The organism is Mesorhizobium sp. P3_A2 (assembly GCF_056403115.1).
Genome location: NZ_JBFUGC010000002.1, coordinates 278662 through 333377, shown reverse-complemented (window position 1 = coordinate 333377; position 54716 = coordinate 278662). Strand labels below are relative to the sequence as shown.

Annotated in this window: 59 protein-coding genes, 1 tRNA gene and 1 pseudogene (1 of these 61 running past the window's edge); 30 read left to right on the top strand and 31 right to left on the bottom strand. The window is 63.3% G+C overall.

Going from position 1 to position 54716, the window contains the following annotated elements; all coding sequences use genetic code 11:
- Positions 1–122: the 5' portion of a molecular chaperone DnaK gene (dnaK, locus tag AC1DXM_RS06145; RefSeq protein ID WP_477232243.1), read on the bottom strand. The gene continues 1795 nt to the left of window position 1, outside the view; 122 of the gene's 1917 nt are visible here — the first part of the coding sequence; the start codon lies at positions 120–122; the stop codon falls past the left edge of the window.
- A 301-nt stretch (positions 123–423) separates the two neighbouring features.
- Here dnaK and AC1DXM_RS06140 point away from each other — a divergent pair, with 301 nt between their 5' ends.
- Together AC1DXM_RS06140 and AC1DXM_RS06135 are read left to right on the top strand one after the other, a co-directional pair.
- Positions 424–1413: a Bug family tripartite tricarboxylate transporter substrate binding protein gene (locus AC1DXM_RS06140; protein ID WP_477232242.1), complete on the top strand. Its 990-nt coding sequence runs from the start codon at positions 424–426 to the stop codon at positions 1411–1413.
- Between the two features lie 7 nt (positions 1414–1420).
- Entirely contained in the window at positions 1421–3391 is a 1971-nt protein-coding gene (locus tag AC1DXM_RS06135) for a tripartite tricarboxylate transporter permease (RefSeq protein ID WP_477232241.1), read from the top strand.
- Positions 3392–3524: 133 nt separating this feature from the next.
- Here the strand turns inward: AC1DXM_RS06135 and AC1DXM_RS06130 are convergent, their stop codons facing one another.
- From AC1DXM_RS06130 to AC1DXM_RS06100, 7 genes are all read right to left on the bottom strand, one after another.
- Entirely contained in the window at positions 3525–4997 is a 1473-nt protein-coding gene (locus tag AC1DXM_RS06130) for a class I adenylate-forming enzyme family protein (RefSeq protein WP_477232240.1), read from the bottom strand.
- Positions 4998–6050: a thioesterase domain-containing protein gene (locus AC1DXM_RS06125; protein WP_477232239.1), complete on the bottom strand. Its 1053-nt coding sequence runs from the start codon at positions 6048–6050 to the stop codon at positions 4998–5000. It lies immediately after the preceding gene.
- A 100-nt stretch (positions 6051–6150) separates the two neighbouring features.
- Positions 6151–6966: an inositol monophosphatase family protein gene (locus tag AC1DXM_RS06120; RefSeq protein WP_477232238.1), complete on the bottom strand. Its 816-nt coding sequence runs from the start codon at positions 6964–6966 to the stop codon at positions 6151–6153.
- Positions 6967–7039: 73 nt separating this feature from the next.
- Positions 7040–8038, bottom strand: coding sequence for an LLM class flavin-dependent oxidoreductase (locus AC1DXM_RS06115; protein WP_477232237.1), 999 nt, complete (start codon positions 8036–8038; stop codon positions 7040–7042).
- A gap of 5 nt (positions 8039–8043) precedes the next feature.
- Positions 8044–8871 carry an arylamine N-acetyltransferase family protein gene (locus AC1DXM_RS06110; protein ID WP_477232236.1) on the bottom strand — a complete coding sequence of 276 codons (828 nt, stop codon included), beginning with the start codon at positions 8869–8871 and terminating at the stop codon, positions 8044–8046.
- An 80-nt stretch (positions 8872–8951) separates the two neighbouring features.
- A complete protein-coding gene (locus AC1DXM_RS06105; RefSeq protein WP_477232235.1) occupies positions 8952–10124 on the bottom strand; it encodes an AI-2E family transporter in 1173 nt (390 codons plus the stop codon).
- Positions 10125–10411: 287 nt separating this feature from the next.
- Positions 10412–11473, bottom strand: a complete 1062-nt coding sequence (locus AC1DXM_RS06100; RefSeq protein WP_477232234.1) for an LLM class flavin-dependent oxidoreductase — start codon at positions 11471–11473, stop codon at positions 10412–10414.
- 322 nt (positions 11474–11795) lie between these two features.
- Between AC1DXM_RS06100 and AC1DXM_RS06095 the strand changes: the two genes are divergently transcribed.
- Positions 11796–12224: a DUF6481 family protein gene (locus tag AC1DXM_RS06095; protein WP_112559037.1), complete on the top strand. Its 429-nt coding sequence runs from the start codon at positions 11796–11798 to the stop codon at positions 12222–12224.
- 87 nt (positions 12225–12311) lie between these two features.
- Here the strand turns inward: AC1DXM_RS06095 and sugE are convergent, their stop codons facing one another.
- Both sugE and AC1DXM_RS06085 read right to left on the bottom strand, forming a co-directional pair.
- Positions 12312–12626 carry a quaternary ammonium compound efflux SMR transporter SugE gene (gene sugE / locus AC1DXM_RS06090; RefSeq protein WP_477232233.1) on the bottom strand — a complete coding sequence of 105 codons (315 nt, stop codon included), beginning with the start codon at positions 12624–12626 and terminating at the stop codon, positions 12312–12314.
- A gap of 192 nt (positions 12627–12818) precedes the next feature.
- Complete coding sequence (locus AC1DXM_RS06085; protein WP_112559036.1) at positions 12819–12944, bottom strand: hypothetical protein; 126 nt, start codon at positions 12942–12944, stop codon at positions 12819–12821.
- 215 nt (positions 12945–13159) lie between these two features.
- Here AC1DXM_RS06085 and AC1DXM_RS06080 point away from each other — a divergent pair, with 215 nt between their 5' ends.
- The 4 genes from AC1DXM_RS06080 (at position 13160) to AC1DXM_RS06065 (ending at position 16411) form a co-directional block, all read left to right on the top strand.
- Positions 13160–13969 (top strand): transglutaminase-like domain-containing protein, encoded by an 810-nt coding sequence (locus AC1DXM_RS06080; RefSeq protein ID WP_477232232.1) that lies wholly within the window; start codon positions 13160–13162, stop codon positions 13967–13969.
- 116 nt (positions 13970–14085) lie between these two features.
- A complete protein-coding gene (locus tag AC1DXM_RS06075; RefSeq protein ID WP_477232231.1) occupies positions 14086–15051 on the top strand; it encodes a cation diffusion facilitator family transporter in 966 nt (321 codons plus the stop codon).
- Between the two features lie 62 nt (positions 15052–15113).
- The gene (locus AC1DXM_RS06070; RefSeq protein WP_477232230.1) at positions 15114–15518 is read left to right on the top strand and encodes a GFA family protein; all 405 of its coding nucleotides are present in this window, start codon (positions 15114–15116) and stop codon (positions 15516–15518) included.
- A gap of 80 nt (positions 15519–15598) precedes the next feature.
- Positions 15599–16411: a class I SAM-dependent methyltransferase gene (locus AC1DXM_RS06065; protein WP_477232229.1), complete on the top strand. Its 813-nt coding sequence runs from the start codon at positions 15599–15601 to the stop codon at positions 16409–16411.
- On the opposite strand, the gene AC1DXM_RS06060 is transcribed toward AC1DXM_RS06065, so the two are convergent.
- The gene (locus AC1DXM_RS06060) at positions 16408–17661 is read right to left on the bottom strand and encodes a DNA recombination protein RmuC (protein ID WP_477232228.1); all 1254 of its coding nucleotides are present in this window, start codon (positions 17659–17661) and stop codon (positions 16408–16410) included. The two genes, AC1DXM_RS06065 and AC1DXM_RS06060, sit on opposite strands and share 4 nt — an antisense overlap.
- 103 nt (positions 17662–17764) lie before the next feature.
- Between AC1DXM_RS06060 and def the strand changes: the two genes are divergently transcribed.
- The 4 genes from def (at position 17765) to truA (ending at position 20639) form a co-directional block, all read left to right on the top strand.
- Positions 17765–18295, top strand: a complete 531-nt coding sequence (gene def / locus AC1DXM_RS06055) for a peptide deformylase (RefSeq protein WP_477232227.1) — start codon at positions 17765–17767, stop codon at positions 18293–18295.
- Positions 18296–18299: 4 nt separating this feature from the next.
- On the top strand, positions 18300–19250 hold the full coding sequence (fmt, locus tag AC1DXM_RS06050; RefSeq protein ID WP_477232226.1) for a methionyl-tRNA formyltransferase: 951 nt from the start codon (positions 18300–18302) through the stop codon (positions 19248–19250).
- Positions 19247–19753, top strand: a complete 507-nt coding sequence (locus tag AC1DXM_RS06045; protein ID WP_477232225.1) for a GNAT family N-acetyltransferase — start codon at positions 19247–19249, stop codon at positions 19751–19753. The genes fmt and AC1DXM_RS06045 overlap by 4 nt, the downstream gene beginning before the upstream one ends.
- Positions 19754–19883: 130 nt before the next feature.
- The gene (gene truA / locus AC1DXM_RS06040) at positions 19884–20639 is read left to right on the top strand and encodes a tRNA pseudouridine(38-40) synthase TruA (protein ID WP_477232224.1); all 756 of its coding nucleotides are present in this window, start codon (positions 19884–19886) and stop codon (positions 20637–20639) included.
- Here the strand turns inward: truA and AC1DXM_RS06035 are convergent.
- Both AC1DXM_RS06035 and dapE read right to left on the bottom strand, forming a co-directional pair.
- Positions 20636–21241 carry a transporter gene (locus tag AC1DXM_RS06035; RefSeq protein ID WP_477232223.1) on the bottom strand — a complete coding sequence of 202 codons (606 nt, stop codon included), beginning with the start codon at positions 21239–21241 and terminating at the stop codon, positions 20636–20638. The two genes, truA and AC1DXM_RS06035, sit on opposite strands and share 4 nt — an antisense overlap.
- Before the next feature lie 2 nt (positions 21242–21243).
- Complete coding sequence (gene dapE, locus AC1DXM_RS06030; protein WP_477232222.1) at positions 21244–22437, bottom strand: succinyl-diaminopimelate desuccinylase; 1194 nt, start codon at positions 22435–22437, stop codon at positions 21244–21246.
- 115 nt (positions 22438–22552) lie between these two features.
- On the opposite strand from dapE, the gene AC1DXM_RS06025 reads away from it, so the two are divergent.
- Complete coding sequence (locus tag AC1DXM_RS06025; protein ID WP_477232221.1) at positions 22553–23566, top strand: 2-dehydropantoate 2-reductase; 1014 nt, start codon at positions 22553–22555, stop codon at positions 23564–23566.
- A 72-nt stretch (positions 23567–23638) separates the two neighbouring features.
- On the opposite strand, the gene AC1DXM_RS06020 is transcribed toward AC1DXM_RS06025, so the two are convergent.
- The 4 genes from AC1DXM_RS06020 to dapD form a co-directional block, all read right to left on the bottom strand.
- The gene (locus tag AC1DXM_RS06020) at positions 23639–24409 is read right to left on the bottom strand and encodes a hypothetical protein (protein WP_477232220.1); all 771 of its coding nucleotides are present in this window, start codon (positions 24407–24409) and stop codon (positions 23639–23641) included.
- A gap of 21 nt (positions 24410–24430) precedes the next feature.
- Positions 24431–24802 (bottom strand): DUF805 domain-containing protein, encoded by a 372-nt coding sequence (locus AC1DXM_RS06015; protein WP_477232219.1) that lies wholly within the window; start codon positions 24800–24802, stop codon positions 24431–24433.
- A complete protein-coding gene (locus AC1DXM_RS06010; RefSeq protein ID WP_477232218.1) occupies positions 24795–25148 on the bottom strand; it encodes a DUF805 domain-containing protein in 354 nt (117 codons plus the stop codon). The genes AC1DXM_RS06015 and AC1DXM_RS06010 overlap by 8 nt, the downstream gene beginning before the upstream one ends.
- A gap of 72 nt (positions 25149–25220) precedes the next feature.
- Positions 25221–26075 (bottom strand): 2,3,4,5-tetrahydropyridine-2,6-dicarboxylate N-succinyltransferase, encoded by an 855-nt coding sequence (gene dapD / locus AC1DXM_RS06005; protein WP_477232217.1) that lies wholly within the window; start codon positions 26073–26075, stop codon positions 25221–25223.
- 223 nt (positions 26076–26298) lie between these two features.
- On the opposite strand from dapD, the gene AC1DXM_RS06000 reads away from it, so the two are divergent.
- The gene (locus tag AC1DXM_RS06000; RefSeq protein WP_477232216.1) at positions 26299–27144 is read left to right on the top strand and encodes an LOG family protein; all 846 of its coding nucleotides are present in this window, start codon (positions 26299–26301) and stop codon (positions 27142–27144) included.
- Between the two features lie 91 nt (positions 27145–27235).
- Here the strand turns inward: AC1DXM_RS06000 and AC1DXM_RS05995 are convergent, their stop codons facing one another.
- Complete coding sequence (locus tag AC1DXM_RS05995) at positions 27236–27955, bottom strand: pyrimidine 5'-nucleotidase (RefSeq protein WP_112559019.1); 720 nt, start codon at positions 27953–27955, stop codon at positions 27236–27238.
- A 175-nt stretch (positions 27956–28130) separates the two neighbouring features.
- Between AC1DXM_RS05995 and AC1DXM_RS05990 the strand changes: the two genes are divergently transcribed.
- From AC1DXM_RS05990 to AC1DXM_RS05980, 3 genes are all read left to right on the top strand, one after another.
- On the top strand, positions 28131–28892 hold the full coding sequence (locus AC1DXM_RS05990; protein WP_112559018.1) for a GGDEF domain-containing protein: 762 nt from the start codon (positions 28131–28133) through the stop codon (positions 28890–28892).
- A 177-nt stretch (positions 28893–29069) separates the two neighbouring features.
- Positions 29070–29240, top strand: coding sequence for a hypothetical protein (locus AC1DXM_RS05985; RefSeq protein WP_477232215.1), 171 nt, complete (start codon positions 29070–29072; stop codon positions 29238–29240).
- Positions 29237–30676, top strand: coding sequence for a GMC oxidoreductase (locus AC1DXM_RS05980; protein ID WP_477232214.1), 1440 nt, complete (start codon positions 29237–29239; stop codon positions 30674–30676). The genes AC1DXM_RS05985 and AC1DXM_RS05980 overlap by 4 nt, the downstream gene beginning before the upstream one ends.
- 148 nt (positions 30677–30824) lie before the next feature.
- Here AC1DXM_RS05980 and AC1DXM_RS05975 read toward each other — a convergent pair whose 3' ends face one another.
- The gene (locus AC1DXM_RS05975; protein ID WP_181059834.1) at positions 30825–30992 is read right to left on the bottom strand and encodes a hypothetical protein; all 168 of its coding nucleotides are present in this window, start codon (positions 30990–30992) and stop codon (positions 30825–30827) included.
- 94 nt (positions 30993–31086) lie between these two features.
- Between AC1DXM_RS05975 and AC1DXM_RS05970 the strand changes: the two genes are divergently transcribed.
- A complete protein-coding gene (locus AC1DXM_RS05970) occupies positions 31087–31581 on the top strand; it encodes a MarR family winged helix-turn-helix transcriptional regulator (RefSeq protein WP_477232213.1) in 495 nt (164 codons plus the stop codon).
- 48 nt (positions 31582–31629) lie between these two features.
- Here AC1DXM_RS05970 and AC1DXM_RS05965 read toward each other — a convergent pair whose 3' ends face one another.
- Entirely contained in the window at positions 31630–32262 is a 633-nt protein-coding gene (locus AC1DXM_RS05965; protein WP_477232212.1) for a TetR/AcrR family transcriptional regulator, read from the bottom strand.
- A gap of 104 nt (positions 32263–32366) precedes the next feature.
- Here AC1DXM_RS05965 and AC1DXM_RS05960 point away from each other — a divergent pair, with 104 nt between their 5' ends.
- Complete coding sequence (locus AC1DXM_RS05960; protein WP_477232211.1) at positions 32367–32771, top strand: VOC family protein; 405 nt, start codon at positions 32367–32369, stop codon at positions 32769–32771.
- 106 nt (positions 32772–32877) lie between these two features.
- Here AC1DXM_RS05960 and phhA read toward each other — a convergent pair whose 3' ends face one another.
- A complete protein-coding gene (gene phhA, locus AC1DXM_RS05955) occupies positions 32878–33714 on the bottom strand; it encodes a phenylalanine 4-monooxygenase (RefSeq protein ID WP_192256982.1) in 837 nt (278 codons plus the stop codon).
- Positions 33715–33854: 140 nt separating this feature from the next.
- Between phhA and AC1DXM_RS05950 the strand changes: the two genes are divergently transcribed.
- From AC1DXM_RS05950 to AC1DXM_RS05940, 3 genes are all read left to right on the top strand, one after another.
- Positions 33855–34331, top strand: a complete 477-nt coding sequence (locus AC1DXM_RS05950) for an Lrp/AsnC family transcriptional regulator (protein WP_477232210.1) — start codon at positions 33855–33857, stop codon at positions 34329–34331.
- A 112-nt stretch (positions 34332–34443) separates the two neighbouring features.
- On the top strand, positions 34444–35991 hold the full coding sequence (bchE, locus tag AC1DXM_RS05945; protein ID WP_477232209.1) for a magnesium-protoporphyrin IX monomethyl ester anaerobic oxidative cyclase: 1548 nt from the start codon (positions 34444–34446) through the stop codon (positions 35989–35991).
- A gap of 149 nt (positions 35992–36140) precedes the next feature.
- The gene (locus AC1DXM_RS05940; RefSeq protein ID WP_477232208.1) at positions 36141–36539 is read left to right on the top strand and encodes a RidA family protein; all 399 of its coding nucleotides are present in this window, start codon (positions 36141–36143) and stop codon (positions 36537–36539) included.
- 25 nt (positions 36540–36564) lie between these two features.
- Here AC1DXM_RS05940 and argB read toward each other — a convergent pair whose 3' ends face one another.
- Together argB and AC1DXM_RS05930 are read right to left on the bottom strand one after the other, a co-directional pair.
- Positions 36565–37458: an acetylglutamate kinase gene (gene argB, locus AC1DXM_RS05935; protein WP_477232207.1), complete on the bottom strand. Its 894-nt coding sequence runs from the start codon at positions 37456–37458 to the stop codon at positions 36565–36567.
- A 109-nt stretch (positions 37459–37567) separates the two neighbouring features.
- On the bottom strand, positions 37568–39064 hold the full coding sequence (locus AC1DXM_RS05930) for an amidase (protein ID WP_477232206.1): 1497 nt from the start codon (positions 39062–39064) through the stop codon (positions 37568–37570).
- 147 nt (positions 39065–39211) lie between these two features.
- Here AC1DXM_RS05930 and AC1DXM_RS05925 point away from each other — a divergent pair, with 147 nt between their 5' ends.
- The 5 genes from AC1DXM_RS05925 to AC1DXM_RS05905 all read left to right on the top strand — a co-directional run bounded on the left by AC1DXM_RS05925 (position 39212) and on the right by AC1DXM_RS05905 (position 43662).
- Positions 39212–39751, top strand: a complete 540-nt coding sequence (locus tag AC1DXM_RS05925; protein ID WP_112559010.1) for a sigma-70 family RNA polymerase sigma factor — start codon at positions 39212–39214, stop codon at positions 39749–39751.
- Positions 39748–40473: an anti-sigma factor gene (locus tag AC1DXM_RS05920; RefSeq protein WP_477232205.1), complete on the top strand. Its 726-nt coding sequence runs from the start codon at positions 39748–39750 to the stop codon at positions 40471–40473. Before AC1DXM_RS05925 ends, AC1DXM_RS05920 begins: the two co-directional genes overlap by 4 nt.
- A 225-nt stretch (positions 40474–40698) precedes the next feature.
- A complete protein-coding gene (locus tag AC1DXM_RS05915) occupies positions 40699–41256 on the top strand; it encodes a fasciclin domain-containing protein (protein WP_477232204.1) in 558 nt (185 codons plus the stop codon).
- Positions 41257–41470: 214 nt separating this feature from the next.
- Entirely contained in the window at positions 41471–41971 is a 501-nt protein-coding gene (gene msrB, locus AC1DXM_RS05910; RefSeq protein WP_477232203.1) for a peptide-methionine (R)-S-oxide reductase MsrB, read from the top strand.
- A 155-nt stretch (positions 41972–42126) separates the two neighbouring features.
- On the top strand, positions 42127–43662 hold the full coding sequence (locus tag AC1DXM_RS05905; RefSeq protein ID WP_477232202.1) for an FAD-dependent monooxygenase: 1536 nt from the start codon (positions 42127–42129) through the stop codon (positions 43660–43662).
- A 99-nt stretch (positions 43663–43761) separates the two neighbouring features.
- Here AC1DXM_RS05905 and AC1DXM_RS05900 read toward each other — a convergent pair whose 3' ends face one another.
- Positions 43762–45363, bottom strand: coding sequence for a DHA2 family efflux MFS transporter permease subunit (locus AC1DXM_RS05900; protein ID WP_477232201.1), 1602 nt, complete (start codon positions 45361–45363; stop codon positions 43762–43764).
- Between the two features lie 22 nt (positions 45364–45385).
- The gene (locus AC1DXM_RS05895) at positions 45386–46570 is read right to left on the bottom strand and encodes an HlyD family secretion protein (RefSeq protein WP_477232200.1); all 1185 of its coding nucleotides are present in this window, start codon (positions 46568–46570) and stop codon (positions 45386–45388) included.
- A 146-nt stretch (positions 46571–46716) separates the two neighbouring features.
- Here AC1DXM_RS05895 and AC1DXM_RS05890 point away from each other — a divergent pair, with 146 nt between their 5' ends.
- Positions 46717–47460 carry a TetR/AcrR family transcriptional regulator gene (locus AC1DXM_RS05890; protein ID WP_192256962.1) on the top strand — a complete coding sequence of 248 codons (744 nt, stop codon included), beginning with the start codon at positions 46717–46719 and terminating at the stop codon, positions 47458–47460.
- 9 nt (positions 47461–47469) lie between these two features.
- Here the strand turns inward: AC1DXM_RS05890 and yihA are convergent, their stop codons facing one another.
- Both yihA and AC1DXM_RS05880 read right to left on the bottom strand, forming a co-directional pair.
- Positions 47470–48129 (bottom strand): ribosome biogenesis GTP-binding protein YihA/YsxC, encoded by a 660-nt coding sequence (yihA, locus tag AC1DXM_RS05885; RefSeq protein WP_203277501.1) that lies wholly within the window; start codon positions 48127–48129, stop codon positions 47470–47472.
- Positions 48126–48764, bottom strand: coding sequence for a CatB-related O-acetyltransferase (locus AC1DXM_RS05880; RefSeq protein WP_477232199.1), 639 nt, complete (start codon positions 48762–48764; stop codon positions 48126–48128). The genes yihA and AC1DXM_RS05880 overlap by 4 nt, the downstream gene beginning before the upstream one ends.
- A gap of 237 nt (positions 48765–49001) precedes the next feature.
- Here AC1DXM_RS05880 and AC1DXM_RS05875 point away from each other — a divergent pair.
- Positions 49002–49190 (top strand): annotated as a pseudogene (locus tag AC1DXM_RS05875) (EmrB/QacA family drug resistance transporter); the annotation flags it as partial.
- Between the two features lie 133 nt (positions 49191–49323).
- Here the strand turns inward: AC1DXM_RS05875 and AC1DXM_RS05870 are convergent.
- The 4 genes from AC1DXM_RS05870 to rpmH form a co-directional block, all read right to left on the bottom strand.
- The gene (locus AC1DXM_RS05870) at positions 49324–49890 is read right to left on the bottom strand and encodes a fasciclin domain-containing protein (RefSeq protein WP_477232198.1); all 567 of its coding nucleotides are present in this window, start codon (positions 49888–49890) and stop codon (positions 49324–49326) included.
- 380 nt (positions 49891–50270) lie between these two features.
- Positions 50271–52085 (bottom strand): membrane protein insertase YidC, encoded by a 1815-nt coding sequence (yidC, locus tag AC1DXM_RS05865; protein ID WP_477232197.1) that lies wholly within the window; start codon positions 52083–52085, stop codon positions 50271–50273.
- Positions 52086–52099: 14 nt separating this feature from the next.
- Entirely contained in the window at positions 52100–52453 is a 354-nt protein-coding gene (gene rnpA, locus AC1DXM_RS05860; protein ID WP_112559842.1) for a ribonuclease P protein component, read from the bottom strand.
- A 16-nt stretch (positions 52454–52469) separates the two neighbouring features.
- Entirely contained in the window at positions 52470–52604 is a 135-nt protein-coding gene (gene rpmH, locus AC1DXM_RS05855) for a 50S ribosomal protein L34 (RefSeq protein WP_008833937.1), read from the bottom strand.
- A gap of 298 nt (positions 52605–52902) precedes the next feature.
- Between rpmH and AC1DXM_RS05850 the strand changes: the two genes are divergently transcribed.
- Together AC1DXM_RS05850 and AC1DXM_RS05845 are read left to right on the top strand one after the other, a co-directional pair.
- Positions 52903–54420: an ATP-binding protein gene (locus AC1DXM_RS05850; protein ID WP_477232196.1), complete on the top strand. Its 1518-nt coding sequence runs from the start codon at positions 52903–52905 to the stop codon at positions 54418–54420.
- A gap of 194 nt (positions 54421–54614) precedes the next feature.
- A tRNA-Arg gene (locus AC1DXM_RS05845) sits at positions 54615–54691 on the top strand.
- Positions 54692–54716 lie beyond the last annotated feature (25 nt).

The window sequence follows — 54716 nt, the reverse complement described above, 5'->3', positions numbered from 1 at the left end:
GCGACGATGGAAGGCGTCGTGCGCGCGCCTTCCGCATTCTCGATCACCTTGGGTTCCTTGCCATCCATGATGGCGATGCAGGAGTTGGTTGTGCCGAGATCGATACCGATTACTTTTGCCATTTTTCTAGTCTCTCCTCTAAGCAGGCTCTCAGGACCCGTAAGGCGTTCCGACGAAAGCCCCTGTTCACAAGAAATTCCGCCCCGGCTACCGGCATTCCGGCGCTGGGCGGCTTGGCGCGTATATAAGAACAGGCGGCATCGGGCGCAAGCATTCTGCGCAAGGCGTCCACGATGCGTCTCCTTGCGCCAAATCGACCCTCCGTCGGGCGGAGGCGGTCGAGCGGGCAGCATTATGGACGAAAAGGCCGCTTCTCATCGTTTTTGCCGCAGCTATAGTGCCGTATCATTTGGGGATTGGATAATGCGTTGGATTTTTGCGCGATTGCTCGCCCTTTTTGCCGTTGCCAGCCTTTCATGGGTCACTTGCCCGCCGGCCCAGGCAGTGGAATTCCAGACAATCACCATCAAGGTCGGTTATGGCGCGGGTGGCGGCTATGACCAGACTTCGAGGCTGATTGCCCGCCATCTCGGCCGGTTTCTGCCCGGGCAGCCCAACATCATTGTGCAGAATGTGCCGGGCGGCGGCAGCCTCAAGCTCACCAAGATGCTCGTGGGCAGCGAACCGGCCGACGGCAGCGTCATCGCCTCGATCAGCGAGGCGATGTTCTACGCCCCGATCCTTGATCCCGAAAACGCGAATTTCGACCCGCTTGCCTTGCAGTGGATCGGTTCGCTGGTCGATGATCCAGCCTATTGCCTGACCAGCAAGCAATCCGGCATCGACACGATGGAAAAGTTCCTGCAGTCGGATTTCCTGATCGGAGCGACAGGCAAGAACAGCACGACCTACATCTTCGCCGCACTGGCCAAGAATGGCATGAAGGCCAGATACAAGATCGTCACCGGTTTCGACGGCACCGCCGATATCGAACTCGCCATGCAACGCGGCGAGATCGCCGGCATGTGCGGGGTATCGAGCTCCCTGCTCAGGGGCGATCGCGCCGCGATCAACATTATCGGCACGTTCGGGCAGGGCGGTTCCGGCGCGACGCCGAGCATTTCGGCAACCATCGCCGACCCGACGGCACGTCAAGCGGCCGATCTCATCGAATCGGCGCTGCACATCCACCATCCGCTCGTCGCCCCGCCCGGCGTGCCGAAAGAGACCGTCGACGCGCTGCGCAAGGCCTATTCCGCGATGGTCGTGGACGCCGATTTTCTCGCCGATGCCACGAAGCTTGGCGATCTCACCCTCAACCCGACATCCGGCGAAGCGATCAGCCAGCTGGTCGCGCAACAGCTGAAAGCCTCGCCTGCGGTCTTCGCAGCTGCCCGGGAACTCGTGAAATAGGCCTAATGTGGATCTGATCCTTACCGCCATTGCGGAGATGGCGCAGCCATTTCGCATGCTCATGCTGGTCACCGGCGTGTTGGCTGGCCTTGTCGTCGGTGTCGTGCCGGGCATTGGCGGCCTGTTCGCCATGGCCCTGCTGATTCCGATGACCTACAATATGGACCCCTTTGCCGCCTTCGCGCTGCTGCTCGGCATGGGTTCGGTCACCACCACGTCGGACACCATTCCGGCCATCCTGTTCGGCGTTCCGGGCTCGGTCGGTGCCGCGGCGACCGTGCTTGACGGCCATGCCATGGCCAAGAAGGGCGAAGCGGCACGTGCCTTCGGCGCCTCCTATTCGGCCTCGATGATCGGCGGCGTGTTCGGCGCGCTGGTGCTGGCGGCGGCAATTCCCGTCATGCGGCCGCTGGTGCTCTACCTCAAGACGCCGGATTTCTTCGCCATCTGCGCCTTCGGCCTCTCCATCGTCGCCATCCTCGCCGGCAGCCAGCCATTAAAGGGTCTGGCGGCCGCAATGCTCGGCATGCTCGCCTCCTTCATCGGCATCGACAGCATTGCCGGCGTCGAACGCTGGAGTTTCGGCCAGATCTACCTCTGGGACGGCTTGCCGATCTCGCTGGTCTTCCTCGGCCTGTTCGGCCTGCCCGAACTGGCCTCGCTGCTCATACGCGGCTCGATCCAGGGCAACACCGAGCGGCCGACCTATGCCGGCATGTGGCAAGGCATCAGGGATACGCTGCGTGAATGGCCGCTGGTGCTGCGTTGCAGCGCCATCGGCTCGCTGCTCGGCGCCGTGCCCGGCATCGGCATCGCCGTGCTTGACTGGATCGCCTATGGCCATGCCGCGCGGCGGCCGGGTCCCGGGCCGAAATTCGGCCAGGGCAATGTGCGCGGCGTCATCGCGCCGGAAAGCGCCAACAACGCCAAGGAGGGCGGCTCGCTCATCCCGACCATCGCCTTTGGCGTGCCGGGATCGGCTTCGATGAGCATCCTGCTCGGCGCCTTTGTCATCCACGGCCTTGTCCCCGGCCCCGACATGCTGGGCAAGAACGCCGCGATCACCGTTTCGATGGTGCTGTCGATCGCCGTCGCCAACATCGTCGGCGCCGTCACCTGCCTGCTTCTGACCAGGCAGCTTGCCCGCATCGCGCAAGTGTCGGCAGCGATCCTGGTGCCGCTGGTGGTCACCTTCATCGTCGTCGGCGCCTACCAGACCAATATGAGCGCCTTCGACTTCCTGCTGGTGATGCTGGTCGGCGCGGTCGGCATGGCAATGAAGGAGCTCAACTGGCCGCGCTCGGCCTTTTCGCTCGGCTTCGTGCTCGGCCCCAGCCTCGAAAACTATTTCTTCCTCGCCTACCAGATTTCCGGCTGGGCCTGGCTGAAACAGCCGCTGGTGCTCATCCTGCTCGGCCTCGCCATTGCCGGCGTGGTCAGGCAGACCGTGTCCTGGATCAAGGCCCGCGGCAATGCCGACGCCTTGCCGCCGGCGTTGCCCGATATCGCCGCCAGCGGTGCGCTGACGCTGCTTGGCGTCGCGGCTCTGGTCACGGCATTGCTCGATTTCCCTTTCGAGGCCGCCATCTTCCCGGCCATCACGGCCGGCCTTCTGGCGCTGTTTTCGTTGTTGACGACTATCCAGACCGTGCTGCGCTGGCGAAAGCCGGTGCCTGCCAGCGGCGCAGATGTAACGCCGGCCGGCGAATGGCAGCCTTCCGACGGTCCGGCGATGAAGGGCAATCTCACCGTGCTTGGCCTCTGCCTGGCGCTCGCCTTTCTGGTCCTGTTGGCAGGCCACCTCACCGCCACATTCGTCTTTGTTGCCGCCGGTATCTGTATGCTCGGATCGCGGTCACTGAATATGGCGCTGGCTGTCGCCGCGGGCACGACGCTTTGCATCTATGCGGTGTTCGATCTGCTGGCGTCGCAGCCCTGGCCGGCGCCCTGGCTGACCGGTCTTTTCAAAGCCTTCTAAGGAACAACCGCCGCTCATGCAGGTGGCAAGCGGCGAGCCTTATTTCGTACGGGCGCTTCCCATAGCTCAAGGCGGATCCGGCGGTCTTTGAAGCTGCCAGAAACCTGTTGAAGTAACCTGTTGAGGTAAAAGCCTACGGTTTGGCGGCAGCCGGCGACAGCGTTTCGACAAGGCGGCGGCGCAGCAGCTTGCCATTGTCGCTGTAAGGCAGCGAACTCACCAGCCTGACCTCGCGCGGCCGCCGGTCGGGCGAGATGTTGGCGCGCAGGAAGGCCTCGAACTCGGCCACGCTTGCCTGGTCGGCGACGATGAAGGCGGCGATCTCCTGGCCCATCGTCGCGTCGGGAAAGCCGGCGACCGCGACATCCCTGACCTTGGGGTGGGCGCGGATCAGCTTTTCCAGTTCCTGCGGCGCGACATTGACGCCGCCGCGCACGATCATGTCGGCCTCTCGGTCGACAATGGTCAGGAAACCGTCATCGTCGACAAAGCCGATGTCGCCGGGAATGCCCCAGCCGGCACCCATCACCTTGGGGTCGACGAACGGCTTGTTGCCTGCCGACACCACCGCCGAAACCATGGTCGGCGTCCAGGCCTTGATCAGTCCGCTCTCGCCCTTGCCGAGCACACGCCCGTCCGCATCGAGAATTTCGACACGCACATCGGCAAACGGACGCCCGGCGGTGCTGGGCTTGGCCAGCACATCGGCGCCCGACAGGGTGGTGATGCCGCCGGTCAGGCTCGACGCATAATTGATGCGATATCCCGGCGAAAGATTGCGGTAGGCGGCCAGCTTGTCTTCGACGGTTGCCGGTCCGCCGATGCTGAAAAGCACCGCCAGGTCCGGCAGCAGCCGGGTCGAGCGTTCGCCCACTTCGCGCACCAGCCGCGTAATCACCGGCGGCGGCAATGCCGAGCCGCTGGCCTGGAACGACAGCAGTCCCTCGATCAACTCGGACGGCGTGAATAGCGGCGGAAAGAAATTGATCGTCCCGCCATGGCGCAGATAGCTGAACACTTGATGGCGCGTCGCCGAATAGGACATCACCATCGGAGTCAAAAGGCGCATGACCGTCCCGTTCAGCCCGCGCCGGTGCGACGTCACGCGTCCGGCAAGCGCCTCATGCGACTGCAGATAGCCTTTTGGGTCGCCGGTGGTGCCGGACGAGAACATCAGGAACGCCGGATTGCTGTCGTCGCCGCCGTCTCCAGCAAAGGGCGCAGGGGAGCTGTGCTTCCAGTCGTCCTGGAAAAGCACGCCCGGATAGACATCGTCGCCTGGCGGGCTGCGGCTTTCGAGGATCAGCGTCAGGATGAAGTCACGCGCAAACTGCGCCCGTTGGCTGCGCGGCGCGCGAAAGTCGGCGATCGAAACCGTGGCGCCGAGCTTCCAGCAGGCCAGGATCGACAGCACGACGTCGATGTTGCCAACCATCGCCAAGCCGACGCGATCGCCGGAGCGAACACCCAGTGCACTGAAATTGGCGGCGAGATGGTCGATCTGGGTCAGCGCTTGCGCATAGGTGATCTGGTCGCGGCCGCTGACCATCGCCACGCGGTCGCCATGGCCGGCGAAGGCAGCCAGTACGTCGCGGCCAAAACCCATCTAGCGGACCGGCATTCCGGCCGGCGCGCGCCTGGCGTCGAGGAAGGCGATGATCACAGCGTCGATCGCGTCCATGTTGGCGGCCCGGAACTTGTCATGGGTGCCCGGCATGACGACCGTTTCCACCCGCGTGTTCTCGCTCGCCCAGTCTTTGTACTGCTCGACCGTGGTGGCGCTCCATTCCGAGCTGGCGACGACGAGTATGTCGCAAGGGTAGGAAGACGGTGAAAAACCCGCGGCAGCGCGCACCAGCATGCTCTTGAAGGCCTTCTGCCTGGTGTGACGCCCAAGCCTGGACTGCCCAAGCCCGACCGCTGCCAGCGTGTCGCGCAGCAGCCGCCAGTAGACGACCTTGCGGGTGATTTGGCGCCGCCTTTGCGCGGTCATGCGGTTGTCGGCCATCGGCTTCAGCCAGGCCGAACCGAGCGGCGGCGGGTCGATCAGCAGCAAAGCCGGCCGCTCGCCGGTCGCCTCGAAGGTCAGCCGCCCGACCTCGATCGCCAGCAGCCCGCCAAGGCAGATGCCGCCGATAACGCGCGGGTGCTGGCCGGTGGCCGAGCTCAACCCGTCGAAATAATTGGCGCTGATCTCCTCGACGCTGTCATACGGCGTCTCGCCGGGCTCGAGGCCCATGCCGCGCACGGCGATGACGGAATAGCGCTGCTTCAGCGCCTTGCCGAAACGGTTGGCGAACAGCGCCGAGCCGGAAATGCCATGGATCATGGCGATCGGCTCCTGGCCGTGGCTGCCGGAAACCTGCACCGCCAGCCGCCGCGCCGGGTGCTCGGGCAATTGCAACGCGATCAGCCTGCCGAATTCGCGCGGTGTCGGTGCTTCGAGCAGCACCGAGGTCTGCAGCTTCACGCCGAACCGGCTCTGCACCGCAAGCACAAGAGTTTCGGCAGCCAGCGAATCGCCGCCGAGATCGAAGAAATTGTCGTCGAGGCCGACCGAGGCCAGCTGCAATTCCTGCGCAAAGATGCCGGCGATCGCCTGCGCCGGCCCGCTGCCCAACGCGGCTCGGTCTGGCCGGATGGTGTTATGCATGTTCATCGGCAAGCCCTTGAACCGATGGAATTGCCGTTGCCGGCAATAGTGCATCCCCTGAATGCCTGTCCGCTTTTAACCCACAGCCCATGTGTTGAACAGTGGCCTATCGCCGCGCAATACCGGCAGGCGCCGCTCCGAAAGCCTGCGCGCACAGCGCCTGCAGCTTCGGGAACACATGCTTGCCGCCGGCGATCACCTGCGTTCCGTGGCGGAGCACCGTCTTCGGGTCCGGCTTCAGCACCATGCCGCCGGCCTCTTCCATCAGAAGCATGCCGGCCAGGCAGTCCCAGGCGTTCATGTGTTCCTCGACATAGCCGAGCAGCCGGCCGGATGCCGCATAGGCCAGCATCAGCGCGCCCGATGCATTGCGGAAGAAGACGCCGCCTTCTGCCATGATCAGGCCGACGAGCACCGCGACATGCCTGGTTTCGGCGCGGTTCGACAGCCCGGTGCCGACCGATCCTTCCCCGAGGCCGGCGGTGCTGGCCTTGATCGACCGGCCGTTGACGAAGGCACCGCCGCCGCGGCGGCCGTGAAAAGTCTCGCCGGTCGACGGCTCGTGGATGACGCCGACGACCGCCTCGCCGTCTTTGGCGCAGGCGATGACCACACACCAGGCCGGAATACCGCGCACGAAGTTGGCGGTGCCATCGATCGGGTCGATGACCCAGACATGGCCCGTCGATCCCTCAACCGCGGCATGTTCCTCGCCGACAATGCCATCCTGCGGATAGGCGGCGGCGATCGCCGCGCGGATGAACAGTTCGACCTCGCGGTCGCCATCGGAAACCAGGTCCTGGTGGCCCTTGCTCTCGATGGTCAGGTTTTCGAGGTCGCGGAAGTATTTCAGGCCGAGTTCGCCGGCGCGTCGCGCCAGATCGATGGCGAAATGCATGCGCTGGTCGAGATCATTGGTCACGGCAAGGCTCTTGGCTGAGGAAGGCGTCTGCCCTTAGCAGACGAGCCTCTCCTGCAAAAGCTTCACGGGCGGCTCACGCGGCTTGCGACAGCGATTTGTGCGCCTCGGCCAGGATTTCGAACGAACGCACGCGCGCCGCATGGTCGAAAATCTGCGCCGTCACCATCAGCTCGTCGGCGCCGGTGCGGCGCACGAAGGCGTCGATGCCTTGCCGGACGGTTTCGGGCGATCCGACGACGGCACAGGACAGCGCCTGGCCGAGCATGGTTTTGGCCATCGGCTCCAGCGTCTGGTCATAACCCTCGACCGGCGGCGGCAGGCGGCCCGGCCGTCCGGCGCGCAGGTTGACGAAGGCTTGCTCCAGCGAGGTGAACAGCAGTTTTGCCTCGGCATCGGTCGGCGCGGCGAAAACGTTGAGGCCGAGCATGACATAGGGCTTGTCCAGCTGTTCAGACGGCTGGAAGCGCGAGCGGTAGATGTCCAGCGCATGGTCGAGCTCGGCCGGCGCGAAATGCGAAGCAAAGGCATAGGGCAGGCCAAGCAAGGCGGCGAGCTGCGCGCCATAGAGGCTTGAGCCGAGAATCCAGACCGGCACCTTCTGGCCTTCGCCGGGCACAGCATGGATACGCTGACCTTCCTCGGCCGGCTGGAAATACCCCATCAACTCGACGACATCCTGGGGGAAATTGTCTGACGCCTCGAGGTTGCGGCGCAGCGCACGCGCCGTGCCCATATCGGTGCCGGGCGCGCGGCCGAGGCCGAGATCGATGCGGCCGGGGTGCAGTGCCGCCAGCGTGCCGAACTGCTCGGCGATCACCAGCGGCGCATGGTTGGGCAGCATAATGCCACCGGCGCCGACGCGGATCGTCTTGGTGCCGCCGGCGACATGGGCGATGACGACCGCGGTCGCCGCACTGGCGATGCCCGGCATGTTGTGGTGCTCGGCCAGCCAGTAGCGCTTGTAGCCGAGCCGCTCGGCATGGCGGGCAAGGTCGAGCGAATTGGCCAGCGACTGCGAGGCGTTGCTGCCTTCGACGATCGGCGACAGGTCGAGCACGGAAAGAGCGGTCATGGGCCTCAAGCCTTTACGATGTTCAGCTGCCGGACCTTGGTTTCAAAGGCGGCGCGGTCGGGGATGATGATGTCGAGTTGGCTTTCCAGAATGTCGGCGAATTCCGCCGCGGTCGCGATCTCGCGTTGCTCGCTGCGGCCGCCGACATGATGCGTCGACAGCCTGGCGTTGCGCAGCGCATAGCGCCGGTCGGGCAAGGCGCGCGCCGCAACGACCGAGGACAGGAAATGCGAGGTCGGATGGGTCGAGACGAAGTAATTGGCGACCGCATAATCGACCTCATGGGCCGGTTGCATGTCGAAGCGGTAGAGTGTCTGCCAGTCGCCGCCGACATTGGCTTGTACCCGAAAATGATCGGACGTCTCGATGATGCGGAATGTTTCGTGCGGGGTCTGTTGTTCGAGGCCCGGCTCGAACAACAGCGGCGCGGTCATCGTCAGGCCGCCAAAGCCGACATCGGCAATGTAGGTCCTGCTGTCGAGCTCGATCCGCAACAGCATGTGGCTGCGCGCGGTGATGGCGTCCTCCGGCAGCCCCCTCAGAACCCGCGCCGCGAGGCCGCTGACCTCGACGCCCAGCGCCTTCAGCGCATGCATGAGGATCAAATTGTGTTCGAAGCAGTAGCCGCCGCGGCGGCGCGCGAAAATCTTGTCCTGCAGCGAAGCGAGATCGAGCTTCACCGCGATGCCCAGCAACGGATCCATGTTCTCGAAGGGGATCGCTTGCGGGTGCTGACGGTGCAGCGCCTTCAGCGTGTCGAGCGACGCATCGGTCGAACCGCGATAACTGATCCGGGCGAAATAGGCGTCGAGGTCGAAGGAGGCGTCGGTCATGGCAGGGTCCGGCTTGACCGGCTCGATATAGGCACTCGATCGGAAGACGACAAACAAGAGACGACAAGCAGTACCGGCCTCTATGCCTTGGCCTCGCCATTCTCCTCGGCCGCTTCGTCCTCCACCACGACCGCCGTCTGCTGTGCGGCGAGGAAGTTGCCGACATGGCCGAGGCCTTCGAAATGGTCGCAGAACACTTTGATGACGACCAGCAGCGGCACGGCCATCAGCGCGCCGACGAAGCCCCACAGCCAGGACCAGAAGGCGATGGCGATGAAGATCGCCACGGCGTTGATCTCGAGGCGCCGGCCGACCACCATCGGCGTCACGAACTGGCCCTCGATGATGTCGCACAATAAGACAAAGGCCGGCGCTAAAAGCGCGTAGGAGATTGTGTCGAAGCTGATCAGCGCCATCACCGAGACAAGCACGATGGTCAACAGTGCGCCGACATAGGGTAGGAAGTTGAGCAGAGCGGCGGCGACGCCCCAGACCAGCGGATTGGGCATGCCGAGCGCCCACAGGCCAAGGCCGATGACGGCGCCGAGACCGGCATTTATGATCGTGACCGTGAGCAGATAGTGCGAGATCTCGCGCTCGACGTCATAGACGACGCGCAAGGCCCGCTTCTTTTCGCTGAGGCTGGCGAAGGACTGGATGATCTTCTCGTAGAACATCGTGCCCGATGCCAGCAGGAACAGTGACAGCACGAAGATGATGGTGAAGCTTGTGCCTGCTGCCAGGACATTGCTGGCGGCCGCCGACAGGATGCCGGACTGCGCCACCGCCACTTTCTGGATGCCCGGCTCCTGCGAGGTCTCGGTCATCTGTTCGATCTGATGCGAGATCTGCATGATCCTCTCGAGCGGGCGCCGCAATTGCGCCAGCCGCTCGGTCAGTTGCTGGCCGATCGACGAGGTGTTGTTGAGCAGGTCGATGACCGGACCGCTGAGCAGGTAGCCTGCGATGGCAACGAGGCACACCGACAGCACGACAAGCAACGTCGCCGACACCACTTCGGGAATGCCGCGCTTGCGCAGGAAGCGCACGATCGGCGTCAGGGTCAGCGTGAGCAGGAAGGCGAGGATGACCGGCATGAAGAAGGCGCGGGCGAAATAGAGCGCGTAGATAGCCATCAGGATGAAAATGCCGATGAGCAGCGAACGCATCAGATGCGTGTCCGCGCGCGCGACGACTCGCGGGTCGTCCGATATGGCTGTGCCGGCGCCCGGAGCAGCGGGTTCGGTTTTCATGGGTACCCCTCACCGCCAGTAACGCGCCATCAGACGCGTGCATCAGACGCGTGGCTGACTGCTGTCCTCAAACGCAGAGTGCCGGGCAAGGTTCCATGAGCCGGCTTTGGGGATCGGAGCCAGCCAACACGTCTGGTGCAACGGCCCGGCGCCACGGTCGGCACGCCACAGACCGTTGCCTCCAAGGAATTGTGCATCGAGTGCATGTTCCGGCCGACGAAGCGACGAGGCCCATCATGCCGAGATGATGGCGGCCGCCGGCTAATGGCAGGCCGCCAGCCTGTCGGTCAGGCCGCCGGCACCGCGAGAGCCGGCGCCGACTTCGCCGTTTCCTTGCGCACGATCGGCGCCACCTTGGTGCCGTAGAGTTCGATCGCCTTCATGATCTTGGCGTGCGGCATGGTGCCGATCGCCATCTGCAGCAGGAAGCGATCGTTGTTGAAGATCTTGTGCTGGGCGACGATCTTTTCCGCCACAGCTTCAGGATTGCCGACGAACAGCGCGCCGTTTGGGCCACGCGACTGATCGAAATGCGCCCGCGACGTGGGACCCCAGCCGCGCTCGCGGCCGATGCGGTTCATCACTTCGGCCTGCGGGCCGTAGAAATCGTCGGCCGCCTGCTCGGTGGTCCCGGCGATGAAGCCGTGCACATTGATGCTGGTGGCAAGCCCCGTGGGGTCGGTGCCGGCACGCTTCGCAGCCTCGCGGTAGATGTCGAACAGCGGCGCAAGGCGCGCCGGCTCGCCGCCGATGATGGCCAGCGCCAGCGGCAGGCCGAGCACGCCGGCGCGGGCGGCCGATTGCGGCGTTCCGCCAATGGCGATCCAGATCGGCAATTTGTCCTGCAACGGCCGCGGATAGACGCCGCGGTCGTTGATTGCCGCACGCAGATTGCCGGACCAGGTGACTTTCACGCTGTCGCGTATCGCCAGCAGCAAATCGAGCTTTTCGGCGAACAGTTCGTCATAGTCTTCGAGATTGTAGCCGAACAGCGGGAAGGATTCGATGAACGAACCGCGCCCGGCCATGATCTCGGCCCGGCCGCCCGACAGAAGGTCGAGCGTCGCAAACTGTTGGAAGACGCGCACCGGATCGTCGGAGGACAGAACGGTGACCGCGCTGGTCAGCTTGATACGCTTGGTGCGTTCGGCGGCGGCGGCCAGCGCCACCACCGGTGCTGAAGCGGCATAGTCGGGGCGGTGATGTTCGCCGAGACCAAAGACATCGAGGCCGACCTGGTCGGCCAGCTCGATCTCTTCGATCAGGTTGCGCAGCCGCTCGTGCGGGCCGATCGCGCCGGGGCCGGGCTCGGGGCTGACGTCGGCAAAAGTGTAGAGACCGAGTTCCATGATCTGTCATCCAATGGTTGGGTTTTGCGGCTAGAGCATGTCGCTCAAAAGTGATCCCGGTTTCGAGAGAACGACATGCACAGAAACAAAAGACCGAAAGCGCGACGCGCTTTAGGTAGCGACCGAGCCGCCTTGCCGCCAGAGGGGAGGATGGTGAACAGTGCATGTCGGTTTCAGCCAGCTTCTGTCGGCTTTGGTCGGCAAAAGCGCGTCTCCTGGCTGCAACAGCGTAGAATTTCATGGCTGGCATTCCGTTTTGGCGCTTGAACTATCGGTTTTCGCGCGTATGTAAGCGTCGCGAATTGACTTCAGGGAAGTGGACTTGGCTATCTACAGGGAAAAAGACATTTTCGAGCGGCGCAATGCCGCGAACGAGGCAAAGAAGGCGCTTCTGGAGCGCTTCAAGTCAAAGCCGGCGGCAGATGATCCTGCGGTGCTGGCAAGACAGGCCGAACGCAAGGCGATCCTCGAGGCGCGTGAAAAGCGCGAGGCCGAAAAGGCCAGGCTGAAGCAGGAAAAGCTGGCACGCGAGGCGGTCGAGAAGGCCGAGCGCGAGGCAGCAGCCGAAGCGGCGCGTATTGCCGCCGAAGAGGCAGCTCAGGCTGAAGCGAAGATCAAGGAAGCCGAAGAAAACGAGCGCATCGCCCGTTTGCTGGCCGACGAAGCCGAACGCAAGGCCAAGCGCGACGCACGCTATGCGGCGCGCAAGCAGCGCACCGGCCGGACGCCTCCGGGCTTCTCCGCCCGCTAACGCTTCGATCGAAACGATCGGACATCAGGGTCGCCTTCCAGCGGCCCTGAACGTATTTGTGCGCCGATTTCCTCGTTTGCTTTGGCTCTAGGCGGCGAGCTTCAGCCCCATAATGCCGCAGACGATGAGCGCAATGCAGCCGAGCCGGATCGCGGTTGCCGGCTCGCCCAGCAGCCAGATGCCGAGCAGCGCCGTGCCGACCGTGCCGATGCCGGTCCACACCGCATAGGCCGTACCGACAGGCAGCGTCTTCAGCGCCAGGCCGAGCAGCCCCAGGCTGACGATCATCGAGGCGACGGTGAGCACCGTCGGCAGCGGCTTCGAGAAGCCGTCGGTGTATTTGAGGCCGATCGCCCAGCCGATCTCGAACAGGCCGGCGACAAACAGAAAAATCCACGACATCGGGATACACTCCATTCCATGAGGATGGCGGGTCGTCCCGGCCGGTTTTTCGGGGAAGGCGCGAGGTCGTCCTCGCGGCTTCGGTATAGGCGGCTTCGCCTGCCCGATCAACAAAACACCGGCGGCATTGCTCATGCCGCCGGTGTAAAAATCTGCGCCGAAACGGATTGCCCGGATTTCGGTCCGAGCGACTTACTTGTCCTTGAGCCTGATCGCCTTGACGGGAGGCGCCTTGAGCGCCGGAGCCGCGGCGGGCTTCTTGGCGTCCTTCTTCGGCTTGCGGGCTTCCTTGCCCGCCTTCATCGCACCTTTAGCCATGATTCGGTCCTCCAATTGCTGGGACGCCAAGTGAAACAAGAGAAACGCCGGACTGCAAGGGGGCTGGCGCCTGTCGCTGGCGCCAGCGGGCCGCTTTCAACCGCTTTCTAATTTGCTCGTAAACCATGCCGGTCCGTGCCATGGTTGTCTTCGCACTGCAGCATCAGGCCGCGCTTCCTGCCGGGCGATGATCAGGCAGGTCGGTCAGGACACAGATGCGAATCCACATCGGCTGCGAGATGAGCTTCGACTTTCCGCAGGAAACGCCGCTGATCGCGATGCTCAACGTCCATTACTCCCGCGCATCCGATCTTGAGCGTCCGGATTTCCTGACCTCCAATCCGGCCGTGCCGATCCAGAGCTACCGCGACAGTTTCGGCAATTGGTGCAACCGCTTCATCGCGCCACCCGGACGCTTCACCTTCGGCACCGATTCAGTCATCCGCGATCCCGGCACCTTCGAGATGGGCGACCTGATGGCCTGGCAGCACGAGGTGCGCGACTTGCCCTCGGACACACTGCTGTTCCTGTTGCCGAGCCGCTTCTGCGAAAGTGATCTTTTGGCCAATGACGCATGGCGGCTGTTTGGCAACACACCGCTCGGCGTCCCACGCGTCCAGGCGGTCTGCGACTTCGTCCACAACCACATCGTCTTCAGCTACGGCAATGCGCGGCCGACGCGCACCGCGGCCGAAGCCTATCGCGAGCAAAGCGGCGTCTGCCGCGACTTTGCCCATCTCGCTGTCGCCTTCTGCCGCGCGCTCAACATCCCGACCCGCTACTGCACCGGCTACATCAGCGACATCGGCATGCCGAAGCCTTGGGCGAGCATGGATTTCGCCGCCTGGATGGAGGTCTATCTCGGCGGCCGCTGGCATGTCTTCGATCCGCGCAACAATTCCCCGCGCATCGGCCGTATCCTGATCGCCTCCGGCCGCGACGCCGCCGACGTGCCGCTGACCCACATTTTCGGGCCGGGCACGCTGGCCGGTTTCAAGGTCTGGACCGACGAGATCGTCGAATAGCGGCGTCTTTTTCTCCAGCCAGCCTTCAAGGGCCTGAACGACCGGGCGTCTGGCGCGTTGTGATGCCCGTGGAGCTTCGGTCGCAGGGCGTTACATTGGGTGCCTTGGAGGGCAGCATGGCAGCGCATGGCGGGTCGAAGACGGTCATCTACGCGGCGCTTGCCGGGAATCTTGCCATTGCGCTGACCAAATTCGTCGCCGCCTTCTTCACCGGCAGCTCGGCCATGCTGTCGGAAGGTGTCCACTCGCTGGTCGATACCGGCAATGGCGGCCTGCTGCTCTACGGCATGCACCGCGCTGCCCGGCCGCCGGACCGCACACATCCGCTGGGCCATGGCCGCGAGCTGTATTTCTGGAGCTTCATTGTCGCTCTGCTCGTCTTTGCGCTCGGCGCCGGGGTGTCGTTTTACGAGGGGGTCATCCACATCATGGCGCCCGAGCCGATCGCCAATCCCAAAATCAACTACATCGTGCTTGGCCTCTCGATGCTGTTCGAGGGCAGCTCCTGGTATGTGGCGCTGAAGGAGTTCCGCCAGCAAAAGGGCAAGCAGGGCTGGCTGCAGGCCGTACAATCGAGCAAGGATCCGAGTGTTTACACGATCCTGTTCGAGGACAGCGCCGCGCTCCTTGGCCTGGTCGTCGCCTTCGCCGGCATCCTGGCGGCGGAGGTCCTCGACATGCCCGAACTCGACGGCGCCGCCTCGATCGGCATCGCGGTGATCCTCGGCGCCACCGCCATCTTCCTGGCGCGGGAAAGCAAGGGCCTGCTCATCGGCGAGACGGCCTCGCCGGAAGTACAGGCCAAGGTGCTGGCGATCGCCCAGCAGGATCCGGCGGTGCAACGGGCCAACGGCGTTCTCACCGTCCACCTCGGGCCACAACAGATCGTCGCCGGGCTCAGCATCGAATTCGAGGATCATCTGACGGCGCCCGAGATCGAAGCCTGCGTCGAGCGCCTGGAGGCGCTCTTGAAGAAAGAGATGCCGGAGATCACCAGGCTGTTCGTCAAGCCGCAGACGACGGGAACCTGGGAACGCCGACGCAAGGTTATCGAGGCTGCGTCCGATCCGCCTCTGGCCTAGCGCGGCGCCGTTGCCTTCCCGCATCGCTCGGCTAAGATTGACCGACTTTTGGAGGAGTGACGATGAAAATCGACGGTGGGTGCCATTGCGGCGCCATAACTTATGAAGCAGAGGTCGACCCGGAAAAGACCTCCATCTGTCATTGCACCGATTGCCAGCAACTGACCGGCACCGCCTTTCGTGTCACCGTTCCCGCACCTGAGGATCACTACAGGATCACCAAGGGCACGCCAAAGGTCTATATCAAGACAGGATCGAGCGGCGCCAAGCGCGCCCAGGCCTTTTGCGGCGACTGCGGTTCGCATCTTTACGCGACGTCGGTTGGCGACGGCCCGAAGATCTATGGGATCAGGACCGGGACCGCGCGGCAACGCGAGGATCTGGTTCCGACCCAGCAGAAATGGCACCGATCGGCCCTGCACTGGCTTCCGGAATTCGAGGGCGTAAGCATCGTCGAGGCGCAGTAGCACCTGTTCGCGGTTAAACGCGGCCCAAACCAGACGATTGTGTGCTAGGCTCGCCATCAAACGGATGGTGGGTGGTAGCGATGCTGGAAACGGACAAGATCTTTGCCGGCTCGATTCCGGAAAACTACGACCGCTACATGGTGCCGTTGATTTTCGAGCCGTTCGCCGCGGATATGGCACGACGGGCAGCGGCCTTGTCGCCCGGCGCTGTCCTGGAAGTCGCCGCAGGGACCGGGGTCGTCACCCGCGCATTGGCGCCAAAACTGTCTCCTGGCGCCAGCTACATGGTGACCGATCTCAACCAGCCGATGCTCGACTTTGCGGCTTCGCGGCAAGCTCCCGACAGTCGCATCCAATGGCGCCAGGCGGATGCACTGGCGCTGCCGTTTGAAGATGCGGCCTTCGATCTCGTTTGTTGCCAGTTCGGTGCGATGTTCTTTCCCGACCGCACCGCCGGCTATCGCGAAGCAAAGCGGGTCCTGAAGCCCGGAGGCCATTTCCTCTTCAACGTGTGGGATCGCATCGAGGAGAATATGTTCGCCAATGATGTGACGAATGCTCTTGCGGAGATCTTTCCGGCCGATCCGCCACGCTTTCTCGCCCGCACGCCGCACGGCTACCATGACACGGCTCTGATCCGCAGCGAGGTGGAAGGCGCAGGTTTCTCCCGTGTCGCGATCGAGACGAGGGCCGAACAAAGCCGTGCATCCTCGCCGCGGCTTCCGGCGGTTGCCTATTGCCAGGGAACGCTGCTTCGCACCGAGATCGAGGCCTGGGATGCGGGAAAACTGGAAGCGGCAACCGATCATGTCGCAGCCGCAATTGCGGCCAGACACGGCAGCGGCGAGGTCGCGGCCAAAATTCAGGCACACGTAATCGTCGCTACGGTCTAATCGTCGCCCTCGACGACCCGGAGCCTGAGTTGGCCCGTCTTTGAATCCGCCACCCGCACCCCGGGTTCGGCCTTGGCGGGTCCGCCGCCGCGCACTTCGGCTTCGCTTTCGCCAAACTCCAGCGCCTCGATCTTCTGGCCGCGCCTAGTCACCTTCGATGTCGACACCAGGATCTCGTCAATATCCTTGGCCGACTGGCCAAAATGCGTCTGCAGCCGGCGCACGCGTTCGTCGACGCGCGCTACGTCTTCCATCAGCCGGATGACCTCGCCCTGGATCAAATGCGCCTGCTCGCGCATGCGGGCGTCCTTGAGGATTGCCTGGATGACCTGGATCGACAGCATCAGCAGTGACGGCGAGACGATGATGACACGCGCACGGTGCGCCTTCTGGATGACCGCGTCGAAATTCTCGTGGATTTCGGCGAACACCGATTCCGACGGCACGAACATGAAGGCGGTGTCCTGCGTCTCGCCTTGGATCAAATATTTTTCCGAGATGTCGCGGACATGGATCTCGATGTCGCGGCGGAAGGCCTGGGCCGCGACCTTCTGCAAGTCGGCGCCATCGGCGGCGCGGATGGCGTTCCAGGCTTCGAGCGGAAACTTGGCGTCGATGGCCAGTGACGGCGCGCCGTTCGGCATCCTCACCAGGCAGTCGGGCCGACTGCCGTTTGACAGCGTCGCCTGGAATTCATAGGCACCCATCGGCAGGCCGTCGGCGACGATCGCCTCCATGCGCGACTGGCCGAAGGCGCCGCGCGTCTGCTTGTTGGACAGGATCGCCTGCAACTGCACGACCTGGCCGGCAAGTGATTGGATGTTGCCTTGCGCGGTATCGATGACCGCCAGCCGTTCCTGCAATTTCGCCAGGCTCTCATGCGTCGATTTGGTCTGCTCCGTCATGGTCTGGCCGAGGCGGCCGGTCATGGCGTCGAGGCGCTGGCCGATCGACTGGTTGAGTTCGGCCTGCCTGGCGCCGAACACCTCGGCGATGGCGCCCATGCGGCCTTGCATCTCGGCCTGGCTTTGCAAAATGCCGGCCATCCGCGCCTCGGCGTCGCGGGCGTGGTCGGCGGCTTCCGCGGCGGCGATGGTGCGCGCCCTGGCCGACCGCCACAGGGCAACCACCAGCGCCAGGAACAGGCCGAGAAACACGATCGCGCCGAAGGCCAGCGCATGGCCGAGCGTGATCGTCGTGGCGCCAAGCTGGGCCACAGGTTCGGAAAGGATGGAGTTCAGGTCGTTCATGTCGCCAGCATAGCCGATTCGCCGGTCTGGCACAGATCAAAACGTGAACGGGCGCAAACCGCCCCGGTTGACGCTTTTCGCATGACGTCTTAGGTGAGACGCCATGTCGATCAAGCCGCTCATTATCCTTCCCGATCCCATCCTGCGCCAGGTTTCCAAACCGCTCGAACGCGTCGACGCGTCCGTGCGCAAACTGGCCGACGACATGCTGGAGACCATGTATGACGCTCCGGGCATCGGGCTCGCCGCAATCCAGATCGGCGAGCCGCTGCGCATGCTGGTCATCGACCTCGCCAAGGAAGACGAGACGCCGGCGCCGCATGTCTTCATCAATCCCGAAGTGCTCGAAAGCGCCGACGCGCGGTCGGTCTACGAGGAAGGCTGCCTGTCGATCCCGGACTATTATGCCGAGGTCGAACGGCCGGCTTCGGTGCGGGTGAAATATCTCGACCGCGACGGCAAACTGCAGGAGATCGAGGCCGAAGGCCTGATGGCGACCTGCCTGCAGCACGAGATCGACCACCTCAACGGCGTGCTGTTCATCGACCACATCTCGAAGCTTAAACGCGACATGGTGGTCAAGAAGTTCAAGAAGCTCGCCAAGGACAAGGCGCCGGGCAAGCTGGTGGGATAAGAAGATGTCGCTCCGCGTCATCTTCATGGGCACGCCGGAGTTTTCGGTGCCGGTGCTGCGCGCGATCGCCGAGGCGGGACACGAGATAGCAGCCGTTTACACCCAGCCGCCGCGCGCCGCAGGCCGCCGTGGGCTGGAACTGACGCCGTCGCCGGTGCAGCGCGAGGCCGAGCGGCTTGATGTCGCGGTACGCACACCGATTTCACTGAAGAGCGAGGGTGAGCAGGCCGCTTTCCGCGCCTTGCAGGCCGATGTCGCCGTCGTCGTCGCCTATGGCCTGTTGTTGCCGAAGGCTATTCTGGAGGCCCCGCGGCTCGGCTGTATCAACGGCCATGCCTCGCTTTTGCCGCGATGGCGTGGTGCTGCTCCCATCCAGCGTGCCATCATGGCCGGCGATACTGAGACCGGCATGATGGTGATGCATATGGAAGAGGGCCTGGACACCGGCCCGGTGGCACTGGTTGAAAAATGCGCCATCGGACCCGATATGACGGCCGGCGACCTGCACGATCGCTTGATGAACATTGGCGCCACCCTGATGGTGGAAGCGCTGTCCCGATTGGAGACAAATACGCTGGCATCCACCTTGCAGGCGACTGACGGGGTGACCTACGCCAGGAAAATCGACAAATCGGAGACTCGTATTGACTGGACGCGGCCGGCTGGCGAGGTCCACAATCATATTCGCGGCCTGTCGCCATTCCCTGGCGCGTGGTGCGAGGCCGATATTGGTGGCCGCACAGAACGGCTGAAACTGCTTCGCTCGACGCTTTCGGAAGGCACGCTTTCTGAAGGCATGGGCGAGTCGGGAGGAATTCTCGATGACCGCCTGACGGTCGCCTGCGGAACAGGCGCAATCAGGCTGGTCGAAGTTCAACGGGCGGGCGGAAGGCCCGCTGCCGCGCAGGAGTTTCTGCGCGGGGCCAAGATCGAAAAAGGAATGAAATTCTCATGAGCATGATGTCGATACGCGCGGCAACGCCGCGGGATCGCGAGGCTATTCGCCTCGTCGAGGAACACGCATTCGGCCAGCAGGCGGAGGCCGGTCTGGTCGACGCGCTGGTCACCGGCGGCGACGCCGTTGTCGAGCTTGTGGCGGAAGAAGACGGCCAGGTGGTCGGCCACATTCTGTTTTCCAGGCTGTATGTGCAGAATGGCGGCAAGAGCTTCCCGGCGGTGGCGCTGGCGCCCTTGGCGGTCGAGCCGTCTTTCCATGGTTCGGGCATTGGCGGCGCGCTGATCCGCGAGGCGCATATCCGCCTCAAGGACGCCGGCGAGGTGCTCGCCGTTGTGCTGGGCGATCCGGCCTATTACGGCCGCTTCGGCTACAACCATGCGCGCGCCGAAAAGTTCGAGAGCGAATACCAGGGTGAGGCGCTGCAGGCGCTGGCCTGGGGCGACGCCCCCGGAAAAGGCAAACTGGTTTACGCCCAGGCCTTTACCGCACTCGCTGCCTGAGCATGATGCCGAAAAGTGTGAAGCGGTTTTCAGACGACATCATGCTCTATCTCTTTGATTTAGAGCCGGATTCAGATTTCAGGTCGATTCAACCTGAAATCTTCCGGCTCTAGGCGAGTGCAGATCGCCCATGCCGCGTTTTCGTCTCGATATCGAATATGACGGCAGCCTCTTCGCCGGCTGGCAACACCAGGCGGATCAGCCTTCGGTGCAGCAGGCGATAGAGCAGGCGATCGAGAAATTCAGCGGCGAGGCGGTGCGGTTGCGCGCCGCCGGCCGTACCGACGCCGGCGTGCATGCGACCGCCCAGGTGGCGCATGTCGACCTCGCCAAGGCGTGGCCAAACGACAAGGTGCGCGACGCCATCAACGCGCATCTGCAGGCAGCGGGTGCGCACGTCGCCATCCTGCAGGCGACGCTTGTCCCCGACGATTTCGATGCCCGTTTCTCGGCCACCGGGCGGCACTATCTCTACCGCATCCTCAACCGGCGCGCGCCGGCTGCGATGGAAAAGGGCAAGGTCTGGTGGGTGCCGAAGCGGCTCGATGCCGACGCCATGCACGAAGCGGCGAAAGTCCTGCTCGGCCGACATGACTTTACCACTTTCCGCTCGACGCAATGCCAGGCCAACAGTCCGGTGCGGACGTTGGAGCGGCTCGATGTGAGCCGCCAGGGCGACCTGATCGAGGTCAGGGCCTCGGCGCGCTCGTTCCTGCACAACCAGGTGCGCTCCATGGTCGGGTCGCTGAAACGCGTCGGCGACGGCGGCTGGACGGCTGCTGACCTCAAGGCCGCGCTCGACGCGCAGGACCGCGCCGCCTGCGGTCAGGTGGCCCCGCCCGACGGGCTTTTTCTCATCGGCGTCGACTATCCGGAAAAATCCTAAGCCGGGGCGGCCGTCGGTACGGTAATGCCGAGCAGCGCCACAAGGCAGAACAAGACGGCCAGAGACACCACCAGCATGCCTGTGAACACGGCGGTGCCGACAGCCGCGCCCTTGCCGATCGCGGCGTTGGTCATCCGCCAGGTGAGGACCAGCGACAGCACCACCAGAACCAGCCACACCAATTCGGCAAATGGGTTGCCGGACGGCAGGAAGAGCCTGATCAACGCCGAGGGCAGCAGCATCCAGGCGGTGATTGCCGACGCCCAATTGCTGGCGACGACGTAGTGGACGAAGCGGTCGCCGATGCCGGCACGCGACGCGACCAGGGCAAGCGCGACCAGCGGCAGCAGCCACGAGCCGAGGTCGACGGTTGCCAGGCGGATCAACATGCCAAGCCGACCGGCGAACGCATTGGGGTCGCCGATCTCGTTGGCCGTGCCGACCCAGCCGACGATCATCGCCGGCGCGGCGACGACGATGGCAAAGAAGGAATTCCAGAAGCCGTCCGCCGACAGGTCGAGCAGCCGCAAACCGTCGGCCTTGCCGAGCATCAGCCGCCAGGCGCCGGTAAGCGATGAATAGGTCTCGTCAACCGAAAGCATGATCAGCCTTGCTCGAACCAGTCTTCTATGAAGCGCTGGTAGATCTGGGTCAGCGTTTCGAGGTCGGCCAATGCGACGCGTTCATCGACCATATGCATGGTCTTGCCGACCAGCCCGAACTCGACCACCGGGCAATAATCCTTGATGAAACGGGCGTCCGAAGTGCCGCCGGAGGTGGAGAGCGCCGGCTCCTTGCCGACCGCCGCCTTGATCGAGCCACGCAGCGTGTCGATGAGTTTGTCGTCGCGCGTCAGGAAAACGTGGCTCGGCCGGTCGCGCCAGACAAGCTCATAGTCGACGGGGGTCTTCTTGCCGGTCCGGTATTTCTTGCGCTTGGCCGCCTGGTCGAGGCGGTTGTGGATCTCTGCCTGCACCGTCTCGGCCGTCCAGCTGTCGTTGAAGCGGATGTTGAAGGTGGCTGTCGCCTTGGCCGGGATGACATTGGTCGCCGGATTGCCGACCTCGATCGAGGTCACTTCCAGATTGGTCGGCTGGAAATCCTTCGTGCCCTTGTCGAAGACGGGGTGGAGCAAGGCCTCGACCAGGCTCATCAGGCCGCGCACCGGATTGTCGGCAAGCAAGGGATAGGCGACATGGCCCTGGCGGCCGTTGACGGTGACGCTGCCCGACATCGAGCCACGCCGGCCGATCTTGATCATGTCGCCGAGCGCGTCTGGATTGGTCGGCTCGCCGACGATCGAGGCATCCCATTTCTCGCCCTTGGCCGCCGCCCAGTCGAGCAGTTTTGTCGTGCCGTTGATGGCCGGGCCCTCTTCGTCACCGGTGATCAGCAGCGACACCGAGCCTTTAGGGCCGCCCTTGTTCTCGACATGGCGCGCCACGGCAGCGATGAAACAGGCGATGCCGCCCTTCATGTCGACGGCGCCGCGGCCGTACATCTCGCCCTTGGCGATCTCGGCAGCGAAAGGCGGATGCGTCCACGACGCCTCGTCGCCCACCGGCACCACGTCGGTATGGCCGGCAAACATCAGATGCGGCCCATTGCCGGAGCGGCGCGCATAAAGGTTCTCGATGTCAGGCGTGCCGTCTTCGGAAAACACCGGGCGTTCGACGGAAAAGCCGAGCGGCTTCAGCATGCCTTCCAGCGCGGTCAGCGCACCACCCTCGGCGGGAGTTACGGAGGCGCAGCGTATGAGGGTCGCGAGATTGGCGGCGGGATCGGTCGGCAGTTTCATGGGCAAAGCGATAATCGAAAGCGAAAGGCCTGTCACGGTCAGAGATGATGACCGGTCCTGCCGCCGACATTATGGTTTTCATGTCGTATAGTGCAGGCCAATACAGGATTATCGCATGGCCAACGCCGAAAGGACCATCGTCATTGCCGGCGCCGGCAGCATCGGCTGCTATGTCGGCGGCTGCCTGGCGCTGGCCGGACGCAAGGTGGTGTTTCTGGCGCGGCCGCGCATCGCGGAGGCCTTGCTGGGCGGTGGGCTGCGTGTCACCGACCTCGACGGCCGCGACCGATCCATCAAGCCAGTGTCCGTCACTGCCGACCCGGCCGCCGCCCTGGGCAATGCCGACGTGGTTCTGGTGACGGTCAAGAACGGCGCCACCGAGGAGATGGCGGCGCTCATCGCCGTGCATGCTCGCGCCGATGTCGTGGTGGTCAGTCTGCAGAACGGTGTCGGCAATGCCGACCGGTTACGCGCCGGGCTGGGCTCTCGACCGGTGCTGGCCGGCATGGTGCCGTTCAATGTCGTCCAGTCGGCCGAAGGCAACGTGCCGCTTCACATGCATCGTGCCAGCGAGGGCAAGGTGATGATCGAAGACGGTGTGGCTGGCCTTGCCGACCTTCTCGACGTCGAAGGCCTTGCCGTCGAAACCCATGCCGACATCAAGGCAGTGCAGTGGGGCAAGCTGCTGATCAACCTCAACAATGCGCTCGTCGCGCTGTCCGGCCTGCCGCTGGCGAGTGAGCTTGCCGACCGCCGCTGGCGGCTGATCCTGGCCGGTCAGATCGACGAGGCGCTGGCGGCGATGAAGGCATCACAAATCGCCCCGGCGCGGGTCGGCGGCCTGCGTCCCGGCCTGTTGCCGAAACTGCTCCGGCTGCCGGACTGGCTGTTTCGGCTGGTGGCCCGCCGCATGCTCGCCATCGACCCGCAGGCGCGCTCGTCGATGTGGGACGACCTCCAGCGCGGCCGGCCAACCGAAATCGGCGACCTGCAGGGAACGGTCCTGAGCCTCGCCGAAAAGGCCGGCACGCCGGCTCCTTTGCTTAAACGGATCACCGCGCTGGTGCGGCAGGCCGAGCAGGAAAAGCGCGGGTCACCCGGGCTGACGCCGGAAGTCGTCACGGGATAGGCTGCTCGCCGTAAGCGTCAGACCGTGGCCCGCACATGAGCCCGGAAAAGCAGCCTCGCCGGCACCGCTGCGTCACAGCTTTGGCGCGCGCCTCCGAGCCGGCGCCTTGCTCGCCGGGCCCGGCGCCGGCAGCGGTTGCACCGCCGGGTGGTTCTCGATCAGCGTGATCTTCTGCCAGATCTTGCGCGACAGGTTGGATGCCAGGTTCTCGACGTCGTTGACGCCGTCGATGACCACATCGTCATTGACCGACTGCGCGAACAGCGCCGCGATTTTGCCGGTGATCGATAGCATTTCCGAGCAATAGTCGAGATAGCGCGCGAGGTCCGCGGCATTGGTGATACGCGCCGGCGAATGCGCGGTCGGCCTGAAATTGGCAGACAATGCAGCCGGATCCTTGGTCAGTTGGTGCATGTCGATGACATGGATCAGCGACCTCAGCCCATGTAACTGGCGAAACACCCGCTTGCGCTTGATGCGCTCCTCGGTGCGGATCAGCGCCAGCAGGCCGAGCACGGCAAGGATGATCATGTTGATCGTGGCTTCGATGCCTTGCACCGACTGCACCGCGTCGTCTGCCTGCGAGATATGGATGAGCGGCAGGATGGTGCCGACGAACAGGAAAATCAGCGCGCCGGCGGCGACGGCGGCGACGATGGCGCCGCGCAGCCACCAGATCGGCGCCTCGAGCGCCTGCGCCGCCTTGGCCAGGTCGCGCGACAGCGACACCAGTTCGGCGGCGACGCCGCGCAGACCCGCCTCGGGAAAACGCTCGGCGACGCGCCCTTCCAGCCGCTCGGCGGTGTCGATGATCAGTTTCGGATCAAGCGTGCGGTAGCGCATGGCGAGATATCCGGTCGGCCCTCAGGGTTGTGCGGGAGAATTGGTGTGCCGGCCGTAGCGATTGGGCCCGGGATCACTTCTGAAGCAGGCAAGAATGAGAAGAAGAATCGGGCCGATGATGAGAGAGATCAACGCGTAGTAAGTCGGTTTGCCGAAATCATGGAAACGCTTTGCCGTAACCGCGAAGCTCGACCAGGTCGAAATCAGCACAACGGTCCAGAACACGGTGGCCCACACTTGGCTATTTGCGGTGCCGGGCTCCAGTCTGGCAAACTGGTAGAGCGGGAAAAACTGGGCAAGCAGCAAAAGCAGGCCGGCCAGCGCATACGCACCGGGGCTGACGCGGCCTGAGGTTTTGAAGAAAAGCCAAATGAGGTCTATTTTTTCAGGCAAGCGGATCCGGTCCGTATTGATTGGCGCCCCTGTTGCCTTCGAGGATGCCCAGCTCGACGATAAGCCAGATCGCTCCGATGAAAGGCACCAGCGCGATAAGTGTCCACCAGCCCGACTTGTTGCGGTCATGCCAGCGCTTGGCGTAGACGGCGAAGACCAGATAGAGCGTGGCGATCACATAGATCAGGTAGACGAAACCGTAAGGCATGCTGTTGAACGTGGTGCCGATGATGTTGTCGATGATCATGGCGATGATGGCGCCGACGAATATCACACCAACGCAAGCCCAGAATTTGGCGCGGTTGATACGGCCTTCATAGCTCGTCAGAAGATACTTCCAGTCCATGTCACCCCTCCATGCGGAATCAGCGCGACGGAATGTCGCGCCGGCGGAAGGTGCGTCCGTTTACAAAAAAGATCAATCGCGCAGCAATTCGTTGATCGAGGTCTTGGAACGGGTCTTGGCGTCGACGCGCTTGACGATCACGGCGCAATAGAGGCCTGGGCCTGGCTCATTGTTCGGAAAGGCCTTGCCCGGCATCGAGCCGGCGACGACAACGGAATTGGCCGGCACTTCGCCGTAAAACACCTCGCCGGTGGCGCGGTCGACGATCTTGGTCGACTGGCCGATGAACACGCCCATGCCGAGCACCGAGCCCTCGCGCACGATGCAGCCCTCGACCACTTCCGAGCGCGCGCCGATGAAGCAATTGTCCTCGATGATGGTCGGGCCGGCCTGCATCGGCTCCAGCACGCCGCCAATGCCGACGCCGCCCGACAGGTGCACGTTCTTGCCGATCTGGGCGCAGGAGCCGACCGAGGCCCATGTGTCGACCATGGTGCCGCTATCGACATAGGCGCCGACATTGACGAAGGACGGCATCAGCACCGCGCCCGGCGCGACATAGGCCGAACGGCGCACGATCGACGACGGCACGGCGCGGAAGCCGGCCTTCTCGAAATCGACAGCGCTCCAGCCGTCGAACTTCGACGCCACCTTGTCCCACCATACGGCCTGGCCCGGGCCACCCTTGATGATCTCCATGGGATAGAGCCGGAAGGAGAGCAGCACCGCCTTCTTCAGCCACTGGTTGACATGCCACTTGCCGTCGGCCTGGCGCTCGGCGACGCGGACCGTGCCGTGGTCGAGCAGGTCGAGCGCGGACTGGATGGCGTCGCGCGTTTCGCCGCGGGTCGCGGTCGAAATCGTGTCGCGCTCCTCGAAGGCCTTCTCGATGGTCTTTTCGAGGCTTGCCAGATCAGGCTTCGACATGAATTCGCTCCGTTACCACGCTGTTAAGGCCATCGCCTTAACCTGTTTTGAAAATCGCGCGGACCTGGCAGGCTTTGCCTGCCTGGGTCTTTGCATGTAGCAGGTTCTTGTCGCAAAACCGCCGAACACTTTTGCGGAACCTGCTTATGTTAAGGCGTATTGGGGGTCAATCGCGCGTGCGCCACGGGACGGCGCAAGTGAACTGTTGGGACGGGTAAAGCATATGACTCCTATGGAAAAGGCGGGATGGACGCCGCTGCCGCATTCGGACGAGGATCTGGAGCGCTCGAAAAGCGTGCCCGATACGCCGCAGACGCGCGCCGACACCTATCGTCTGGCCTGGAACGATCCCGACTTCATGACGCGTCGCGAATTGCGCGCGGTGCGGTTGCAGTTGGAACTGTTGAAGCCCGAAATGATCCTGGCCGAACGCGGCATCCGCTCGACGGTGATCCTGTTCGGCGGCGCGCGCATTCCCGAACCTGGCGGCGAGGCCTGGGCGGCCAAGAACGAGACGCAGAAGAAGAACCTCGAGGAAAACAGCAAATACTACGAGGAGGCGCGCAAATTCGCCCGCCTCTGCGCGAAGCAGTCAGCCACGTCCTATTATCGGGAATTCGTCGTCGTCACCGGTGGTGGGCCTGGCGTCATGGAGGCTGGCAATCGCGGCGCCGACGATGTAGGCGCGCCGTCGATCGGCCTCAACATCGTGCTGCCGCACGAGCAGGCGCCGAATGCCTATGTGACACCGGAGCTGTGCTTCAACTTCCACTATTTCGCCATCCGCAAGATGCATTTCGTCATGCGCGCCAAGGCTGTTGCGGTGTTTCCGGGCGGCTTCGGCACCATGGACGAGTTCTTCGAGACGCTGACACTGATCCAGACGGGCCGCATGGAGCGCGTGCCAGTGATCCTGTTCGGCAAGGCGTTCTGGAAACGCGCCATCAATCTCGATTTCCTGGCCGAACAGGGCACCATCACGCCCGGCGACCAGGACATCATCGACTTCGTCGACACCGCCGATGAGGCGTGGGAGATTATCAGCCGCTTCTACAAGTTAGGGGAGTAAGGCAGTAGGGCAGTAAGGGAGTAGGGGAATTTGATCTGGATGCGGTGAGTGCAACCGCCGTATTCTCCTACTGCCCTACTGCCCTACTGCCCTACTGCCCTACTGCCTCACTCCCCGCGACTATCCCCGTCAGGAAACTGGCGAGATCGTCGGTGACGAAATCGACGTCGTCCTCATTGGCTGGATCGCGTTCCCAGATCTCGGCAAAGGTCGGCTCGAAATTGCGCGGCACCACCAGCACTGTGGTCATGCCCAGCGATTTCGGCACCTCCAGATTGCGGGCGAGATCCTCGAACATCACCGCATTGTGGCCGGTGACGGCGTGCAGTTCGGCAAACTTCTCATAGGTCTGGCGCGACGGCTTCGGCGTCAGCCCCGCGGCGACGATGTCGAATATGTCGTCGAAATGGTCGAGGATGCCGAGTTGGCGCGCGGTCCGCTCGGCGTGCCTGCGATCGCCATTGGTGAAGATGAACTTGCGCCCGGGAAGCTGGCGGATGGCGGTGCCGAGCACCGGATCGGGCACCAGCCACGAATAGTCGATGTCGTGCACCTTTTCGAGGAAGTCGTCGGGGTCGATACCGTGGCGTGTCATCAGCCCGTTCAGCGTCGTGCCATATTCGAGGTAGAGTTCCTTCTGCAGCTTGCGGGCCTCGTCACGCGGCAGCGTCAGCAGTTCTCCGACATAGGCCGTCATCTTGACGTCGATCTGTGAAAACAGATTCGAATGGTGCGGATAGAGCGTGTTGTCGAGGTCGAACACCCAGTCGGTGACGTGAGCGAAGCGGGCGGGATCGGGCGACGTGGTCATGGCGTCCTTATGGCACGAAATATCGGCCGTTCGAACCCCTTTCTGATGGCAGGCTTATCCACAACCTGTACGCATCTAGAGTTGTAAAAATGGGCTCACCATTCAAATTTTAGCCATCGCCGAAAGGTGGCCTTCAGGGCTTGCTGGCACAGAGACGGTTCAGTGGGAGCCAGCGATGAGTCGCATACTTTTAAAGTCCGCCGCCGTCGCGTTCGGCTCGGTAGCCGTCTCGCTTTTGCTGACGCTTATTGTCGTTCCCGCCATGGGTTTTCCGGTCAGTCGCACCATCTGGCTGACGTCGACGGTGTGCCCGCTGGCGCTCGCCTGGATCGCCTGCGCCAGCACCTTCTGGCAGAGCGACAGACTGAAAGGCGCGCATCGCGATCTTGCCCGCGCGCATGCCCAGCTCGCCGCCGCGCATCGGCGCCTGTCGGAGAAGGCGAGCCGCGACGACATGACCGGCATGCTCAACCGCGAGAGCTTCTTTGCCGCGCTCGACGGCTCGCGGCGTAAATCCGATCGCGGCGCGCTGCTGATCATCGACGCCGACCATTTCAAGGCGATCAACGACAGCTTCGGCCATCTGACCGGCGATGACGCGCTGCTGCTGATCGCCAGCGCCATCGAGCGTGGCGTGCGCAGCGGCGACGTGCTTGGCCGTATCGGCGGCGAGGAGTTCGGCGCCTTCCTGGTCGGCGCCACCGGCGCGGAGGCCAGGCGTGTCGCCGAGCGCATCCGCCGCGAAGTCGAGCTGATCCGCTTCCGCCCGGTCGACGAGCGGACTGTGCCGCTGACCGTCAGCATTGGCGGCATCACTTGCGGTGAGGATGCCAATGTTTCGGAACTGATGCGCGCTGCCGACCTCCGGCTCTACGAGGCCAAGCACCGTGGCCGCAATTTGTCGATCCTCGACCGGGACATTTCCGAGGCCGCCTGAGGCTCGCGCTCATGCTCGCTAAGGATTTGCTAACATCATTGTCACGCAACCACGCCGTTTACCCGGTTGTAAGCTGTTTCCCGGCTAGAACTGGCACGGAAATGGCCTGTCTGGCCGGCACGTGTGCCGTTCAGGGAACGCCATGCGTGGATCGAAGCCCCCATCGAGAGACGTGTCATGAGCTTCTTCATCAAGAAAATATCACGCCGCACCATCGTGCAGGCGCTGATTGCGATGCCGGCGTTACGGCTGTTTCGCAAGCTGCCTGACAGCGACCGTCCCCATGCCGACCCCGACGAGATCGTCGAGGTCAATGGCTGGATCCTGAAGCGGAGCGACCTGGCATGATCTTCGACAGTCACGAGGCATATCGCGCCTCGGATTTCAAACCCAGGGTCTGCATCCTCGGCTCGGGCCCTGCCGGCACCACCATCGCCAGGAAGCTTGGCGCCGCGGGTATTCCGGTGGTGGTGCTGGAGGCCGGCGCGCGCGAATTCAGCGACGAGTCGCAGGATTTCTACCGCGGCACCACGGTCGGCGATCCCTATTTCGACCTCGACATCACCCGGCTGCGCTTCATGGGCGGCTCGTCGAACCACTGGGCCGGCTGGTGCCGGGTGCTCGACAGCCAAGATTTCGAACCCAAGGCGTGGGCGCCGGACACCGGCTGGCCGATTAGCCGCGCCGACATCGAGCCCTATCTGGGTGAGGTGCATGACATCCTCGAGCTTCCGGACTTCCGTCCCGATGTGCCGATTTCGGACGACATACGCTGGGTGCAGCTGATCAAGAGCCCGGCCGTGCGCTTTGGCGAGAAATTCGCCGATGAGCTCGACAACAGCAAGACCATCGCCGTCGTGCTCAACACCTATGCCACCGAACTTGCCGGCGACGGCAAGCGGGTGACCGGCGCCAGGCTATGGTCGAACGGCCAGGATGCCGGCGCCTTCAGCGCCGACTATTTCATCGTCTGTACCGGCGGGCTGGAGAATTCGCGGCTGCTTCTATGGTCGAACCAGCGCTCCAATGGCGGCGTGGTGCCGAACGCCACGGCGCTTGGCCGCTACTGGATGGAGCATCCGACTTTCGAGGGCGGCAATGCCATCCTGGCCGACTACAGCGAGTTCGAGGTCGACGCCGTCAACGAGGCCTTCTTCTCGCCGACGCCGGCCGCCATGGAACGGCTGCAGATCATGAATTTCGGCATCCGCTTGATCGAGACGCCCTATGCCGGCGTCAAGAGCCTGATTGCCGACTTGGCCTGCACCGCACCCGACGCCGCCGAATGGGTGGCGTATCAGCTCAGCCAGAATCTGCGCTGTGCGGCCCAACTCTACGTCGCCTGGGAACAGGCGCCGCTGGCTTCGAACCGGATCGAACTGTCGAAGACCGATGTCGACCATGCCGGCGTGCCGCGCATCGAGCTGCATTGGAAGAAGTCGCCGCTGGAGCGGCGCACCATTCTGGAGGGGCTCAAACTCTTCGGCACGACGCTGATCGAGAAGGACCTCGGCCGCGTCCGCATCATGGACTGGCTTGCCAATGGCCAGGACTACCCGACCGACGAGGAACTGGCCGGCCATCATCACATGGGCGGCACGCGCATGGGCACCGATGTGACCAAGAGCGTCGTCGACGCCAACTGCAAGGTTCATGGCATGGACAATCTCTATGTCGGCGGCTCCTCGGTGTTCTGCACCTCGGGCGAATGCAACCCGACGACGACGATCACCGCCCTTGCCTGCCGGATGGGTGATCATCTCAGCAAGATCATCACGGTGTGACGCAGTCATCACGTCTAATGTTGCAAAAAAGTAGGCGGAGCCGGTGCCTGTGACGGCAGCCGGCGCCGCCTTTGGGAAGATCGTGCTGAGTTGTAGCGATTTGCGCAATTCCGGACGGAAAACCGCTACACACTTTCCTGCAATTGCCCTAGAGGCCGTAGACGGCGATGCGCACGAGCACGGCGGCCGCGGCCAGCGCCACCAGCAATATGCCAAGGCCGATGGGCGAGCCCCAGCCATACCATTTCATCGCCATCTCGGCGTATTTGTACTCTTCCTCGTGGGAGAGCGGCGCGCGCTGTTGAATCAAGCTCATTTTTCACTCCTTGTCGGCGGCAGGCTCTTGCTATGTCCGAGCCGGAGCCGCATATTGATGCAATGGTCTAAATGTTAGACAGATTGATAGTTAGATGAGTGAAATAAATTCGTCAAGCCGGAATCGTGAGGACATGACGACGGCCATCGGCCTGGCCATCATGCAGTGGCAGGACGCGACGCAGGCCTATGATGAAGCAGTGGGGGCAAGGCTTGGGCTGAACATGGCCGAACGCCATTGCATCGGGCTGCTTTACGGCGGCCCGCAATCGGCCGGCGCCATCGCGATCGCAACCGGCCTGACGCCGGCCGCCGTGACCGCGCTGATCGACCGGCTGGAAGCGCGCGGGCTCTTGACCCGCACGCGCAGTCTCGAGGACAGGCGCAAGGTGGTGATCGAGGCGACCGAGGCGACGCGCGAGCTGTCGGCGCGTTACTACGGCGCCATCGCGCGCGAAGGCGAGAAGGTCGTCGCCACCTTCAGCGACGCGGAACTAGCCACCATATCGCGCTTCGTCCACGCCGCACTCGACCTGCAGCGCGACCAGCTGGCGCGACTGAAGGCCGAGGGACCGGACGCCGAGCGATAGGGATGCCTATGTGTTAGGGGTATCACTGCATATGTCGGCAGGACGAGACTATTTCGGCTGGACCCCATAGGCGGCAAGAAACGCCTCCACCGAGGCATCCGCGTGTCGTTCAAGTTCGGCCTTGGAACGCCGGTTGCTTCCCGTGAACATGGCTTCGTTCATGGGGATCCAAAGAAGCATTCCAAAAAAATGGCTGGCTGCCAGATGGGGATCACTGGTTTGTATCAGTCCTCGACTGGTGAGCTTTTGAAAGCAAGACGCCATTGAGCCAAGCATGCGCTCGAAGCCCTTTTCGTACCAACTGCGGCCAAGCTGCGGCATTCGGTCCGCGTTGGCGATAATTAGGCGCCGCAGCTTCAACAACTCTTCATCCATGAGGACCGCCATCAGACGTCGGGCAAGCTGCTGCAGCCCACCTTCCATGAATTTCGCCTCGGAAAGCAGCGTCGTCACGGACTCGATGATGTCGTTGGCTTGTGTAGCGGTCGACAGAACGACTTCGCCGAACAGCGTCTCCTTGTCGGTGAAATGCTTGTAGACGGTCTGCTTGGAAGCTCCCGCCCTGGTGGCGATTTCTTCCATGCTGGTTCCATCATAACCCTTAGCGATGAACGCCGCCGTGGCCGCCTGGATGATTTCACGATCCTTGCGTGCCGATCTCGTCTCACCGTCGATTTTCATCGCGCTCCCCTTGGCCGGTACTAGACGGTACCGTTCCCGCGTGATAGCCATGAAAACGGTACTGGACTGACTAGTACCTGTCAACGAAGGCAAGGCTTAGACCGATGACCAAGATGATCTTCCTCAATCTACCGGTGCGCGATCTGCAGGCAGCGACCAACTTTTATCTCGCGATCGGGGGCACGCTCAATCCGCAGTTCTCGAACGACCAGGCCAGCTCGATCATGTTCTCAGACTCCATTGGGGTCATGCTGCTAACGCACGGACATTACAGCCAGTTCACGGCACGGCAGATCGGCGACGCCAAGCGTGACAGCCAGATGCTGATCGCGCTCACTACAGACAGCAAGGACGAGGTCAATGCGATAATCGAGAAGGGCGTGGCGGCCGGCGGCCGCGCCGATCCCAACCCTGCGCAGGATCTCGGTTTCATGTTCAACCGCCACATCGAAGACCCCGACGGCAACGTCTGGGAGTTCCTGTGGATGAACCCGTCCGCCATGCAATAGGCCAGCGGGATCGAGCGCCCGAAGCGCGTCGCGTTGAAACGGATTCACGCGACGCGCTTCAGGTCTTTGTTTCCGGGCAACGCCTTAAACACCGGTTCCGGATTTGCTAGACCGTCGCCGGGTCGAGCGCGGGCTGCCCCTTGCGGCGGGCAACGATCGCCTTGAAATCGGCGGTCCGGAACGCGTCGCGCAGCACGTCGAAGGACGGCAGCACGAAATAGGCGCGCTGGAACTTGTCGATCTCGTAGCCGGTGCGCATCACCGTTTCGAGGTCGAAGGGCACGTGGTGCGCATCCGGGCTCGCGACGGCAAACTGCAATTCGGTGAAAGACGACATCAGCCCGGCGCCGAAAGCCTTCAGCGGCTGGTCCTTCTCCTGCATCAGCCCGTATTCGGCGGTGTACCAATAGAGGCGGGTGATCATCTCGTCGCCGCCCAGCGCAATCACGCTCTCGGCCTTCTCGCCATACATCTGCATGAAATCGGCAAACACCGGCTGCGTCAGGATGGGCACATGGCCGAAGAAGTCGTGGAACATGTCGGGCTCGACGATGTAGTCGAGTTCTTCCTTGGTGCGCAGCCAGTTGGTCACCGGAAAACGCCGGTTGGCGAGATGGTCGAAGAAGGGCGCGGCCGGAATGAGGCCGGGAACGGCGACGATTTCCCAGCCGGTCAACTTGCGCAGCTTCTCTGAGACCGCGCCGAAATCCGGAATCCTGTCCAGCAGGCCGAGCGTGGCGACGCCGTCGAGATAGGAGTGGTGCGCCAGTTTTTGGGTAAGCTTGGTCTGGCGGTCGCACAGCGTGCGCCACACCGCCTGTTCCTCGGCGCTGTAATCATAGCCTTGCGCCACGGTGAAGTCGGAACGGCACACCGAATAATCGCCGCGCAGGCCTTGGGCCGCGCAATCACGGGCATACTCGGCAACGCTCATCGTCGTCATGGTTCTTCTCCCCTGATCATGACACTTCGAATCTGTTCGCCGAATCTAGCGGCAGCCGGCGAGGCAATTCAGCTTTGATGATGGCTTGGAGGAAGGATTCGAGGTAAAAGTCACCACGCGAAAGCTGAAGGAGAGTGAAAATGCCTCAGTTTGACGATTTCGAGATCAAGATGCTCGACATCCTGCAGCGCGACGGGAGAAAACCCGTATCCGAGTTGGCGCAGGAGATCGGCTTGTCGACGACACCATGCGCCCGCCGCTTCGAGGCGCTGCAGGAGGCCGGCATCATCAAGGGCTTCGCCGCCGTGCTCAGCCGCCGCGCCGTCGGCCTGATGGTCGAGGTGTTCATCGAGGTGCGGCTGGTCAGCCACAGCGACGGTTCGCCAGAAACCTTCATCGCCGCTGTGCAACGCATGGACGAGGTTTCCTCATGCTGGACGATGACCGGCGACCACGATTTCCTGCTGCATGTCATGGTGCCGTCTGTCGACGAGCTCAACGCCTTCGTCATGCACCGGCTGATGCGGCTTGCCGGCGTGCGCGACGTCCACACGCAGCTGGTGTTGCAGAACATCAAGGGCCCCGGCCACGTGCCGCTCGCCCATCTAAGGCGATGAGCGCGGGCGTCGCCATTTCTGCCGAAAAGCTGCACGCAAACTGCTGAACGGAGCCCAATTGCCGATCTGAAACGCCGGCTACGCCATGCGGACCACTACTTCGGGGTCCGTCATGAACATCGTGCTGATCAATCCGCCGCACACCGCCATCGGCAGCCGCGTGCCCGACGACCATCTGCCGCCGCTTGGCCTTCTGGCGCTGGGCGGGCCGCTGCTCGACGCCGGCCACATGGTGCGGCTCGTCGACGCCGAATTCGGGCCGATGCCATTGGACACCCTTGTGCGCGATGCTTTGAGCGGCCAGCCCGACTGCATCCTGATCGGCCATTCCGGCTCGACCTCGGCACATCCGACCGCGCTCACCATCGCGCGCATGGTCAAGGCGCTCGAGCCGGCGACGTTGGTGATCTATGGCGGCGTGTTCCCGACCTATCACTGGCGCGACATACTGGCGGCGACCGATGTCTTCGACTTCATCGTGCGCGGCGAGGGTGAGGCGACCATCGCGGCACTCATCGAGGCGCTGGACAAGCGCCGGCCGCTGGCGGAAGTCGCCGGCATCGCCTATCGCGACGATCTCGGCCGTCCCTTCGCGACGCAACCGGCCGGCACCATCGCCGCCCTCGACGATTACCGCGTCGGTTGGGAGCTGATCGACCATCGCCGCTACAGCTATTGGGGCGGCAAGCGCGCCGTGGTCATGCAATTTTCCCGCGGCTGCCCGCATCTGTGCAATTACTGCGGCCAGCGCGGCTTCTGGACCCGCTGGCGGCATCGCGACCCCAAGAAATTTGCACAGGAGATCGCCTGGCTGCATCGCGAGCACGGCGTCGAGCTGGTCAACCTCGCCGACGAAAACCCGACAGTGTCGAAGAAGGCCTGGCGCGCTTTTCTCGACGCATTGATCGCCGAGAACGTGCCGGTGCTGATCGTCGGCTCGACCCGCGCCGACGACATCGTGCGCGATGCCGATATCCTGCATCTCTACCGCAAGGCCGGCGTCATCCGCTGGTTGCTCGGCATGGAAAACACTGACGAGCAGACGCTTCAATTGATCCGCAAGGGCGGCAGCACCTCATCCGACCGCGAGGCAATCCGGCTGCTGCGCCAGCACGGAATATTGTCGATGGCGACCTGGGTGGCCGGGTTCGAGGACGAGACCTTTCGCGACCTGTGGCGCGGCTTCCGCCAGCTGCTTGCCTATGACCCCGACCAGATCCAGGCGCTCTATGTCACCCCGCATCGCTGGACGCCGTTCTTCCGCATCGCCAGGGACCGCAAAGTCATCCAGACCGACACCCGGCTGTGGGACTACAAGCACCAGGTGCTACAGATGACGCGGCTGAAACCGTGGATGCTGTTCTTCTCGGTCAAGCTGATCGAGGTCGCGGTGCAGTCGCGGCCGAAGGCATTGGCGCGCATCCTATTCCACAGGGATCCGGAGCAACGCCATTCGATGCGCTGGTACACGCAAATGGGCCGCCGCGTCTGGTTCCGCGAGGTCTGGGGCTTTTTGGCCCGCGACCGCCGCCTCAAGGATGGTCCCACGCTGGCTGAGTTCTGGGGCGCGCCGCAGGATGCCGAAGAGGAATCGATGGTTGTCGTGCGTCCGCCGCGCAAGCCGGCCGAAGCGGCAGTCGCGATACCGCCGGGCGCCTGACAGGCCTGCTGCCATTTTATAGATATACGCGACGTATGTGTATTGACATACGCGACGTATGCATCCATCTCAGGATACGGGGCGTATGTAAAGGGCCCGGAGCGCAGGCCGACATCGTCGCGAACCTGCCTTGTCCAGATGGAGTGAAAATGACCAAACGTGACGCTATCTTCCCTGCCGGCCGGCAGGCCCTCTACGAGATCAACCGCTATTCTGCGGCGATCCGCTCAGGCGACCTTCTCTTCGTCTCGGGTCAGGTCGGCAGCCGCGAGGACGGCTCGCCCGAGCCGATCTTCGAAAAGCAGGTCCAGCTCGCCTTCGACAATCTCGCGGCCGTGCTGAAAGCCGCCGGCTGCACATTCGACGACATTGTCGACGTGACCACCTTCCACACCGATCCGGCCGCGCAATGGGCCGCGATCGATGCCGTTCGGCTGAAGGTGCTCGGTGAACCGCCCTACACCAACTGGACCGCGGTCGGCGTCAACTGGTTAGCCGGCTTCGACTTCGAAATAAAAGTCATTGCGCGCCTGCCCCAACCCGCCTGATCGACCGGCTGCGGCCAGCTGCGGTTCAGGGCACGATCAGCGTGCCGGCGCCGTGTTCGGTGAACAGTTCGAGCAGCACCGAATGCGGCGTCTTGCCGTTGAGGATGACGACGCCTTCGACACCGCGCTCGATCGCCTCGATGCAGGTCTCGACCTTGGGGATCATGCCGCCCGACACGGTGCCATCCTTGATCAGCGCCTTGGCCTCGGCCACCGTCAACTCGTCGATCAGCTTCTTGTTCTTGTCGAGCACGCCGGGCACATCGGTCAGGAACAGAAGGCGCGTCGCCTGGCAGGCGCCGGCAATGGCGCCGGCAAAAGTGTCGGCATTGATGTTGTAGGTATGGCCGTCGCGGCCGGGCGCCACCGGCGCCAGCACCGGGATCATTTCCGAGCGCGCCAAAAGGTCGAGCAGCGTGCGGTCGACCTCGACCGGTTCGCCGACAAAGCCGAGATCGAGCACGCGCTCGATGTTGGAGTCCGGGTCGATCATGGTCTTGCGCGCCTTTTCGGCAAACACCATGTTGCCGTCCTTGCCGCACAGGCCGATCGCCCATTCGCCCTCGGCGTTGATCAGCGCCACGATCTCCTTGTTGATCGAACCGGCCAGCACCATCTCGACGATCTCGACGGTCTTCTGGTCGGTAACGCGCAGGCCGCCTTCGAACTTCGATTCGATGCCCATCTTGGCCAGCATGGCGCCAATCTGCGGGCCGCCGCCATGGACGACGATCGGGTTGACGCCGGACTGCTTCAACAGCGCGATGTCGCGGGCGAAGGCCTTGCCGAGCTCGATATCGCCCATGGCATGGCCGCCATATTTCACCACCACGGTCTTGTGCTCGTAGCGCTGCATATAAGGCAGTGCCCGCGAAAGCAGGGCGGCCTGCATTTCGGCGGTGGCGGCTATCTCCGTCATCGGCGTGGTTCCCTGGATGTGGGTAAGGACGGCGGCGTCTTAGCGGGAATTGGCGCAAGCCGCAAACGGCTTTGCTGTCACAATGATGAAATCGCAGAGACGGCGCGATCTAGTCCGGCACCTTCAGCGGCGCCCGCTGCGTCAGCCAGCCCGAAATCTTTTCCATCTGTCCGGCGAGCGACAGAAGCGTCTCCTCGTCACCCGGGCGGCCGACGGCCTGGATGCCGAGCGGCAGGCCGGCATCGGTGACGTGGACAGGCAGTGCGATCGACGGCTGGCCGCTGACATTCTGGATCGCCGGCCAATGGGTGAACCACAGGCTCTTGTCCATCAATTGACCGAGCAGCGGCTTGAGCTTCAGCAGCCGGGTAAGGTGCAGCTTGTCGAGCAGGTTTTCGATAAGCTCGTCGGCACCCTTCGGGTCCATGGCACCGCAGGCGAGCGGCGGATGGGCAATGATCGGCATCAGCACAGCGTCATATTGCGCCGTCTCGGTGATCAGCTGGCGTGAAATGGCGTTGAGCCGTTGCAGGCCGGCATAGATCTCGCCGGCCGAGACGATTTCGCCGAAGCGCGCAATGACGCGCGTGGCGCGCTCGATATCGCCCAGGACCGGGCGGCCGACGCGCAGCGCCTCGTCGCGCATCGTACCGGCAACCGCAGATGCGACGGTTTTGGCAAAATCGGCCATGAACTCGCGATCGATATAGGGCAGGTCGATCTCCTCCACCGTGTGGCCGCCATCGCGGGCCAGCGCTGTCGCCATATCGAGCGCGGCGAGCGTCTCGGCCGATATCGGCAGGCCGAGCGGAGATCTCCGGTAGACGGCGAGCTTGAGCTTGCCTGGATCGCGCGCCGCGGCGGCGGCAAAGGTCCCTTTCGGCGCCGGCGCGGCGTAGGGCGCCAGCGGGTCGGGTCCGTGCGTCAGGGCGAGCAGCAGCGCGCAGTCACGCACCGAGCGGCTGACGGCATGGTCGACGACCATGCCGTACCAGGCTTCGCTGATCAGCGGCGTCTGCGGCACGCGGCCGCGTGAGGGTTTCAGGCCGACCAGCCCGCTGCAGGCCGAAGGCACCCGGATCGAACCGCCGCCATCCGAGGCATGCGCCGCCGGCACCACGCCGGCCGCGACCAAAGCCGCCGCACCGCCGGACGAACCGCCGCTGGTATGGCCCGTGTTCCACGGATTGCGGGTGATGCCGAAGGCGGCCGATTCGGTCATCAGCCTCAGCCCTTGTTCGGGCGAGGTGCTGGTGGCGACCGGAATGAGCCCGGCAGCGAGATAGCGCTCGGTCATCACCGAATTGAAGTCGGCGGTGAAAGCCGGGATGCGGCTGCCGGTATGCGTCGGCACGCCCTTGATGGCAATGCCGAGGTCCTTCAGCGCAAAGGGCACGCCGGCCAGCGGCAGGGTGCGGTCGACGGATTTCGCCCGCGTCCTGGCCGCATCGTAGAGCGGTTCGGCAATTGCGTTGATTTCAGGACGGGTGGCCTCGGCACGCGCGATCGCTGCGTCGACAAGGTCTTGTGGCGAGATCTCACCTTTGTGCACCAGCTCCGCCAGGCCGGTTGCATCGTTTTCCCACAGCATGCGTTCGGCCGACATTGCTTTCCCCTTTTGGTGAGAAGCTAACGACAGCGGATTTCCTTGGCAACAAACCGACATTTACTGACGATCCGGCCGGGACGACGTCTGCGTTGAGAGCAACAATTCTGCCTTTGCAAATAAATCGCTATCGCCTAGCTTGTCGGCATGACGCCGCAGGACATCTCCACCCTGATTGTCCGGACTTCGATGAAGGATCGGGCTGCGTTTGACCTGCTCTACCGGCAGACAAGCGCGAAACTTTTCGGCGTGTGCCTTCGTGTATTGAAGGACCGGGGAGATGCGGAAGAAGCGCTGCAGGAAGTCTTCGTCAAAGTCTGGACCAAGGCCGATCGTTTCGCCGTTTCTGATCTCAGCCCAATCTCCTGGCTGGTAGCCATAGCCCGCAATCATGCGATTGATCGCATCCGATCGCGGCGCAAGCCTGCTGCCGATATCGATGCCGCGCTCGACGTGGCTGACCCGGGTCCGGGGCCCGAGGCCATGGTTGTTGCGGGCGGCGAATCCGAGCGCATCTACCAGTGCCTCGAAGAGTTGGAACAAGACCGGGCGCAGGCCGTTCGGGGGGCTTATTTGAACGGCGAAAGTTACGCCGACCTGGCGGAACGTCACAAGGTTCCTCTGAACACGATGCGAACATGGCTGCGCCGCAGCCTGCTGAAACTTAGAGAATGTCTGGAAAGATGACCCTGGCAGAAGAAAATGGACCGGAACGTGGAGGCGACGACCTGCTCGCAGCCGAATACGTTCTCGGTGTGCTGCCGGCGGACGAACGCCAGATAGCCTCCGGACGTATTGACACAGAGACCGGCTTCGCTCGTCTCGTCGATTCGTGGGAGGTTCACCTTTCGCCGATGGCCGCCGCCTATGCGGAAGTCGAGCCGCCGGCCACGGTCAAGCCGGCTATCGATCGCCGGCTGTTCTCCTCCACCGCAGCGTCGACCACCGCGGCGCCGAGCGGCAGCCTGTGGGCCAGCCTCGCCTTCTGGCGGGGCCTCACCGCGGCGGCTCTCGCCGCGCTGGTGCTCTACGTCGCCGTTCCCTACGTCAGGCCGCCGGTCGTCGTGCCGCAGGAGCGCCTCGTCGCCTCGCTGACTGCCGATGGCAGCGATGTCAAATACCTCGTCGTCTACGACGCCGCACGCCGCGATGTCGGCCTGTCGCTGGTGTCGGGCGAACGCGCCGCCGGCAAGGACTTCGAGCTGTGGATGATCGAAGGCAAGAATGCGCCGGTCTCGATGGGCATCATTCCCGCTGGCCAGACCACGCACATCCCGGTTACCCCGGCCGTGCAGCAGAAGCTGGCGCAAGGCGCCGTGCTCGCCGTCAGCGTCGAGCCGACAGGCGGTTCGCCGACCGGACAGCCGACCGGGCCGGTTGTTGCCGCGGGCGATCTGAAGGGTATCTGATAGATCTCAAGGTGATGACGCGATCATAAAGAGCAGCGGAAGTATATCTTCCGCTGTTTTCGTTCTGGCCGCCGGTGACGAAAATTAATGATTCGGTGACTCGAAAATGTAATTCGCCGACAAAATAGAGAACAATTTTTCCGGCGCGCGGAAACTCAAGAAGTTCTTCTCCGTATCTCCTCATGTTCCCGAAAGAGGAACAATAACCCGAGGAGTTCGAACACTATGCGTAGAATCGCCACCCTTTTGCTCGCCGGTACCATTGCCGTCTCCGCCCTCGCCACCGCTGCCTATGCCGAGAATCCGATGGTTGGCGGCGCCGCCATGTTCGCCAACAAGAACATCGTCGAGAACGCCGTCAATTCGAAGGACCACACGACGCTGGTCGCGGCCGTCAAGGCTGCCGGCCTGGTCGAGACGTTGCAGGGCGCCGGCCCGTTCACCGTCTTCGCGCCGACCAACGACGCCTTTGCAGCCCTTCCGGCCGGCACGGTCGAGACGCTGCTCAAGCCCGAAAACAAGGACAAGCTCACCAAGATCCTCACCTGCCATGTCATCGGCGCCAAGGCGATGGGCGCGGATGTCGCCGCCATGGCCAAGGCCGACGGCGGCACCCACAAGGTCAAGACGGTCGGCGGCTGCGAGCTGTCGCTCAAGGCCGATGGCGGCAAGGTCACCGTCACCGACGAGAACGGCACTGTCGCCAATGTGACGATCGCCGATGTCGAGCAGGCCAACGTCGTCATCCACGTCATCGACAAGGTTCTGCTGCCGAAGATGTAACAAAGCGCCTGCCGCCGACGAACAGTTGGTCAAGGCTCCCTGCAGATTGCGCGGCTCGCGCCCCGTGGGCCGCGCAAACGACCGAGCGCTCCATCCCGTCCGCAGCAAGCGCGGAGCCGGTGTGGAGCGTTCGTTTGCAGGGCAACCGTCACCGGCTCTTGATTTTCCAGTGGCGGCCAAATTTGGCAAAACAACTCGCAGGAGGATTTCTGTCATGAACCGTCGAGATTTGCTTTTGAGCGGCGCCGCCATCGCTGCCGTGGCCGGCGCGGCGGCAACGTTGCGCATGGGCGGAACCCAGACCGCGAGGGCAGCCGAAACTTTCGAGGTCACCAAGACCGACGCCGAGTGGCACGCCATCCTGTCCGACGAAGCCTTCAACGTGCTGCGCAAGGAAGGCACTGAGTATCCAGGCACCAGCCCGCTGCTCAATGAGCACCGCAAGGGCATTTTCGCCTGCGCCGGCTGCGACCTGCCGGTCTACCCCTCGGAAACCAAGTTCGATTCCGGCACCGGCTGGCCGAGCTTCTGGCAGGAAATCCCCAACGGCATCGGCAAGACCGAGGACCGTTCGCTCGGCATGACCCGCACCGAGGTCCACTGCCGCCGCTGCGGCGGCCATCTCGGCCATGTCTTCGACGACGGTCCGGCGCCGACCGGCCTGCGCCACTGTATCAACGGCGTCGCGCTCAGCTTCAAGCCGGCCACTGCCTGACCGTCCAGCGTCTCTTGGCGATGTCGGGAATTTGGGAGGCGGTGCAACGACCGCCTCCTACCCATGAAAATGGGGCCAAAACTCTTAAAATCAAGAATTGGCAGATGCCTTTTTATGCGTAGATTCCGCAGCCCTGAACGAGAGGGCCAGAACCTATGCAACCAACTGAAGAACGGGCTCGCCATAGCGAGCGCAAATCGACCGGTCATGCTGATGCCGACCGGTCGCAAATCTCCCATCCTGTGGTGATCGTCGGAGGCGGGCCGACCGGACTGGTGCTGGCCGGCGAGCTGTCCTTGGCCGGCATCGATGTCGCCATCGTGGAGCGGCGCATTGGACAGGAGCTCGACGGGTTGCGCTCCGGCGGCCTGCACGCACGAACCATCGAGATCTTCGACCAGCGCGGCATTGCCGACCGGTTTCTGGCGCAAGGGCGGACTGCCCAGGTCGCCGGCTTTGCCGGGGTTTCACTCGATATCAGCGACTTTCCCACCCGCCACAATTACGGGCTCGCTTTGTGGCAGAAGCATATAGAGCGCATCCTTGCCGACTGGGTGGAGGAGCTTGGCGTCACGATCTACGGTCGCTGCGAGGTGACGGCTTTCGTGCAGGATGAGAGCGGCGTCGACGTCGCGGTCAGCGATGGCCGCTCGCTTCGTGCCGACTACCTCGTCGGCTGCGACGGCGGCAGAAGTCTCGTGCGCAAGGCTTCGGGCATCGAGTTCCCGGGTTCGGATCCGACGACCAGCAACCTGATTGGCGAGGTCGAGGTAACAGAGGAGCCGAACTGGGGCATCCACCGCGATGCAACAGGTATTCATGGTCTCACCAGGCTGGACGACGGGACCGTGCGGGTAATGGTGACCGAACGCGAGGTCGGGGCTGTCGCGCCGCCCACGCTGCGCGATCTGAGCGACGCGCTCATTGCTGTCTTCGGCACCGACTATGGCGTCCACAATCCGGCATCGCTGTCCCGTTTCACCGATATGGCCCGGCAGGCAGCGTCATACCGCCAGGGGCGGGTGCTGCTGGCCGGCGACGCCGCCCACGTGCATCCGCCGGACGGCGGACAGGGCATGCAGCTTGGTGTGCAGGACGCGGTCAATCTGGGCTGGAAGCTCGCCCAGGTGGTCAGGAAAACGGCGCCGGAAAGCCTGCTCGATACTTATCAGGCCGAGCGTCATCCGGTTGCCGCCAGGGTGTTGCAAAACACCATGTCGGCGGTCGTGCTGCGCCGTGAAGACGAACGCATAAAGGCGCTGCGAGGCACCGTGTCTGAGCTTCTCGCCATGGAAGAGCCGCGCAAGCATTTTGCGGGCATGATGTCCGGCCTGGATATTCGCTACGATGTCGGCGAGGGCCACGAATTGCTGGGACGTCGCATGCCGGATCTCGACCTCGTCACCGCCGACGGGCCGCTGCGGGTCTTTGCGCTGCTGCACGACGCGCGACCGTTGTTGCTCAACTTTGGAAAACCCCGCGCTTTCGACATCGGCCCATGGGCGGATCGGGTTCGCTCGGTCGACGCTGGATATGATGGTGCATGGGAGCTGCCTGTGCTGGGCGCGGTCGAAGCTCCCGGCGCCGTATTGGTTCGGCCCGACGGTCATGTGGCCTGGGTCGGTGGTCCGACATCGGCGGGCCTGACCGACGCGCTGACCAGATGGTTCGGGCCGGCTGCCGCGGCATAAAGGTCGTGAAATCTCGGTAGTACTTAATCGTGACCCCGGAAATCGGGGGTTGATTTCCGGGGTCACACATGAGGGCGCCAGGCGGGGGAACCGACGCGCTCAATGGCCTCCGCCGCCACCGCCCGCAGGCGGCGCCGGCTTGGAGATGACCATGGTGAAAACAGCCATGATCGCGAACAGGGCGGTCAGCATGGTGAACACGTCCATGAACGACAGCAGCGACGCCTGCTGGTGGGCCATGCCCGACAGTTTGGAGATCGCCGCCTTGGTGGCGTCGAGACCGGGCGTCTGCTGGAAGTCGAGCGTCATGTTCTGCAGCTTCTGCTGGGCCGCGGCACTGCCCCATTCGACATGCTCGGCCAGCCGGGCGTAGTGGAACGCGCTGCGATCGATCAGCACGGTGTTGATGACGGCAAGGCCGACCGCGCCGCCGAGGTTACGGGTCAGGTTGAACAGGCCCGATGCGTTCTTCAGCCGGTCCGGCGGCAAGGTGCCGAGCGCGATGTTGTTGATCGGCACCATACACAGCATCATCGAACAGCCGCGCAGGATCTGCGGGATGAGCAGCTCATAGAAATCCCAATCGGCCGTCAGATGCGTCATCCACCAGGTGCCGGCGGCAAAGCCGAGCAGCCCGATCATCATCATGACGCGCAAATCCATCTTGCTCGACAGGATGCCGGAAATCGGCGCCGTGACGAACATTGCCAGGCCGCTGACGAACAGCGCCTCGCCGATCATCAGCGAGTCGTAGCCGCGGATGCGCCCGAGGAACACCGGGTAGAGATAGGTCAGGCCATAGAGGCCGATGCCGATGACAAAGGAAAACAGCGAGCCAAAGGCGAAATTGATGTTGGTGAAGGCCTTGAGATCGACGATCGGCTCCTCGGCGGTGAAGGCGCGCCAGAAGAACAGCACCGCGCCGAAGACCATGATGATGGCGCAGATGAACACGGCCTGTTCCTGCAGCCAGTCATGGTTCGGACCTTCCTCGAGCACATACTCCATACAGCCGAGGAAAGCCGCCATGCCGGCAAGGCCCCACCAGTCGAACTTGCTGAACAGGCCGAGATTGGGCTTGTCGAAATCGATCAGCGACCAGGTCGTCGCCGTAACCAGAATGCCCGGCACGACGTTGATGAGGAACAGCCAGTGCCACGACAGGGCATGGCTGATATAGCCGCCGACGGTCGGGCCGATGGTCGGTGCCAGCGTCGCCACCAGGCCGATCATCGGCGACACCATGGCGCGGCGCGACGGCGGGAAGATGGTGAAGGCAGCGGCGAAGACGCTCGGGATCATACCGCCACCGATAAAGCCCTGGATGGCGCGGTAGACGATCATCTGGTCGATGTTGGTGGCGGTCGCGGCCAGCGCGCTGGCCGCCGTGAAGCCGGCCGCGGCGCCTGCAAACAGCACGCGCGTCGACAGCATCCGGCTGAGGAAGCCCGACAGCGGGATCATCACCACTTCGGCGATCAGATAGGCGGTCTGCACCCACGGGATTTCATCGGAACTGGCGCTCAGGCCGGCCTGGATCTCGGCCAGCGAGGCCGAGACGATCTGGATGTCGAGGATCGCCATGAACATGCCGAACACCATCGCCAGGAAGGCGATGAGGCGGCGCGTCGAGATGGTGGTCGGCACCGCCGGCATGGCAGGTGCCGGCACGGCTCCAGCAGTGATGGTTGCGGTTGCCATGGCGTTCTCTCCCGGCAGCCGCTCAGTTGGCCGCGGCCGGAGCCGTGCGGCTGTCGACGGCGACGATGACGCTCAAGCCCGCGCGCAGCCTGCCCGCCTTCAGCACATCGGCCGGAACTTCGATGCGAACCGGGACGCGCTGCACCACCTTGGTGAAGTTGCCGGTGGCGTTTTCCGGCGGCAGCAGCGAGAACACCGCTCCCGAAGCCGGTGCCAACGACGAGACCGTGCCTTCGAAATCATGGCCGTCGGTGGCGTCGACTGAGACCCGCACCTTCTCGCCGGGCACCAGCTTGGCCAGCTGCGTCTCCTTGAAATTGGCGACGATATAGAGCTTGTCCATCGGCACCACGACGGCGAGCTTCTGGCCGGGGCTGACGAGGTCGCCCTGCTCGACCGAACGATTGCCGACGACGCCGTCATACGGCGCCTTGAGCACGGTGAAGGACAGATCACGCGCTGCCTTGTCGCGGCTCAACTGCAGCGAGGCCAGCGTGCTGGCCGATTCGGCGCGCTGCGCCTCGAACACGCCGATATTGGCCTGTGCGGCGGCGATCTGCGCATCGGCGCCGACAAGGGCTGCATTGGCCTGGTCGAGCGCGGTCTGGGCATCGTCGAGCTGCGCCTGCGTGCCGACATGGGTCTTGACCAGTTGCGCGGCGCGCTGCTGGGCACGGGCGGCGTTGTCGGCGGCTGCCTGGTCGGCGACCTTCTGCGCCTGCGCCTGCTGCAGCGACGCCTGTGCCGCCTTGGTCTGCGCATCGATGCGATCGAGCGTCTTGGTCAGGGTGGCGATCTGGGCCTCTGCCTGGGCGACGGCAATCTTGTAGTCGCCGTCATCGATGGTCAGCAGCGGGTCGCCGGCCTTGACTTGCTGGTTCTCCGAGACCTCGACCTTGTCGACATAGCCGGAAATCTTCGGCGAAACGAATGACATGTCGGCCTGGACATAGGCGTCGTCGGTCGAGATCAGGAACCGGCCGTCGGTCCAGTAGTTATAGCCATACCAGGCGCCGGCACTCAGCAGCGCGATCCCGATAATCGGCAACATCAGTGAGCGCGCCGAGCGCTTCTTCTTCTCGGGGGTCTCGGCCAGAACTTCGGCGGCAGGCTTGGGAGGCGCTTCCGGAGCTTCGATCACCGGCGAGACCTTGGCGGCGGGGAAGGGCCGGACTTCGGCGGTCGTGGTTGGGGTGTTCGAGGACATGATATCTCGCTACTGTCGCTATATAAGGAAATCGTGTTATACTGAACCGTTCGGTTCGATGTGGACGTTGACATAGCGTTAAAGTGGGCCCATATCAAGGGCAATCGAACCGCTCGGTTCGAATTATTTTGCGAGGTGTGACTTTTATGGCCGACACGTTAGCCGACGCCGAAAATGATTCGTGCGATGTGCTGGACAGCGCGCGTCGCGGCCGCCCGGCGGCGGGCCAGGATCCGGTCAAGCGCAGTCAGATCATCGAGGGTGCCCGTCGCGTGTTCATCGACAAGGGCTTCGAAGCGGCGTCGATGAACGACATCACCCGCGAGGCCGGCGTCTCGAAGGGCACGATCTATGTCTACTTCGCCAACAAGGAAGAACTGTTCGAGGCGCTGATCGAGGAAGAGCGCGGCACCATCTTCAAGAACATGTACGATATGCTCGACCGCGCCGACGATCTGCGCCAGACGCTGGTGAAGTTCGGCACGGTGCTGTCGATGAAGATCACCTCGGCCAAGGTCATCCAGGCGCAGCGCACGGTCATCGGCGCCTCCGACAGGATACCCGACATGGGCGCGCGGTTCTATGAGCGCGGCCCCAAACGCGGCCACGACAAGGTGGCTCAGTTCCTCAATGCCGCCGTCGATCGCGGCCTGCTCAAGATCGACGACGTCGATCTTGCCGCCTATCAGTTCACCGAATTGTGCCTGGCCGGCCTGTTCCGCCAGTGCATCTTCGCCTACCGCACCAAGGCGCCAAGCCAGGATGAAATCGACCACATCGTGCGGACGGGCGTCGACGTGTTCCTGAAGTACTACGGCACCGAAAAGCTTGCCGAGGAAGAAAGTCACCAGCTGATCGCCCTGGAGGCGAAGGCCAAGGCAAAGGCCTAGCTGGCTCGCTCAGCCGCCATTGGCGGCCAGCACGATCGCCGCGCGTAATTCCTCGAGACCCTCGCCCTTTTCCGATGATGTGGCGAGCACGAACGGAAACGCCGCCGGCCGCTTCTTGATTTTCAGCAGCGTCTCTTCGATCAGCCGCGGCACGCCCGCCGCCTTGATCTTGTCGGTCTTGGTCAGCACGATCTGGTAGGACACCGCCGCCTTGTCGAGCAGCGACAGCACTTCGTCGTCCTTGGCCTTGATGCCGTGGCGGGCATCGATCAGCACATAGACACGCTTCAGCGTCACACGGCCCTTGAGATAGTCGAAGACCAGCTTGGTCCAGTCGTCGACCTTTTCCTTCGGCGCGCTGGCATAACCGTAGCCCGGCATGTCGACCAGCGCCATCGGCGGCAGGTCGGTGCCTTCGCCGGAAAACCCGCCCGGCACGAAATAGTTGAGCTCCTGCGTGCGCCCCGGCGTGTTGGATGTGCGCGCCAGCCCGTTATGGCCGACCAGCGCATTGATCAGCGACGACTTGCCGACATTGGAGCGGCCGGCGAAAGCGATTTCCGGCGGCCCTTCCGGCGGCAGGAATTTCATCGCCGGCACGCCGCGGATGAATATCCACCCTTTGGTGAACAGCTCGACGCCGATAACCGTATTGCCCAACGCGTTCAAACCGCTGCCTCCAGCCTGGAAATATCGGCGCCCCTGATGGCATTGAGGTTGCGGCCGATCTTGTTCACCGGCCAGTTCCACCACGCCACCGAAAGCAATCGCCGCACCGTCCTGTCGTCGAAGCGCATCTTCACCACCTTTGCCGCATTGCCGGCGACGATCGCATAGGCCGGCACGTCGTGCGTCACCACCGATTTCGCCGCCACGATGGCGCCATGGCCGATCGACACGCCGGGCATGATCACCGCATCCATGCCGATCCATACATCATTGCCGACCATCGTGTCGCCGCGCACTTCCTGCGACCACGTTTTCGGATCGAAGCCGTGCTCCCAGCCATGGCCGAAAATGTTGAACGGATAGGTCGAGAAGCCGGACATCGCATGGTTGGCGCCGTTCATGATGAAACGCGCCCCTTCGGCGATGGCGCAGAACTTGCCGATGATGAGCTTGTCGCCGATGAAGGGATAGTGGTGCAGAACGCACCGCTCGGCGAATTTGTCCGGTCCGTCCGGATCGTCATAATAGGTGAAGTCGCCGATCTCGATATTCGGTGCCGTGACCAGCGGCTTCAGGAAGCCGACCCGGGTGTGCATCGGGATCGGGTGCTTGATGTCTGGGTTGGGTCCGTCCATGGCGAGGTCCGTTGAGAAGTGGCAGCCGGGCGCAGGCGCAATCCGCGTGCGCCGTTCAAAATAGCGTGATCCGCCCTATAGCACCAATCGTCCGATGAGCGAGCCCTGCAGGGCTTCGACGGTCACTTCGTGCCGCGGCAGATGACGATCGGATCCGACATTGCGCGGTCGAAACCACCGCCCTGATAGACTTGGACGTTCGCGGCCCCGGGCGGCAGCAGGAAGCTGCCTTCGACGATGAACCCTTACACCGCCGCCGGCCGCGCCGCGCTCGACGGCGTCGTCACGCTGCAGGCAACGATCATCAGCTACATGAACGACTTCAAGCTGATGATGATCCTGTCGCTAGCCGCCATCCCGCTGGTGTTCTTGCTGCGCAAGCCTGCGACACCGGCCAAGGTCGACCACAGCGCCGTCGTTGAGTGAAAAACCAAACCGGGGCCCTGCGAAGGACAAGCAGGACCCCGGCCGTGTCGAAGACGGCTTCCGCGACACATGGCGGGGATGGCAAGCCGGGAAAAGCCGTGGCGACTTGCCGTGATCCCTTTTCCGGAAGCCGTTACTTCGGCAACAGCACGTTGTTGACGACGTGGATGACGCCGTTCGACTGGTTGACGTCGGCGATCGTCACCTTGGCGGCGCCGCCGGATTCGTCGACGATGTAAAGCGAGCCGCCCTTGACCTCGGCGGTCAGCGTGTCGCCGGAAACGGTCTTCATTTCATACTTGCCGCCCATCGCCTTGGCCTTGGTCATCATCTCCTTGGCCGAAATCTTGCCGGAAACGACATGCGCGGTCAGGATCTTGGTCAGCTTGTCCTTGTTCTCGGGCTTCACCAGCGTGGCGACAGTGCCGGCGGGCAGCTTCTTGAAGGCGGAATCGGTCGGCGCGAACACGGTGAACGGACCGGCGCTCTGCAGCGTGTCGACAAGACCGGCGGCCTTGACGGCTGCCACCAGCGTCTTGTGGATCGGCGAGTTGACGGCGTTCTCGACGATGTTCTTCGTGGTCGACATCGCGGCGCCGCCGACGGCGGGATTGGCGAATGTGTAGGCGGTCGTGGCGGTGAGGCCGGAAGCCGCGAGGACGGCAGAGATGCAGAGAGCTTTGAGGATGGACTGTGTCATTGGAGAACCCTTCCATTGCGACAATTGTTGATTCGATTGTCGGGGAGAGTTACGCGGCATTGCCCGGGATAGTTTCGAGAACAAATGCAAAAAAATAATAGAAACAAATAGTTACACGATAAGTCGGCCACCAGCACCAATGTCCCCGCGACATAGGTCATGAGGATGCGGCTCCAGCGAAGCAATTTTCCAATGAAGGGTGATCCGTCCTGAACGTTCTGGGCGATACAGGATGAGACACGCCCTTCACGTGCTTCAGGTTTCGCCCTTCACGGGAACGTGATGCGCGTTTCGTCCAACAAAAACCCCCGAAGGTTGTGTCCAACTTTCGGGGGGTCAGTTCAACAGGCCGGGGTTTTTTCGATTGGAATGGGCGCCGGCTACTCAGCCGGCGATGGTTTCTTTCGAAACAGCGCCGCCAGATTGTCCCACAACTCGATCTTGGCGCCCTGGCGCTTCATGATCACGCCCTGCTGCAGGATCGACAGCGTGTTGTTCCAAGCCCAGTAGATGACCAGGCCGGCCGGGAAGCTGCCCATCATGAAGGTGAAGATCACCGGCATCCAGGTGAAAATCTGCGCCTGCGTCGGATCCGGCGGCGTCGGGTTCATGCGCATCTGCAGGAACATGGTGATACCCATGACCACCGCCCAGGCGCCCATATGCGGCAGGAAGGCGGGCGGCGCGAAGGGCAGCAGGCCGAACAGGTTGAAGATCGAGGTCGGATCCGGCGCCGCCAGATCCTGGATCCAGCCGAAGAACGGCGCGTGCCGCATCTCGATGGTGATGTAGAGCACCTTGTAGAGCGAGAAGAACACCGGGATCTGCAGCGCCACCGGCCAGCAGCCGGCGAGCGGATTGATCTTCTCCGTCTTGTACAGCTCCATCATCGCCTGTTGCTGCTTCATCTTGTCGTCCGCGTATTTCTCGCGGATCTCAAGCATCTTGGGCTGCACCTTCTTCATGTTCGCCATCGACGCGTAGGATTTGTTGGCGAGTGGGAAGAAGATGGTTTTCACGACGACCGTCGTGGCCAGGATGGCTAGGCCGAAGTTGCCGAAGAATTTGTAAAGCGTGTCGATCAGGTAGAACATCGGCTTGGTGATCCAGATGAACCATCCCCAATCGATCAGCCGGTCGAACAGCCTGATGTGGCGGTCCTGGGCGTAGGCGTTGATCTTGTTGACTTCCTTGGCGCCGGCAAAGATCTCGGTCTCCACCGTCGCCGACTGACCAGCGGCAATGGCGATCGGGTCGGTGAGGAAGTCCGACTGGTAGCGCGGGCGGCCATTGTCGTAATAGGCATAGTGCGGCTGGAATGGCTGCTTCTCGGTCGGCACCAGGGTGACCGCCCAGTATTTGTCGGTGATGCCAAGCCAGCCATCGGTCGACTTGCTTGGGGTGTAGAGCTTGTTCTTCTCGATGTCGGCGTATTTGTGCTCCTGCAGGCCTTCCGTGCCGGTGACGCCGATCAGGCCTTCATGCAGCACATAGGAACTGGCAACGGCCGGCTTGTCGAAACGGATGACGCGGCCGTAATTCGACAGCGTGACAGGAGCCGAGCCCGAATTCTGCACCGCGTCGGAAACGGTGAACATGTAGTCGCCGTCGACCGAGATCGTGCGCTTGAAGGTCAGGCCCTTGTCGTTGGTGAAGGTCAGCGTCACCGGCGTAGTCGGCGTCAGCGTCGCATTGCCGTCGACGCTCCAGACGGTTTCCGGACCTGGCACCGCGCCGGTCGTGTCGCTGCCGACAAAGCCGATCTCGGCATAGTAGCCGGTGGGCAGCGCCTGCGGGTTGAGCAACTGGATCTGCGGCGAGGTCTTGTCGACCGTCTCGGTGTAGTGCTTGAGCTTGAGGTCGTCGAGGCGGCCGCCGGTCAGGTTGATCGAGCCCGACAGGCTTGGCGTGTCGATCTTGACGCGGGCAGTCTTGGCCACTTCCTGCGCACGGCCTTCCGGCGTCGTGACGTAGGTGCCGGGCGCGTTCGGAATGGCGCCGGGCGCCGCGGGCGCTGTCGTGCCGCCGGGATTTGCGGCCTCGGCCGCCTTCTTCTGCTCCGCCGCCCGCTGCTCTTCGATACGCGTGGCTTCGGCTTGCCGCTCGCTGCGCGGCAGCACGTAGAAATATTGCCACAGCCCAAGGATCAGCACCGACAAGACGATGGTGATGTAGAAGTTCCGGTTGTTTTCCATCGAAAGCCCTTGGCCTATCGTGTTCCGCTGAGACGGCGGGAGAGTTCGGCCTTCAACTGGCCGAACGGAATGGTAAGCACGTCTTCACGCCCGACGATGACATAGTCATTGCCGGGCGCCATGTCACTTGCGGCATGGGTGCGCACGGCTTCTTTCAGTCGCCGCCTGATGCGGTTGCGCACGACTGCATTGCCGACTTTCTTGGTGACGGTGAAGCCGACGCGCGGCGACAGACCGTCATTGCGGTCGAGAACTTCAACGAGAAAAAGCCGCCCGCGCCGCTTTTCACCGCGGCGGACGGCCAGGAATTCCGCACGTTTCAGAAGCCGCTTGGGGTTTGGTCCCACTGGCTTGCCGGTTGCGGGCAACGATCTCGTCTTCCGTTCAGGCGCTGAGCCGCTTGCGGCCGCGGTTGCGGCGAGCTGCGACGACGCCGCGACCACCCTTGGTGGCCATGCGAGCACGAAAACCGTGCCGGCGTTTGCGGACGAGTTTGGACGGTTGGTAGGTACGCTTCATTTGTTTTAATACCGCGGGGTGCGGCCCTTCTTGATTCTGTCACTGTGTAACAGGAGCTTTGCCGGGCCGGTATTGGCGCGATCGAAACCGCGCCGGGACGAATGGCCCGAGCGTGAGCGGCTTATAGAAAGAAGGGTTTTGGGAGTCAATCCAGTGCGAACGACAGTTCGTCACGGCGCGAACGACCAGTTCGAGGCGGTTTTATTGCTGGTACCATCGTCCAACGAAGGATGAAATTGGCAAAAAAGCCGCAATCGCCTAATCTCAACCGATCAAGCGTTTGTGAAGACAGGCCTTAATGAGCGAACTTGCCCCCGCGGATGAAGGGACCGGCCCGGCGAAAGCCGACGCCAGCCCGGCGTCCGCTCGCCCGGCTCCGAGCCGTTCGGTGCCATTGGCGCGCGGCCTGTCGACCAAGCTGCTGTTGCTCACCATCGTCTTCGTGCTCCTGGCCGAAGTCCTCATTTTCCTGCCCTGGATCGCCAGCTACCGCCTGGCCTGGCTGAAGGAGAGGCTCAGCACCGCCGCCGCCGTGTCGATCGTGCTGGTGCAGGGCGAGCCCAATTCGCTCTCCCGCACCGCCCAGAACGACGTGCTGATGGCGATCGGCGCCAAGGCGATCGCAGTGCGCGACGGCGGCGTCTCGCGCCTCCTGGTGGTGGCCGAGATGCCGCCGCAGGTCGACGAGCATATCGACATCGCCAATGTCGGCATGATCAAGGGCATGACCGGGGCGCTCGACACGCTGTTCTTCGGCGGCAAGCGTATGCTCAGGGTTTTCGGCCCGGTCGGCGAAAGCGACAAGGAATTCGAGCTGATCATGCCCGATTATTCCTTGCGCAACGCCATGCTGCGCTATTCGCGCAATGTCGCCTTCGTCTCGCTGCTGATCTCGCTGTTCACCGCCATGCTGGTCTATGCCGCGATCGACCTGATCATGATCGGCCCGATCCGCACCATGACGCGCTCGATGCTGTCCTTCTCCGAAGCGCCCGACGATCCCGGGCGCATCATCCATCCGGCCGCCCGGGCCGACGAGATCGGCGTTGCCGAACGCGAACTGTCGCAGATGCAGGAACGGTTGCAAAAGATGCTGTCGGAGCAGAAGCATCTTGCCGATCTCGGCCTCGCCGTCTCCAAGATCAATCACGACATGCGCAACATCCTGGCCTCGGCGCAGCTGATGTCGGACCGCCTGCGCCTGGTCAAGGACCCGACCGTGCAGGCTTTTGCGCCGAAGCTGTTACGCGCGCTCGACCGCGCCGTGTCCTATTCCGAAGGCGTGCTGGCCTATGGCCGCACCCAGGAGCCGGCGCCCTCGCGCCGCCGTTTGCGGCTGCGCCAGCTGGTCGACGACGTCCACGGCCTGCTCGACATCGAGGACGGCATCGAATTCGTCAACGCCGTCGAGCTCGCTTTCGAGGTCGACGCCGATTCCGACCAGCTGTTTCGCGTGCTCACCAATCTGTGCCGCAACGCCGTGCAGGCGATGGCAGCCGACTCCGAGAGCGCGCTGGTGCGCCGGCTCGCCGTGTCGGCCGAGCGCATGGGCAGCGTCAGCCGCATCATCGTCACCGACACCGGCCCCGGCCTGCCGCCCAAGGCGCGCGAAAACCTGTTCGCGGCGTTTCGCGGTTCGGCCCGTAGCGGCGGCACCGGCCTTGGCCTGGCCATCGCCCATGAACTGATCCGCGCCCATGGCGGCACGGTGGAGCTGGTTGAATCGATCGGCGGCCGCACCACCTTCGCCGTCACCATCCCCGACCAGCCGGTCCGCCTCGACCAGGCCCGCAACGGCCTGCGCCGCCCGGCCTAAGGTGTGTCGGCGTTCAAGCGAGGCCGGCCTGCGCTGAATCTCGTCGCACCTTGATCTGCACCGTCGAAAGCGTCTGCGACAAAACTTTTGCGGGATCGGCTTGCTTTTCGGAAATTCAGTCGTTAGGGAACACGTCTCGTCGCGGCCGGTCGCCAGGATCGGATCGCGGGGCTATGCAAGTCATGGCCTGTTGCGCGCCCGTAGCTCAGCTGGATAGAGCACCAGACTACGAATCTGGGGGTCAGGAGTTCGAATCTCTTCGGGCGCGCCATTTCAGAATACGCCATTGGCGCCGG

Coding starts and splice junctions, on each gene's coding strand:
- AC1DXM_RS05965 (WP_477232212.1), bottom strand. CDS start 32,262: ATGAAAATCGACGGTGAGACGAGATCGGCACGCAAGGATCGTGAAATC.
- dapE (WP_477232222.1), bottom strand. CDS start 22,437: ATGAAACTGCCGACCGATCCCGCCGCCAATCTCGCGACCCTCATACGC.
- AC1DXM_RS06045 (WP_477232225.1), top strand. CDS start 19,247: ATGAGCATGATGTCGATACGCGCGGCAACGCCGCGGGATCGCGAGGCT.
- AC1DXM_RS06130 (WP_477232240.1), bottom strand. CDS start 4,997: ATGGGTTTTGGCCGCGACGTACTGGCTGCCTTCGCCGGCCATGGCGAC.
- AC1DXM_RS06060 (WP_477232228.1), bottom strand. CDS start 17,661: ATGAACGACCTGAACTCCATCCTTTCCGAACCTGTGGCCCAGCTTGGC.
- AC1DXM_RS06010 (WP_477232218.1), bottom strand. CDS start 25,148: ATGGACTGGAAGTATCTTCTGACGAGCTATGAAGGCCGTATCAACCGC.
- AC1DXM_RS06000 (WP_477232216.1), top strand. CDS start 26,299: ATGACTCCTATGGAAAAGGCGGGATGGACGCCGCTGCCGCATTCGGAC.
- AC1DXM_RS05960 (WP_477232211.1), top strand. CDS start 32,367: ATGACCAAGATGATCTTCCTCAATCTACCGGTGCGCGATCTGCAGGCA.
- AC1DXM_RS06115 (WP_477232237.1), bottom strand. CDS start 8,038: ATGACCGCTCTTTCCGTGCTCGACCTGTCGCCGATCGTCGAAGGCAGC.
- AC1DXM_RS05970 (WP_477232213.1), top strand. CDS start 31,087: ATGAGTGAAATAAATTCGTCAAGCCGGAATCGTGAGGACATGACGACG.
- AC1DXM_RS05870 (WP_477232198.1), bottom strand. CDS start 49,890: ATGACACAGTCCATCCTCAAAGCTCTCTGCATCTCTGCCGTCCTCGCG.
- AC1DXM_RS05985 (WP_477232215.1), top strand. CDS start 29,070: ATGAGCTTCTTCATCAAGAAAATATCACGCCGCACCATCGTGCAGGCG.
- bchE (WP_477232209.1), top strand. CDS start 34,444: ATGAACATCGTGCTGATCAATCCGCCGCACACCGCCATCGGCAGCCGC.
- AC1DXM_RS05995 (WP_112559019.1), bottom strand. CDS start 27,955: ATGACCACGTCGCCCGATCCCGCCCGCTTCGCTCACGTCACCGACTGG.
- AC1DXM_RS05900 (WP_477232201.1), bottom strand. CDS start 45,363: ATGGCAACCGCAACCATCACTGCTGGAGCCGTGCCGGCACCTGCCATG.
- AC1DXM_RS05990 (WP_112559018.1), top strand. CDS start 28,131: ATGAGTCGCATACTTTTAAAGTCCGCCGCCGTCGCGTTCGGCTCGGTA.
- AC1DXM_RS05905 (WP_477232202.1), top strand. CDS start 42,127: ATGCAACCAACTGAAGAACGGGCTCGCCATAGCGAGCGCAAATCGACC.
- AC1DXM_RS05850 (WP_477232196.1), top strand. CDS start 52,903: ATGAGCGAACTTGCCCCCGCGGATGAAGGGACCGGCCCGGCGAAAGCC.
- AC1DXM_RS05975 (WP_181059834.1), bottom strand. CDS start 30,992: ATGAGCTTGATTCAACAGCGCGCGCCGCTCTCCCACGAGGAAGAGTAC.
- AC1DXM_RS05890 (WP_192256962.1), top strand. CDS start 46,717: ATGGCCGACACGTTAGCCGACGCCGAAAATGATTCGTGCGATGTGCTG.
- phhA (WP_192256982.1), bottom strand. CDS start 33,714: ATGACGACGATGAGCGTTGCCGAGTATGCCCGTGATTGCGCGGCCCAA.
- AC1DXM_RS06080 (WP_477232232.1), top strand. CDS start 13,160: ATGCGAATCCACATCGGCTGCGAGATGAGCTTCGACTTTCCGCAGGAA.
- msrB (WP_477232203.1), top strand. CDS start 41,471: ATGAACCGTCGAGATTTGCTTTTGAGCGGCGCCGCCATCGCTGCCGTG.
- dapD (WP_477232217.1), bottom strand. CDS start 26,075: ATGTCGAAGCCTGATCTGGCAAGCCTCGAAAAGACCATCGAGAAGGCC.
- AC1DXM_RS05920 (WP_477232205.1), top strand. CDS start 39,748: ATGACCCTGGCAGAAGAAAATGGACCGGAACGTGGAGGCGACGACCTG.
- AC1DXM_RS06035 (WP_477232223.1), bottom strand. CDS start 21,241: ATGCTTTCGGTTGACGAGACCTATTCATCGCTTACCGGCGCCTGGCGG.
- AC1DXM_RS05980 (WP_477232214.1), top strand. CDS start 29,237: ATGATCTTCGACAGTCACGAGGCATATCGCGCCTCGGATTTCAAACCC.
- AC1DXM_RS05895 (WP_477232200.1), bottom strand. CDS start 46,570: ATGTCCTCGAACACCCCAACCACGACCGCCGAAGTCCGGCCCTTCCCC.
- AC1DXM_RS05940 (WP_477232208.1), top strand. CDS start 36,141: ATGACCAAACGTGACGCTATCTTCCCTGCCGGCCGGCAGGCCCTCTAC.
- AC1DXM_RS06105 (WP_477232235.1), bottom strand. CDS start 10,124: ATGAAAACCGAACCCGCTGCTCCGGGCGCCGGCACAGCCATATCGGAC.
- AC1DXM_RS05915 (WP_477232204.1), top strand. CDS start 40,699: ATGCGTAGAATCGCCACCCTTTTGCTCGCCGGTACCATTGCCGTCTCC.
- AC1DXM_RS05950 (WP_477232210.1), top strand. CDS start 33,855: ATGCCTCAGTTTGACGATTTCGAGATCAAGATGCTCGACATCCTGCAG.
- AC1DXM_RS06065 (WP_477232229.1), top strand. CDS start 15,599: ATGCTGGAAACGGACAAGATCTTTGCCGGCTCGATTCCGGAAAACTAC.
- fmt (WP_477232226.1), top strand. CDS start 18,300: ATGTCGCTCCGCGTCATCTTCATGGGCACGCCGGAGTTTTCGGTGCCG.
- AC1DXM_RS06110 (WP_477232236.1), bottom strand. CDS start 8,871: ATGACCGACGCCTCCTTCGACCTCGACGCCTATTTCGCCCGGATCAGT.
- argB (WP_477232207.1), bottom strand. CDS start 37,458: ATGACGGAGATAGCCGCCACCGCCGAAATGCAGGCCGCCCTGCTTTCG.
- AC1DXM_RS05930 (WP_477232206.1), bottom strand. CDS start 39,064: ATGTCGGCCGAACGCATGCTGTGGGAAAACGATGCAACCGGCCTGGCG.
- AC1DXM_RS06020 (WP_477232220.1), bottom strand. CDS start 24,409: ATGCGCTACCGCACGCTTGATCCGAAACTGATCATCGACACCGCCGAG.
- sugE (WP_477232233.1), bottom strand. CDS start 12,626: ATGTCGTGGATTTTTCTGTTTGTCGCCGGCCTGTTCGAGATCGGCTGG.
- AC1DXM_RS06025 (WP_477232221.1), top strand. CDS start 22,553: ATGGCCAACGCCGAAAGGACCATCGTCATTGCCGGCGCCGGCAGCATC.
- truA (WP_477232224.1), top strand. CDS start 19,884: ATGCCGCGTTTTCGTCTCGATATCGAATATGACGGCAGCCTCTTCGCC.
- AC1DXM_RS06140 (WP_477232242.1), top strand. CDS start 424: ATGCGTTGGATTTTTGCGCGATTGCTCGCCCTTTTTGCCGTTGCCAGC.
- AC1DXM_RS06070 (WP_477232230.1), top strand. CDS start 15,114: ATGAAAATCGACGGTGGGTGCCATTGCGGCGCCATAACTTATGAAGCA.
- AC1DXM_RS06100 (WP_477232234.1), bottom strand. CDS start 11,473: ATGGAACTCGGTCTCTACACTTTTGCCGACGTCAGCCCCGAGCCCGGC.
- AC1DXM_RS05880 (WP_477232199.1), bottom strand. CDS start 48,764: ATGGACGGACCCAACCCAGACATCAAGCACCCGATCCCGATGCACACC.
- AC1DXM_RS05925 (WP_112559010.1), top strand. CDS start 39,212: ATGACGCCGCAGGACATCTCCACCCTGATTGTCCGGACTTCGATGAAG.
- def (WP_477232227.1), top strand. CDS start 17,765: ATGTCGATCAAGCCGCTCATTATCCTTCCCGATCCCATCCTGCGCCAG.
- AC1DXM_RS06075 (WP_477232231.1), top strand. CDS start 14,086: ATGGCAGCGCATGGCGGGTCGAAGACGGTCATCTACGCGGCGCTTGCC.
- AC1DXM_RS06125 (WP_477232239.1), bottom strand. CDS start 6,050: ATGAACATGCATAACACCATCCGGCCAGACCGAGCCGCGTTGGGCAGC.
- rpmH (WP_008833937.1), bottom strand. CDS start 52,604: ATGAAGCGTACCTACCAACCGTCCAAACTCGTCCGCAAACGCCGGCAC.
- yidC (WP_477232197.1), bottom strand. CDS start 52,085: ATGGAAAACAACCGGAACTTCTACATCACCATCGTCTTGTCGGTGCTG.
- AC1DXM_RS06085 (WP_112559036.1), bottom strand. CDS start 12,944: ATGGCTAAAGGTGCGATGAAGGCGGGCAAGGAAGCCCGCAAGCCGAAG.